Here is a 57,346-nt window from a genome sequence, read left to right as displayed (position 1 = left end):
GGTGTTCGCCGTCGCCACCACCTTCGCCCGGATCTTGTGGGTGCCCCGCTTCAGCTTCGGCAGCTTCACCGTGGCCGTGCCCGCGCTGCTGAGCTTCTGCGTCGTGATCCGCTTCTTCCCGTCGAACACCTGCACGGTGTACTTCGCGGCCTTCGCCTTCAACGACCCCGGGATCGTCACCGCCACCCGCAGGCGCGGGTACTGCTTCCGCTTCACCTTCGGCTTCAGCAGTTTCGCCGAGATCTTCGGCACGATCTTCGTCACTCGCAGGACGGCGGTGCCGGTCGAGTTCTCGAAGGCCGCGGCATCGTCGCTGGTGAACGCCGCGCTGGCCGTGTGCGATCCGACCCGCACCGGCTTCGTCAGCCGGATCGCGGCCTTCCCGCCCGACAGCTTGGCGTCGTAGCTCTGCCCCGCGATCCGCAGCCGCACGGTTCCGACGGGCTGCCCGGCGCCGCTCGACTCCGCCGCCGGGTCCGCCGCCACGGTCACCGTCGCGCTGTTCGCCAGGTTGTACTTCGCCGACGGCTTCGCGAACCTCACCGACGTCACCGTCGCGATCGGTTCCGGCTCGGGCTCCGGCTCGGGCTCCAGCTCCGGCACGCAGGCACCCCTCAGGAGTTCGTTGCCGACCGCCTCGTCCCCGCCGTCCAGTGTGAAGAGCCGGCACCCCGCCGCGACCCCGGAGAGCGTGGCGAAACCGTCCACCTCCTCGACCGGGTGCTCCACGCCGTTCAGATAGACCCGCTCCGTGCCGGCCGGGACCGGGATCGACACATCCGCAGTCGTGTTGCCCGGGATGCTGGCGACGAGCTGGATCCGACCGTCGTCGTCGTGGTCGAAGGCGACACCGATGCGGCCCTTGACGGTCGGCACCGCGACGGAGGCGTGCTCGAGCCCGCCGGCCTGCGGCTTGATCTGGAAGGTCGAGTAGCCCGCCTCGACCGGACGGATCCCGAAGATGCCGGAGGGCACGTGGAACGCCGGAGAGGCCGCCCAGGGATGGGAGTACGTCAGATTGCTCTTCTGACTCCGATCCCAGGCCTCCGCGGTCGCGCCCGCGCCCCGGGCGATCATGTTCATCCAGCTCGACAGCCCCGTGGAGCTCAGCTGCGCCACCGCGGCGTCCGCACGTCCACCGTCTATGAGACCGGTGATGGAGAAGCCGGCGCAGTAGACGCTGCAGACCATCCCCTTGTCGGCCACGAAGTCGGCCACGCGGGCCGCCTGATCGCCCTCCGGCACCCCGAAGGCCAGCGCGAAGGCGCTCGCGTGCAGCGCGTAGTGACCGGTGAGCTGTCCGGCCGCGTTCATGCCGTCGTCATAGGCGCCGAGTTCCTCGTTGTAGAGCCGATCGTTCAGTGCGTCGCGGAGACGGTCGGCCTGGGCGGTGTAGCCCGCGGCGTCCTCCGTCTTATCGAGCGCCTCGGCCATCGCCGCCATGTCGCGCAGGGCACGGTAGGAGAGCGCGTTGAGCACCGTGTTGTAGTGCCGGAACTGGTAGCCGTCGCGCTGGCTCGTCGGCCAGTCCACGATGTCGCAGTCGGTCTGGCTGTTGCAGCCGTTCGAGCGGTCGGCCTTGCCGACGAGTCCCGTGTCCGCGTCGATCCACTTCGTGGGCATCTTGGTCGCGAGATTGTCGTAGTACTGCGCCACCTGCTCGATATTGCCCGTCTGCCGCCAGGCGTCGTGCACGGAGAGCACCACGTAGATGGGCCATTCGGTCGGCCAGGTGCGATTGCCCTCGAAATAATTCATCGAATAGCGCGCGAGCGACAGATCCTCCATGAGATAGAGGGACGACATCTGCTGGAGATAGCCGTCCGCCTCGTAGTTGGTGCGCTCACGCGTCCAGGAATCGGTGAAGAAGTTGACGTTGAGCGCTTCGATGCTGTTCTTCGAGAGCTGGTAGACCTGATCCAGGTTGTCGTCCGAGGAGGTGAACGACGACGCCTCCTGGTCGAAGGGGTAGACGAGCGCCAGCGCGCGAAGGCTGTCGGCCGTGACCGGCTCGGGCGCGCCGATGATCTCGAGGTAGCGGAACACCCGCATGCCCCAGGTCCGCACGGTCTGGGATCCGTCGGTGAGGGTCACGACGTCCTGGTACTGGTTGCCGGTGTCGAGCTGGTACTTCGCGGTGGCGCTGCCGACGCTCGTCTCCACCTCGCCGAAGCGGAGATCGACCCGTTGGCCCGACGCTCCCCCGTCGATCTCGTAGTGGACGCCTCCGATCCAGGTCCGCCCGAAGTCGACGAAGTAGTTGCCGTCGCCCTTGTCCACGATCTCGACCGGCGCGTGCAGCTGCTCCTCGACCTTCGCCATGGGCGTCGCCTGCAGATCGGCGAAGGCGGGCTTCTGCACGGCGTCCGCCCAGCCGTCGTCGTCGAAGCCGGGGAGGTCGAAGCCCTCGGGGTACTCGCGCAGATCGAGATTCTCCTTCGGCGCCGAGAAGTACCCGGTGCCGATGGATCCGGCGGAGGGGAACACCTCGGCCCCCGTCATCCCCTTCCAGTCGGTGCCCGTGCCGAAGGTCTGCGAGGTGCCGTCCGCGTAGTCGACGCGCAACTGCCCGATGAAGCGCTGCCGCTCCGCTCCCGCGGTGTAGGCGATCACGCCGATGGCGTTCGGCTCGCCGGCTCGGATCTGCTCCGTCACGTCGAAGCCGTCGAAGCGGTTCTCGGTGCGGATCCGGTTCGTCGGCCCGAGCCCCACGAATTCGCCGTTGACGTAGGCCTTGAAGACGTACTGGAGATGGCCGCGGAAGTCGCCGGCCGTGGCGAACAGGGTGGCGCCGACGATCTCGGTGTTCTTCGGCACGACCTCGGTGCGGAGGAACGACCAGTCGGCGCTGTTCTGCTGCACGCAGGACTGCCCGCGTCCGACGTTGTAGGCGCCGTTGCTGATCGACCCGCAGGGGAAGGGGTTGGTCGCCGAGAAGTCGTTGCTGAGCAGCACCCCGCCACCGCCGGCGACGATGTCGAGCTCGTGCACGTAGCCCGCCTCCGAGCCCCCCGTGCGGAACCCGACCGTGCCCTCGGCCGGCGCCCCCGGTATCGTCCGGTCGTCCACCTCGGTGCCGCCGATCTTCGTGACGACCCGCTCGCCCTGCACCGTGATCTCGATCGGGACCGGCGTGTTCGCGGTGATGGTGCCCGCAGGCAGATCGACGTGCGGGAGGGCCGTGTACTGCCCGTTCACCAGGGTGTGCGGGACGAGGCGATTGTTGTTCGCCCGGAACTGCCACATGAGCCCGTTGTTGCCCGAGGCGCGGAAGAGCACGCCGAGCGCGTTCTCGGTGATGGTGAAGCGCGTCGTGATCGTGTAGTCGTCCCAGCGCTGCGCCGACCCGCCCGGCGCGGAACTCGCCCAGATGGGGGTGCTGCCCTCCCAGACGCCGCCGGGAGACGTGCCGAACCACGACGGTTCCGACCGCGTGGAGGCCGCATCGCCGCCGTCCCAGGTCTGCACGCTCCAGAAGTAGCGCGAGCCCGCCTCGAGCGGATCGCCGGCGTACGGCACGTCGGTCTGCCGGTCCGAGGCGACCTTGCCGGAGTCCCAGACGTCGCCCGTGCCGTCGGCGGCACCCGCGGCGGTCGAGGCCACGACGATCCGGTAGGCCGCCTGCTCCCGCGAGGAGACGTACCAGGAGAAGGCGGGGGATTCGAGGTCGTCCAGGTCGCTCGGGCGATCGAGTCCGTTGACGCGGAGGCCGGTCGGCGCCGGCTCGGCGGCCCGAGCGGGCGCGGGCCCGGTTCCGAGACCGAGGGTGAGCACCATCAGGAGGGTCATCACCCCCGCGAGGAATGCTCTGCTGGATACGGACAGGGCTGGTCGCTGAGGCATCGTTGCCTTTCTCCGGTTCTTCGATCGAGCGCGTCGACGGTGACGGGTTGATGAGGGTGGAACTCGCAACGATAGTAATGAATCGTTTCATAAATAGTCAAGCCGTTCTCGGCGAATCGTCGCCGAGCCCGCGATATGACACGGATGTCAGCGCGGATCTCGACGGCGATCGGCCTTCGGTGCACATGAAACGATTCATGATCTCGGGTGCCGGACGCGCCGTTCTAGTCGATCAGCAGGGCGAGCTTGCCGACGGTGGCGCCCGAGAGGAGGCGCTCCAGCAGTGCGGCGCACTCGCCGAGCGCGGCCGTGCCGGTGAGCGGGACGTCGATCTCGCCCGAGGCGACGGCCGCGAGCGACCAGCGGAGCGATGCGGCCCCGTCCTCCGGGCGGCGCGAGAGCCACGCGCCCACGTTGAAGCCGGTCGTCGTCTTGTTCTCCAACCAGTGCGCCACCGAGCTCACGGCGACGTCGGGGGCCTGCGAGGCGTTGCCGACCCGGAGCAGCCGGCCTCCCTCGCGGAGCACCCGGAACGCGTCGGCGGTGGCCTCTCCGCCGACGGGGTCGACCACGATGTCGTACCCTCTCTCGGGGACGTCGGGCAGCCGGTCGCGCAGGTAGGCGTGGTCGTAGCCGAGGTCTCGGGCGGTCCCGCGCTTCGCCGGCGCGCCGACGACGACGTCGACGCGGCCGGCTCCGAGGGTGCGGGCGATCTGTCCGAACTGCGATCCGAGTCCGCCCGCGGCGGCGTGCACGAGCACCGCCTCCCCGCGGGCGAATCGAGCGACCGTCGTGAGCGCGAGATGCGCCGTGACGGTGTTGACCGGCACGACGGAGGCCTGCGCGACGTCCATGCCGTCCGGGATCGGCGCGACGAGGGCCGCCGAGGCGCGTGCGACCTCGGCGAAGCCGCCGGCCCCGGGAAGGATGGCCGCCACGTGCTGCCCGGGCTCGAACGCTGTGACGCCGTCGCCGAGTTCGCGGACCGTACCGGCGACCTCGAGCCCGGGGACGAAGCCGTCCTGCTGCGGCATCGCGCCGGTCGCCCACAGCGCGTCGATCAGGCCCACGCCGGCGGCCTCGACGTCGACGGTGATCTCGCCGGCGGCCGGGACGGGTGCGGGGCGCTCGACGAGGGCGAGTCCGGGGGCTGCGGCGTTTCCGGTGAGCGCGAGAGCGCGCATGGCTCCTCCTGATGGTCGGGGTCGGGTACGGCTGGGAGCCTAGGCGCTGGAGCGGACTCCAACGCAAATCCCGGGCCGTCGCGCACCGGCCGGGATGCGCGGCGCTTGACCTGGAGTGCGCTCCAGGAGCTACGCTCGACACCATGAGCGACCCCGGCCCCCTGACCATCGCCGAGATGTCGGAGTCCTCCGGCCTGAGCCCGGACACCCTGCGCTGGTACGAGCGCGAGGGACTGCTGCCACGGGTGGGCCGGAGCGCGTCGGGGCACCGACGGTACGGCGCGCGCGAGCAGGGTCTGCTGGCGCTCCTGGTCGCGCTCCGCGAGACACGGATGAGCACCGCGGGCATGCGGCGATTCGTCGAGCTCATGGACGAGGGCGCGGCGAGCCACGGTCGGCGGATCGCGCTGCTCGAGGAGGGGCGGGCGAGGCTCGCGGAGCGCCGCCGACAGCTCGACCGGGCCGAGGCGGCGCTCGAGCGGAAGATCCTCCACTACGAGCGGCTCATCTCCGACGGCCTCGACTGCGATGGCGCGCCCGTGCCCGCCGAGACCCGGGCGCTGCAACTCGCGCGGGGCTGAGCGCCCGCCGGTCGGCTGGCCGCCCCGACGGCCCGTCAGCTAGCTCCGGGAATCAGAAGTCCCAGTCCTCGTCCTCGGTGGCGACGGCCTTGCCGATGACGTAGCTCGAGCCGCTGCCGCTGAAGAAGTCGTGGTTCTCGTCGGCGTTGGGCGAGAGCGACGAGAGGATCGCCGGGTTCACGTCCGTCATGTCCTTCGGGAACATCGCCTCGTAGCCGAGGTTCATCAGCGCCTTGTTGGCGTTGTAGTGCAGGAACTTCTTGACGTCCTCGGTCAGGCCCACGGGATCGTAGAGATCCTGCGTGTAGAGCACCTCGTTGTCGTAGAGGTCGTAGAGCAGCGAGAAGGTGTAGTCCTTCAGCTCCTCGCGGCGCTGCTCGCTCGCGTCCTCGAGCGCCTTCTGGAACTTGTAGCCGATGTAGTAGCCGTGCACGGCCTCATCGCGGATGATGAGACGGATCAGATCGGCGGTGTTGGTGAGCTTGGCGTGGCTCGACCAGTACATGGGCAGGTAGAAGCCGGAGTAGAACAGGAACGACTCCAGCAGCGTGGAGGCGACCTTGCGCTTCAGCGGATCGTCGCCCTCGTAGTAGTCGACGATGATGCTCGCCTTCTTCTGCAGGTTCGGGTTCTCCACCGACCAGCGGAAGGCGTCGTCGATCTCCTGCGTCGAGCACAGCGTCGAGAAGATCGAGGAATAGCTCTTGGCGTGCACCGACTCCATGAAGGCGATGTTGGTGTAGACCGCCTCCTCGTGCGGGGTGATCGCGTCGGGGATCAGCGACACCGCGCCCACCGTGCCCTGGATCGTGTCGAGCAGGGTGAGGCCGGTGAAGACGCGCATCGTGAGGAGTTGCTCGTCCGGCGTCAGCGTCGCCCACGACTGCACGTCGTTCGAGAGCGGCACCTTCTCGGGCAGCCAGAAGTTGTTGACGAGGCGGTTCCAGACCTCCAGATCCTTCTCGTCCTCGATCCGGTTCCAGTTGATCGCCTGCACCGCGTGGCCCAGCTTGAAGTTCATCGCTTCCTCTTATTTCGTCATGCTGCGCGACCGGAGGGAGTCGCAGTATCTACTTCGGGATCATGGATCCTGCGACTGCGCGCAGGATGACGGGAACACAACCGGCACGGATTGCCGAGCCATCACAGCATGCAGCTGACGCACTCGGACATGTCCGTGCCTTCGAGCGCCAGCTGCCGCAGGCGGATGTAGTAGATCGTCTTGATGCCCTTGCGCCACGCGTAGATCTGCGCGCGGTTGATGTCGCGCGTGCTCGCCGTGTCCTTGAAGAACAGGGTGAGCGACAGACCCTGGTCCACGTGCTGGGTCGCCGCGGCGTAGGTGTCGATGATCTTCTCGGGCCCGATCTCGTAGGCGTCCTCGTAGTACTCGAGATTGTCGTTCGTGAGGAACGGTGCCGGGTAGTAGACGCGGCCCAGCTTGCCCTCCTTGCGGATCTCGATCTTGGAGGCGATCGGATGGATCGAGCTGGTCGAGTTGTTGATGTAGGAGATCGAGCCGGTGGGCGGCACGGCCTGCAGGTTCTGGTTGTAGATGCCGTCCCGCTGCACGCGCGCCTTCAGCTCCCGCCAGTCGTCCTGCGTGGGGATCTCGACCCCGGCCTCGGCGAACAGCGCACGCACCCGCTCGGTCGCCGGCTCCCACGCCCGCTCGGTGTAGGTGTCGAAGAACTCGCCCGAGGCGTACTTGGAGTCCTCGAAGCCCGCGAAGGCGCGGCCTCGCTCCACGGCGAGCCGGTTCGAGGCGCTGAGCGCGTGGAACAGGATCGTGTAGAAGTAGATGTTCGTGAAGTCGATGCCCTCTTCGCTGCCGTAGTGCACCCGCTCGCGGGCGAGGTAGCCGTGCAGGTTCATCTGGCCGAGCCCGATGGCGTGCGACTGGTCGTTGCCGTCCTCGATCGAACGCACCGAGGAGATGTGGCTCTGATCGCTGACCGAGGTGAGAGCGCGGATCGCGAGCTCGACGCTGCCGCCGAAGTCGTCGCCGTCCATCATCATGGCGATGTTCATCGACCCGAGATTGCAGGAGATGTCCTTGCCGATCCGGTCGTAGCTGAGATCCTCGTTGTAGGTGGTCGGGGTGTTGACCTGGAGGATCTCGGAGCACAGGTTCGACATGTTGATGCGCCCCTTGATCGGGTTCGCGCGGTTGACCGTGTCCTCGAAGACCACGTAGGGGTAGCCGGACTCGAACTGCAGCTCGGCGATGGTCTGGAAGAAGTGGCGCGCGCTGATCTTGGTCTTCTTGATGCGCGGGTCGTCGACCATCTCGTGGTACTTCTCGCTGACGGAGATGTCGCCGAAGGGCACGCCGTAGACGCGCTCGACGTCGTAGGGCGAGAAGAGGTACATGTCCTCGTTCTTCTTCGCCAGCTCGAAGGTGATGTCGGGGATCACGACGCCCAGCGAGAGCGTCTTGATGCGGATCTTCTCGTCCGCGTTCTCGCGCTTGGTGTCGAGGAAGCGCATGATGTCGGGGTGGTGCGCGTTGAGGTAGACCGCGCCCGCGCCCTGGCGCGCGCCGAGCTGGTTGGCGTAGCTGAAGCTGTCCTCGAGCAGCTTCATCACGGGGATGATGCCCGACGACTGGTTCTCGATCTTCTTGATCGGAGCACCCGCTTCGCGGATGTTCGAGAGCAGCAGCGCCACGCCGCCGCCGCGCTTCGAGAGCTGCAGCGAGGAGTTGATGCCGCGCGAGATCGACTCCATGTTGTCCTCGATGCGCAGGAGGAAGCACGAGACGAGCTCGCCGCGCTGCGCCTTGCCGAGGTTCAGGAACGTCGGGGTGGCGGGCTGGAAGCGCCCCGAGATGATCTCGTTCATGATCCCGCGCGCGAGCTCCTGGTCGCCCTGGGCCAGTCCGAGCGCCACCATCACGACGCGGTCCTCGAAGCGCTCGAGGTAGCGCTTGCCGTCGAAGGTCTTCAGCGCGTAGGAGGTGAAGAACTTGAAGGCGCCGAGGAAGGTGGGGAAGCGGAACTTCAGCGCATAGGCCTCGTTCGTGAGCTGCTCGATGAAGGCGACCGAGTAGCGGTCGATCAGCTCCTTCTCGTAGTAGTCGTTGTCGATGAGGAAGCGCATGCGCTCCTCGAAGTTGTGGAAGAAGACCGTGTTCTGATTGACGTGCTGCAGGAAGTACTGCCGCGCCGCCTCGCGATCCTTGTCGAACTGGATCAGACCGTCCGCGTCGTAGAGGTTGAGCATGGCGTTCAGCGAGTGGTAGTCCATGTCGCTGACCTTGGACGAGGCGAGGGACGGCGCGTGCTCCGGCTCCATCACCGCGGTGTTCGTTGCCGTTTGCGTTGCAGGGACCAAAACTGTTCCAATCCTTCTTGGACGGCGTTCACGTCGTCCGGTGTGCCAAAGAGTTCGAAGCGATACAGATGCGGGACGCCCAGCTTGCGGGCGATGATGTCTCCCGCGATGCCGTACGCGTCGCCGAAGTTGGTGTTGCCCGCGGCGATCACGCCGCGGATGTGCCTGCGGTTGCGCTCGTCGTTCAGGAACCTGATCACCTGCTTCGGAACGGCCTTCGTCTCGGGGCCGCCGCCGTAGGTGGGGACGACGAGCACGTAGGGCTCCTCCACGACGAGCGGCTCGTCCTTCGCCCTCAGCGGGATGCGATGAGCGGGACGGCCGAGCTTCTCGATGAAGCGGTGCGTGTTGCCCGACGCGCTGGAGAAGTAGACCAGGTCCGCCATCGCGCCCACCGGCGCACTAGTCGGTGAGGCGAGCGGCGAGCGCCGAGATCCGATCGGGGCGGAAGCCCGACCAGTGCTCGTCGTCGGTGACGACCACCGGCGCCTGCAGGTAGCCGAGTTCCTTGACGGTCTCGAGCGCCGTCGGATCCTCCGACAGGTCGATCACGTCGTATTCGATGCCCTTGCTGTCGAGCGCGCGGTAGGTCGCGTTGCACTGCACGCACGACGGCTTGGTGTACACGGTGGTAGCCATATTCAAGCCCTTCGTCGAAAACTGTCGCACCCCGGCAGAGGCACTACATATAGTGAACCACACCGGGATCGACCACAACATGATGTAGTTACACCAGTGTAGTTTTCCACCGCCGATTCACCAAGGGGGTTGACTTCCCTGGGGAGAACTTTCGGCGGGATTCCGCCGCCGTCGAGAAGTTATCCACAGGGTCACCACGGCAAAAAATAATTCATCCCCACCGTTCCCCCGGCGTGTCGCGCCGCCCCGCCCGAGAGGCCCGTCCGCTCCGCGGCGGCCCCCTCACAGCGCGACCGGCCACAGCAGCTCCGTTCCGTCGGGCTGGAACCAGCGCAGCACCAGCATCGCATCGGGAGAGGCCGCGTCGAACTCGCGCAGGACCACGCGCAGGCGCTCGCCCGGGTGGACGGTGCGCGGGAGCGAGAGCCCGAGCACCCCGCCGCCCGCCAGGGACAGGCGCACCGCGCGCAACGGGCCGTCACCGCACTGCTCGAACTCGATCGCGCCGCCCGTGCCGCGTCGCGACACCCTCCAGGGCACGGGATGCGCCCGATCCGCGGCCGCAAGCGAACCGGCCCGCGGCGATCCGCGTGCCGCCGCGGCCGCCGCCCCGAGCACCCGGGAGCTCAGTCGAAGAGGTTTCATGCCCGGAGACTAGCTCCGACCTCCGACATCGCTCGGGGCGCTGCGATCGGGGGCGGGCGCCGAGTCGCCGCCCGCCCCCGAGGGCCGCTGCCGTCAGCGGATCCTGACGGTGCGCGAGGTGCTGGCGGGTTTCATCGGCTTGGACCCCTGATAGGCCGTGACCACGTCGGCGCGCCCCGGCTCCAGCCCGCGCACGGTGATCCGCGCCACGCCCGTCCTGCTCACCCGAGCCGACCCGACCTCCGCGCCGTCGACCGCGACGACGACCCGTCCCCGCACGGTCGACTGCCCGGCGCGCTTCGGAGCGACCCGCACCGTGAACCGGTAGGCGCCCTTGGCGAGCCGATGGGAGCGCAGCGAGACCCTCGCATTCGCCGTGCCCGAGCGCACCGTGTGCACGAGCTGATTGCTGGTCGACCGCTCGAAGCCGGAGCTCTTCGCCGGGATGAACTCGCCGACGATCCGGTAGCGGCCCGGCTTCAACCCCTTCAGGATCCGACTGCCGAGACGGGTGTCCGACACCGGCACCGGCTTTCCGATCCGCTTGCCGTTGCTGGTGAACTGCACCTTGCCGCGCGGGGTTCCGGCACCCGCGGCGCGCGCATCCACGCGGGCCCGCACGTACCAGGGCTGGCCCGCGTACGAGGCCACTCGGGTCGCGTAGACGGTGACCTTGACATTGCGCGGGCGAACGGTGACGGTGACGGTGTTCGAGGTTCCCGGGCGGGTCGCCGCGTCGCCGCGGTAGGTGGCGCCGAGCTGATGGGTGCCCGTGGCGAGCTTCGCCGTCGACAGCTTGGCGCGCCCGCCGGAGTCGACCGGGACGGTGGCGATCGGACGCCCCCGGTCGAGGAACGTCACGGCGCCCCCCGGCAGCGACCCAGAGGGGACGGAGACCGTCGCGGACAGGGTGAGGTCGGCGCCCCTGAAGGGCCGTTTCGTGTCGGCGCTCAGGACGACCGAGGGGGGCTGCGCCTCGATCACCTGGATCAGCGGCGCCGAGGCGGCCGGATCGAAGCGCCCGTCGCCGAGATAGGCGACGAGCACGCTGTTCTCGCCGACGGGCAGCGCCGTGGTGGTCACCTCGGCCGTGCCCTGCGCGTCGAGATCCACCGGACCCCCGAACGCCGCGCCGTTGATGTGGAGCTGCACCTGGCCGCCGGGGATCCCGGTCGCGGGCCGCTCGGCCGCGACGCCGACCCGCAGGACGACCTCCTCACCGGCCTGCCGGGGATTGACGGGGCTGGAGAGCCGCACGGTCGCGTCGCCCGGGTTGACGACGTGCTCGAGACGGGCGCTGCGCGCCGGCGCATAGCTGTCGCTGCCCTCGTAGTGCGCGCTGATGCGGTGCACGCCCGGTTCGAGGCCGTCGGTAGCGAACTCGGCCCGGCCGCGGGAGTCGAGCACGACGGGGTCGCCGAGATCCTCGCCGCCGGCCTGGAACCGGACCTGTCCTTGCGGCGCGGGAGCCCCCGCGCGGGTCGGCCCGACCCTGACGGCGAAGACGGACTCCTCGCCCACCGTCACCGGATTGAACTCGGATACGAGATCGACCTCGACGTCACCGGGGTTGACCGTCAGCGCGACGGACTGACTCGTCGCCGCGTTGAAGCCGCGGTCGCCCTCGTACCGGGCCTCCAGCACCAGGTCCCCCACCGGCAGCCGTGCGGTGGCGATGCTCGCGCGGCCCTCGGCATCGACCGCGACCGGGTCCCCGATGCGGCCGGCCGCGGTGTAGAAGCCCACCAGCCCGGTCGGAACCCCCTGAGCCGGTGCCGCAGCGCTGACCGTGGCGCTGAGCACGACCTCGTCGCCGTAGGCGGGCGGGTCGAGCGGAGCGCCGAGCAGGACGGCGGTATCGCCCTTCACGACGACAAGCTCCGAGGTCGCCTGCGAGGCGACGACGTCGCCGCCCGCGACGGGCTCGAACCGCGCCGTCAGCGTGTAGACCCCCGGAGTGCGCAGCGCGTCGGACCGGATCGTCGCCGCCCCCTCCGCCAGCGGACGCGTGCCGAGCTGAACCGTTTCGCCGCTCGTCTGCTCGACGGCGCCGAGCACGACCTCCCCGGAGAGGATCTCCGCGTCGCTCGTCACCGCCACGTCGTAGCGCGCCGCCTCTCCGACCACGAGCTGGGCCGGCGCGGCGAGCGCCGTCGAGGAGCCGAAGGTCTGGACCCAGCTGAGCACGACGCGTCCGTCCGCCGAGGATCCCGCGTTCCACTCGGAGACGAGGGTGGCGAGCTGGGTGTCGACGTAGTTCTGGCCGCCGCCGCCACCGCCACCGCCGCCACCGCCGGTGCCGCCGCCGCCACCGCCCGTGCCGCCGTAGCGGCCGCCACCGCCGCCACCGCCGCCACCGCCGCCCGAACCGCTCGAGCCGTTGCCGCCGCCCCAGCCGGGCAGTTCGCCGGTCGCACCGCTCGCACCGCCGCCGCCGGTGCCCGACCCGCCGCCGCTACCTCCGCCGGCGCCGGCGTCGCCGCCGGCGCCGCCATGGCCGTCGAAGGCTCCTCGGCCGCCACCGCCACCGCCGCCGCCCGCGACCGCGACGACCGCGCCGTCAAGCCGGACCACGGTGGCCGAGCCGCCCCCTGCGCCGGATCCGCCCTCGCCCCCGATGAGGAACACGCCCGCGCCGGTGTTCCCGTTGCCGCCGCGCGCGGCGGACGGGCCGCCGCCGGTGCCGTAGGCGTCCTTGTCGCTCGAGCCGTGCGCGCCCCGGTAGCCCACGCTGAACGAGAGCTGCTGCCCGGGCGACACCGCGAGAGCGACGGTGCCGACGCCGCCGCGGCCCCCCGCCCCTCCGGCGCGGCCGCCGTCCCCTCCGGCCGCGCCCTGGAGATCGACGGTCACCCGGTCGACCCCGCCGGGCACCGTCCAGTTCTGAGTGCTGAGCGAGGCCGTGAACACGGTCTGGCCCTCGCCGGCGGTCGCCGGCGAGGCGGCAGCGACGAGGCCGGTAGCGGCGAGCGCGAGCGCGAGCATCGGGGCGAGCACGCCCCGGGACGCGATCCGCCGCGCGCGCTCGTGCCCGCCGCCGGGCACGCCCCGCGGCGACTTCGCGCCGCGCTTCCGAGCGGTCGTGCGATCCATCGTTCGATCAGACATCATGACTCTCCCTCTCGGCGCGCCCGGCCCTCGGCCGGAACTGCGCCCTCTCCCCTACCGGGCCATTCCAGCGGGTCGAGCGCGCGCGGGATAGCGTGCAGAACACCCGATTCTTCTCGCGAAACCGAGCTGCGGGTAGGGTCGGGGTATGGGAGCGGGGTCCGGGGTGTATGCACGGCGCACCGTCGAGGACGCCGCGATCCCGCAGCTGCAGCGGGTGCTCGACGCGGACCCGCCCCGCTTCCGCTGCGCGCTCCTGCTCGGCGAACCGGGGGACGGTGCGGCGAGCACGCTCGCACGGGGCATCGTGCCCCGGCTCCGCGGCGACCGCGCGCGCCTGCGCGGCGAGTGGCACGCGAGCGCTCCGCTGCAGTGGTGCCTCTCCGTCTCCGACGTACCGGGGACTCCCCCCTCCTCCCCGGAGCCGCGCCTGCTGCTCGTGGCGGGGACCACCGCGGACGCCCTGCCCGACTGGCTGGCGGCGGACGGTCCGCGCACCCCGATCGTCCTGACCATCGGCGCGCTCTCGCTGTCCGAACTGCACGACTACCTCGAGTCCCGGCTCGGTGGACCCGTCGACCTGGCGACGGCGCGCACGCTCGGCGTCGCCGGCGGCTTCGTCCCCGCCACGCTCGCCTGGCTCGTCGGAGAGGCCAGGAGCGCCGGGGTGCTCGACTCCTACGACGGGGTCTGGCAGCTGCTCGACCGGGATCTCCGGGCCATCGTCGAGCCGCATGTGCGGAGCCGTCTCGCCGCGGCCGCACCGGAGCAGCGAGACGCGGCCTTCCGTCTCGCGCTCGCCCAGCCGGTCGCCGAGTCCGAGCTGACGGCTCCCGCGCTCGACGCGCTCGGACCGCTGAGACGCGAGGGCCTGATCGGAACGGTCGGGTCCGGCGGGCTCGGGTTCCGGGCGCCCGTCATCGCCGAGACGGTCGGGGCCCTCTGCCCGGAACCGGTCGCCTCGCAGGTCCACGCACGTTCACTGGGCTCCGAGCGCCCCACCGCGGCGGCGATCCGCTGGAGCCTGGGGCGCGGCATCGCCGTGCCGTCCGAGCGCGTGGAGGCCGCGATCTCGGCCGCGCTCGCGAACCACGACTGGGCCGAGGCGATCTCGATCGCGGAGACGGCGCTGTCGCAGCGGGGCGTCGGCGGGCCGCGGGCCGCGGGACTCCACGCCCACGCGGCCATGGCGGCGCGCTTCCTGCCCGACGTCGAGCGGGCCCGCGCCCATCTCGACGACGCCGACGAGGCGCTGGACGCCGCTCGGGATGAGCGCGGCGGGACCGACGATCCCGCGGCCGCACGGGTCGGCTGCCGGACCGCCGTGCTCAGGGCCGAACTGCTGCACTACTCCGACGGAGAGCCCGACGCCGCCCTCGCCGTGCTCGCCGAGACGGATCGGCAGCTCGACCGCGACCTCTGGCCGGAGGCCAGATCGCTCCGAGGAGAACTGCTCGCGCATCGGATCATCCATCTCTGCTTCGCGGCCCGGCCCCGCGAAGCCCGGGAGGCGCTCGATGCCGGCCGTGCGCTGCTGCGCCGGATCGCGCCCGGCCTGCGGGCCCGGGTACGCGCTCACGAGCCCCTGATGCTGGTGCAGCAGGGGCGGCCGCGCCGCGCACTGCGCAGCATGATGGTCACGGCGGCGAGGAGCACGCTCACCCTCCGGCTCGAGCCGTGGGCGGAGGAGGAGATGCGCACCGCCTACGTGGTGGCGGCGCTCAGCAGCGACGGGCCGGAACGGTTCCCGGGCCTCGGCCGGCAGTTCGACGACGCGCGCGACGGCGCCTACCGCCCCGACCTCGTCACGTACTTCCACGCCCGCTCGACCTGGCAGTACCTGCGGGGCGACATCCGCGATGCGCACCGCCTCGCCGAGCGCGCGCTCGCCACCTCCGAGTACCTCGATCCCTCCGGCGTCGGCGCCGCGGTGGTCGCGATCCTCGCCGAGACGGCCGCGCTGCTCGGGGAACGGGATCGCGCATCGGCGCTCCTCTCGAGGTTCCGGCGGACGCCGTCTCGCGCGAGCGGCCTGGTCGACGGCTCCTCGGAGGCGCACGTCGCGTCGGCGATGCTGCTGCTCGGCGCCGCAGAGGCCTCGTCGAGCATCGCTCGGGCGTCGGAGCGCCACGCGGCGGCGGGCGGGTTCGGCTCCGCCGCGGACGTGCTCCGCACCGGCGTGCGCTTCGGGAGACGACGGTCGGCGCGGGCGCTGCTGCGCATCTCCGACCGGCTCGACGGCGAACTGCACCGCATGAGCGCGGATCACGCGCGGGCGCTGCTCGCCGACGACGCCCTGGCGCTGTGGTCCGTCGCCGAGCGGCTGGCGCAGGCCGGGCTCCGGCTCTGGTCCGCCGAGGCCGCCGCCGCCGCGGCGAACGTCGCCGGCGCACCCGCCGCGCTGCGGAGGCGGGCCATCGGCCACTGCCGCGCCTACGCCGAGGAGCAGCCGCTTCCCGGCCACCCCCTGCTGCGCCTCTCCGGGCCGGCGCAGCCCGCGCTCACCAGGCGCGAGCGCGAGGTCTCGGATCTGATCGCGGCCGGGCTCTCGAACGACGAGATCGCCGCCCGCCTGCGCCTGTCGCTGCGCACGGTCGAGGGCCACGTGTCGCGGCTCTACCGGAAGACCGGCGCCGTGCGCCGATCGCCCGCCCGCAGGAGCGCGTCTCAGGAGTGATGATAGGGGCGTCCGGCGTGGATCTCCTGCGCGCGGTACAGCTGCTCCGCGAGGATCAGGCGCACCAGCTGGTGCGGGAACACGAGCTTGGACAGGCTCCACACGAAGTCGGCGCGGTCGCGCACGCGGTCGTCCACCCCGTACGCCCCGCCGATCACGAGCGCCACCGTGCGCCCCGCATCGAGCGGTTCCCGCAGCGCGCGCGCGAGCCCGGGCGAGTCGACGTTGCGTCCGCGCTCGTCGAGCAGCACCGCGAACGCCCCGCGATCCAGTCGGCCGAGGATGCGCTCGGACTCCTCGGCCCGCGCCGCATCCCCCTCGCGGGAGGAGTGCGGCAGGAGCGACCACGCCGCGTCGAAGGGCTTGCGGAGTCGCCTCTCATAGCGGTCGATGCCCTCGGCGACCCAACTCTCGTGCTTCTTGCCGACCGCGAGGATGCGGATGGTCACGGCATCCTCCCCCTTCGTCGCTGCCTCTCGCCCAAGGGGGCAGTTGTGGTCGTTCTCAGCGCCCGTAACGACCACAACTGCCCCCTTGCGCAGCTCGGCTTGCTCACGGCACCCGCACCCCGTCGAGATACTCGGCGATGCGTCCGATCGCCTCGCGCAGCACCGGCGCCTCGGGCAGGGTGACGAAACGCAGATGGTCCGGCGTCGGCAGGTTGAAGCCGCGGCCGTTGGTCACCAGCACCCGCGTCGCCCGCAGCAGTTCGATGACGAAGCGCTGATCGTCGTGGATCGGATAGCGCTCGGGGTCGAGCCGCGGGAACAGGTACATCGCGCCGCCCGGGAGCGCGCAATCGACGCCGGGGATCTCCGTGAGCAGACGATGACCGATGTCGCGCTGCTCCCGCAGACGGCCCCCCGGGGCGCACAGCGCCTCGATCGACGACTCCGCCGACAGCGCGACCGCGACCGCGTGCTGCGCGGGAACGTTCGCGCACATCCGCATGTTGGCGAGCAGCGTGAGCCCCTCGAGGAAGTCGGCGGCGAGCGCACGGTCCCCCGAGGCGAGCACCCAGCCCGCCCGATAGCCGGCGACGCGCTGCGCCTTCGACAGGCCGCCGAAGGTCAGGCAGAGGGTGCCGGCGACGTGACGCGCGGCGTACTCGTGCTCGGCGCCGTCGTAGAGGATGCGGTCGTAGATCTCGTCGGCCATGAGCACGAGCCCGTGGCGCTCGGCCAGAGCGGCGAAGCCGCGCACCAGCTCCGCGGAGTAGACGGCGCCGGTCGGATTGTTCGGGTTGATGAGCACGATCCCGCGGGTCGCCGGGGTGATCAGCTCCTCGATCGCCGCGAGGTCGGGCATCCACCCGTCCGACTCGTCGCACGGGTAGTGCACGGCCAGGCCGCCCGAGAGGGTCACCTGCGCCGTCCACAGCGGATAGTCGGGGGCGGGCACGAGCACCTCGTCGCCGGGGCTGATGAGGGCCTGCAGCACGAGCGAGATCAGCTCGCTCACCCCGTTGCCCAGATACACGTCGTCGGGTCCGACCGCCGCGACGCCGACCCCGTCGTAGTGCCGCGCCACCGCCTCGCGCGCCGGCAGCACGCCGCGCGAGTCGCTGTATCCCTGTGCCTTCGGCAGGATCCGCCGCAGTTCCTCCACGATCTCGGGAGGCGCCTCGAAGCCGAACGGGGCGGGATTGCCGATGTTCAGCTTCAGGATCTCGTGGCCCTCGCGTTCGAGCCGCTCCGCCTCCTGCAGGATGGGCCCCCGCACGTCGTACCGGACTCCCGCGAGCTTGCTGGACTGGGTGATGGGTCTCATCTGCCTCCTCGCCTCGCACAGCCGCCGCGTGCGGCTCCACGGGCTACGCCAACGCGACGCGTTGCCGTCGCGCCCGTGCCCGCGAGCTTGCTGGACTGGGTGATGGGGCGCACGGATCCATATCCTACGCCTGCGGCACGGCGCGCGCGTGCACTACGCCTGCTGCGCGTAGAGCTCCGCATACCCGCCGCCGAGCCGGAGCAGCTCCTCGTGGCTGCCCTGCTCGACGATGCGCCCCGCCGATACGACATAGATGCGGTCGGCGTCCACGACCGTCGAGAGCCGATGCGCGATGGCGATCGTCGTGCGCCCGCTGCGCGCGTCGTCCAGCGCCCGCTGCACGACGCGCTCGTTCAGCGTGTCGAGCGCGCTCGTCGCCTCGTCGAGCACCAGCACCCGCGGGTTCTTCAGCAGCACCCGGGCGATCGCGATCCGCTGCTTCTCGCCGCCGGAGAGCCGATACCCGCGCTCGCCCACCACCGTCTCGTAGCCGTGCTCGAAGGCGGCGATCGTGTCGTGGATGTTGGCGAGCCGCGCCACGCGCTCGAGCTCCTCGTCCGCGGCGTCGGGCTTCGCGTAGCGCAGGTTGTCCGCGATCGAGGCGTGGAAGAGGTAGGGGTCCTGCGTCACGACCCCGATCTGATCCATCAGCGCCTCCTGCCTCAGCCGGCGCACGTCGTCGCCCGCGTAGCGGACGACGCCGCTCGACGCCTCGTACAGGCGAGGGATCAGCATGCCGATCGTGGTCTTGCCCGATCCCGAGGCGCCGACGAAGGCGACGAACTCGCCCGGCTCGACCCGGAAGGAGACGTCGTCGAGCGTGGGGCGCGTGTCCGGGGCGGCGTCCGGGTACCGGAACCTGACCCGCTCGAACTCCACGGTCCCCGCGAGCGGCGGTTCGGCCGCGGGCTCCGCCGCGTCGGGCGCGTCGACGATGGCCGGCTCCAGGTCGAGGTACTCGAAGATGCGGGCGAACAGCGCGCGCGAGGTCTGCAGGTCGAGCGCCACCCGCATGAGCGCCATCATGGGGAAGAGCAGCCGCGCCTGCACCGTCGTGAAGGCGACGATCGTGCCGGCGGTGATCCCCGCGTCGAGGCCCTGCCCCGTCGCCTCGGCGATCAGCCAGCCGGAGACGAGGTAGATGACGGCCGGCACGGCAGAGAGCAGCACCTGCACGACGGCGAAGAAGATCTGCCCGCTCATCGCCTGGCGCACCTGCAGTTCGATCTGGGTCCGGTTCTCCGCGGCGTAGCGCTCGGTCTCCGCGCTCTGTCGGGAGTAGGTCTTCGCCAGCAGCACCCCGGAGACCGAGAGGGACTCCTGCGTGATCGCCGACATCTCGGAGAGCGACTCCTGCGTGCGGCTGGCGATCCGCGCGCGCATCTGCCCGACCTTGCGCTGCCCGGCCACGAGCACCGGCAGCAGCACGAGCGCGATGAGCGTGAGCTGCCAGCTGAGCAGCAGCATCGCCACGAAGGCCGCGATCACCGTGACCGTGTTGCCGATCACGCTCGACACGGTGTTCGAGAGCACCCCCGCGACGCCGCCCACGTCGTTCTGCAGCCGGGACTGGATCACCCCCGTCTTGGTGCGGGTGAAGAAGCCCAGCTCCATCGACTGCAGGTGCGAGAAGAGGCGCACCCGGAGGTCGCCCATCACCCGGTTGCCGACCTGCGCGGTGAAGCGGGTCTGCACGATCCCGAGCGCGGAGCTCACCGCGAAGATCAGCAGCATCGCCGCGACGAGGCCCACCAGCACGGGCAGGTCCGGCGCCCCGCCCGGCGGGAAGAGCCCGTCGTCGAAGACGCGCTGAGTGAGCAGCGGGGGGAGGATCCCGAGCGCGGCGGAGACCAGCACCAGGGCGACGATCACGCCGAGCTGCGCGCGGTAGGGGCGGAACAGCGTCGCGATGCGCGCGTCGAGGCGCGGGATCTCGGGCGCCTGACTGTTCAGCTCGCGCTGGCGGTCGAAGTCGCGCCCGGACACCCGCGGGCGCTCGCCGCCCATCCCCGGTCCCATGCTCATGGTTCACAGAGTAGACCGCGTCGGATGCCGCCGCGGCGCCGCATCGCTCAGGGCGCAACCGGGATCGCGGGTCGGCCGGGATCGCCTCAGCCCGGGGTGACGATCGGCACGCTGCGGGTCGCGGGCGGACGCGGGCGGAAGAGCAGCGTGACCGCCATGCCGAGCAGCATGGCCGCGATCGGCAGCAGCAGCGACTGGGCCATGGCCGCGGCGAAGCCCGCGCGCATGGACTCCGGGAGGGCGCCCGCGGATCCGTCGCCCTCGGTGAGCCCCGCGGCGCCCGCCGCGGCGCCCAGCTCCGCGGTCAGCCGCGCCTGCATCAGCGCGGCCATCGCGGCGGCGCCGAGCACCGCGCCGACCTGCCGGTTGGTGTTGTAGACCCCGGATCCGGCCCCGGCGAGACTCGGCGAGAGGCCGTAGGTGGTGATCGAGGCCAGCGGGCCCCACATGAAGGAGTTCGCGAAGCCGAGCACCGCGCTCGGCACGAGCAGCCAGCCGATCGGGGTCTCCCAGATCATCAGCAGCAGGTAGAGCGCCAGGCCGACGGCGTGGAGCAGCAGCCCGAGCGTCGCCAGGCGCCGCCCGTCGCGCCGGTCGACGAAGCGCCCCACCGGGCGGGCGAGCAGCAGCGAGAGGATCGCCATCGGCACCATCAGCAGCGCCGCCTGGCTGGGGGTGAGGCCCCGCACGAGCTGGAAGTGGAACATCAGCGGCAGCGACATCGCGTTGACGCCCAGGCCCACGAGGGTGATCGTCGCCGCGCCGACCGAGAAGTTGCGATCCCGGAAGAGGCGGAGCGGCAGCAGCGGTTCGCCGCGCTGCGCGCGCTGCCACCACACGAACACCGCGAGCACCGCGAGGCCCGACAGGATCAGCCCCCACACCGTGATCGGCCCCCAGATGACGCCCCAGGCGAAGCTCTCGCCCTCCTGGAGGCCGAAGACCAGCAGGAACATGCCCAGCGCGCTGAGCGCCACGCCGAACCAGTCGAAGCGGTGGGCGCGGGTATCGAGCCGGGGCACGTAGCGGAACGCCAGCACGAAGGCGACGACGCCGACCGGGACGTTGACGAAGAAGATCCACTCCCAGCCGGCGGCGCCGAGCAGGAATCCGCCGAGGATCGGGCCCACGAGGGTGGCGACGCCCGCGGTGACGCCCCAGATCGACATGGCCGATCCGCGGGTGCGCGGCGGGAAGATCCGCGTGATGACGGCCATCGTCTGCGGCGTCAGCATCGCGGCGCCGAGCCCCTGGAACACGCGGGCCGCGATCAGCGCCTCGATCGTCGGCGAGAGCCCGCAGGCGAGCGAGGCGAGCGTGAACACCGTGAGCCCGGAGAGATACAGGCGGCGCGGCCCGAAGCGATCCCCGAGCCGCCCGGTGATGAGCAGCGGCACCGCGTACGCGAGCAGGAACGCGCTCGTCGCCCACAGGGTGGCCGTCATGGTCGTGTCGAGCGCCGCCATGATCGAGGGGTTGGCCACCGACACGATGGTGGTGTCGACGAGGATCATGAAGAAGCCGAGGACCATCGACCAGAGCGCGGCCCAGGGTCTGATCTCGGGATCCGAACCGCTGCCGCCGTCGGGTTCTGCTTCGGAGCTCTGCACCCGGCCAGCCTAGGGCACGACCGGCGCCGCCCCCGGACGCGACTCCGTTCCGATGGTCGGCCGACGAAAAGCACCCAGCGCGACGACCGTCATGCTCCGCAGCGGTCGCGGAGCCCGCCTCTCGTGCCGGAGCACCCTTCTCGTGGCAGAGAACGAGAGACGGCGCTCCGACGCCGCCCTCGGCTCCGAGACCCCTCGAACGGCCCGCATCGGCGCCTCCTCCTCGCGAGCGGGATCCTCCTTCGTGCGCGGGATCTCGCCGCTCGGCGGGACGACCCCGCCGCGGTCAGGCGGCGGTGTCGTCGTCGACCCAGCCGAGCGAGCGCTCCACGGCGCGGTTCCAGAGCCGCAGGCGACGCTCGCGATCCTCGTCGCGCATCCGCGGCGCCCAGCGCCGGCCCTCGCGCACGAGCCCGCGCAGCTCGCCGGTGGAGCCCCAGACCCCGGTCGCGAGACCGGCGGCGAACGCCGCGCCCAGGGCCGTCGTCTCGAGGTTCTCGGGACGCACCACGTCGATGCCCAGCAGATCCGCCTGGAACTGCATCATCATGTCGCTGGCGGATCCGCCGCCGTCGACGCGCAGCTCCGCGAGCGGCGCGCCGGTGTCCGCGGCGGCCGCGTCGATCACCTCGACGGTCTGGTAGGCGCAGGCCTCGCTGGCCGCGCGCACGAGGTGGGCGCGGGTCACGAAGCGGGTGAGCCCGACGATGACCCCGCGCGCGTCCGGGCGCCAGCGGGGGGCGAAGAGACCGGAGAACGCCGGGACGATGAACGCGCCGCCCGTGTCGGGCACGCTCGAGGCGAGGCCCTCGATCTCGGTCGAGTCGCGGAAGAGGCCGAGGTTGTCGCGCAACCAGTGGTGCAGGGATCCTGCGACCGCGACCGAGCCCTCGAGGGCGTAGACGGGGGCCGCGTCGCCCAGGCGGTAGGCGATCGTCGTGAGCAGCCCGTTGTCGGAGTGCACCGGGCGCCCGCCGGTGTTCACGATCAGGAATCCGCCGGTGCCGTAGGTGTGCTTCGCGTCGCCCGGGGCGAAGGCGGCCTGGCCGAAGGTCGCGGCCTGCTGATCGCCGAGCACGCCCGCGATCGGCACGCCCTCGAGCCCCGGGACCCCGCGCACCGCGCCGATCGCGCCGGACGAGGGCACGATCCGGGGCAGCATCGAGCGCGGCACGCCGAACACGTCGAGCGCCTCCTCGCTCCAGTCGAGCGTCGTGAGGTCGCAGAGCTGCGTGCGGCTCGCGTTGGTCACGTCCGTGACGTGGAGGCCGCCGCCGGCCGCCCCGCCGGTCAGCTGGTAGATCAGCCAGGAGTCGATCGTGCCGAGACGCAGCTCGCCCCGCTCGGCGCGCTCGCGGGCGCCCGGGATCTCGTCGAGGATCCAGCGCACCTTGCCCGCGGAGAAGTAGCTGGCCAGCGGCAGCCCGGTGATGGATCGCAGCCGCTCCGCGCCGAACGGCTCGCCCGTCGCAGGATCCGGCTCGGCGGCGAGCGCGTCGACGATGGGCTGCGTGCGGGTGTCCTGCCAGACGATCGCGTCGGCGACGGGCTCGCCCGTGGCGGCGTCCCAGACGACGACGGTCTCGCGCTGGTTGGTGATGCCGACGCCCGCGATCCGATCCCTCGCGATGCGGGCCTTCGCCAGCGCCTCGCGGAGCAGGGCCTCGGTCGTCCGCCAGATCTCGCCGGCGTCGTGCCCGACCCAGCCCGGGCGCTCGAAGATCTGCCGGTGCTCGCGCTGCGCGCTCGCCACGGGACGCGCCTCGCGGTCGAACACGATGACCCGGGTGCTGGTCGTCCCCTGGTCGATTGCGAGGATGTGATCCATGCTCATCCGCTCCACCCACCGCAGCCGAGCGAGTTGATGCGCCGCATTGCGCGGCGGTTCGCGACCACATGGAAACGCGTCGCGTTTCCATCGGTGCCCGCGCTTACGGCGCACGAGGGCCCACCGGGCCTTCGTCTCGAGCGCCTTGGTGCCTGGTCGATCGCGACGACGTGGTCCGCGGTGCCTCGGTGCATGCCCCGAGCCTATCCTCCCCACGGCCTCCCCAGGGCCTCGCCTCTCGCGATTGGGCGCCCGTCGCCCTTTCACGGCGCTGACAGGGCGCTTCGGGTCCACCCGGCAAGCCCGGGTGCTCGACTCTCACGAGCACGATGCTGCGCAGCCGTGGGGTTCAGCGGGCTCGCCCGCTGACGCGGAAGCCGCCCTCGAGCCGCTCGTTCGTCCCCTCGAATCAGCGTCCGAGCCTCATCAGAGCTGCGCCCCAGGCGCCGAGCACCAGGAAGCCATCGGCCGTTGAACAGGGCGATGAGACCGGCGATGCCACCGGCAATCTGCAGGAGCCCGAGCAATGCCCGCATCCGCGTCTCTCCTCTGAGCTCGCATTCACAGCACGACGACCACGCCGAGGACAGCATGTATGCATGCGCACGTGAAAGTGCGTGTTCGCGCACCCTCGGGTGATGGGCCGACGCGCTTCAGACGAGGACCGCTGGCAGGACTACGCGCGGGGGCTCGGCGCGCGGCTGCACCGGGAACGCGTGCGGAAAGGCCTCAGCCGGGAGCGGCCGGCCCTGGCCGCCGGGATCACCGCGTTCACCTGCCGCAAGCTGGAGAAGGGCGAGTCGAACCCGGGCACGCCGGCCGACCCGCGGCCGCGCACCCTGGTCGCGCCGGCCGAGGTGCCGGAGGTGCCGGTCGCGGCGCTCCTGCCGCCGGAACCGGGCGGCATCGCGATCGGGCGATAGGCGCCGGTCCCGACTCGGGCCGATGCCTCGCGCTCCAGGCGGCAGTTCTGGAGGAGATCGCAGTTCAGGCCGACTGTTTCGCGGCGGTGCATCAGCCCGAAGCACAAGTTCAGCCCGAGCCGCGGGCTGTTCCCGGGGGGGCCGATTCAGCCCGAACCGATGCCGGCGACCCGCGGCCTGCGGATGTCGGCGCCGCGAAGTAGAATCGGGGGCATGGCCGACACGCTGCGCATCGCCTCCGTCAACGTCAACGGCATCCGTGCCGCATTCCGCAAGGGGATGGGCGAGTGGCTCGACCGGCGCGGCGTCGACGTGCTCGCGCTGCAGGAGGTGCGGGCCGACGACTCCCACCTCGAGCAGCTGTTCGGCACGCTCGAGACGCGGGACTGGCAGATCCTGCACGACCCCTGCCAGATCAAGGGCCGGGCGGGGGTCGCCATCGCGAGCCGGGTGCCCGCGAGCACCCACCGCGTCGGCCTCGGCCCGGCCGATCAGCAGGAGGCCATCCAGTCCTCCGGCCGCTGGCTGGAGGCGGACTTCGAGCTGGGCGGGCAGCCGCTCACCGTGATCAGCAACTACACCCACTCCGGCGAGGTCGACACCCCGCGCCAGGAGGCGAAGTGGGCGTTCCTCGACGCGATGGGCACCCGGATGGACGAGCTGGCCGACGAGCGCGAGCTCGTGGCCATCGTCGGCGACTTCAACGTCGGACACCGCGAGTTCGACATCAAGAACTGGCGCGGCAACGTGAAGCGCAGCGGCTTCCTGCCCCGCGAGCGCGCCTACTTCGACCGCTTCTTCGGCCCCCGCGGCGAGATCGTCGCCGGCGTCGACGGCACCGAGGGCCCCGGCTTCGGCTGGATCGACGTCGGCCGCCGCTTCCACGGCGAGATCGACGGCCCCTACACCTGGTGGTCGAACCGCGGCCAGGCCTTCGACAACGACACCGGCTGGCGGATCGACTACCACGTGGTCACGCCCGCGCTGGCCGAGCGCGTCGCCGACTACCGCATCGACCGCGCCGCCAGCTACGGCGAGCGCTGGTCGGACCACGCGCCCGTGGTCGTCGACTACACCGCCTAGGGCACCCCCACCACCACACGTCTCCCGCGACAACGGCGATGCATCGCATCGCCACCACGATGCCGGGGCCGCCTCGGCCCCGGGGAACGGCCAATCCGAGGAACCAGCACCATGACCTCCCCCGCCACCCAGCACACCAGACCCGTCATCTTCTCCGGCATGCAGCCGTCCAGCGATTCGCTGCACCTGGGCAATTACATCGGCGCGCTCAGCCAGTGGACCCAGATGCAGTCGAGCTTCGACGCCTTCTTCTGCGTCGTCAACCTGCACGCCATCACGGTGCCGCAGGATCCGGCCGAGCTGGCCGAGCGCACCCGCCGCACCGCGGCCCAGTACATCGCCGCGGGGATCGACCCGGCGCAGTCGACGCTGTTCGTGCAGTCGCACGTGCCGGCGCACACCGAACTGGCCTGGGTGCTCAACACGCTCGCGGGCTTCGGCGAGGCCAGCCGGATGACCCAGTTCAAGGACAAGTCGCAGCGGCAGGGCGCGGATGCGGCCTCGGTGGGCCTCTTCACCTATCCGATGCTGATGGCGGCCGACATCCTGCTCTACCAGGCCGACTCGGTGCCCGTGGGAGAGGATCAGCGCCAGCACGTGGAGCTGACCCGCGACCTCGCCCTGCGCTTCAACCACCGCTTCGGCGAGACCTTCACCGTGCCCGAGGCGCAGATCCAGAAGGGCACCGCGAAGATCTACGACCTGCAGGATCCCGCGTCGAAGATGTCGAAGTCCGCCGAGAGCGAGGCGGGGCTCGTCAAGGTGCTCGACGCTCCCTCCGTCACCAGGAAGAAGATCATGCGCGCGGTCACCGACGCGGACGCCGAGATCCGCTTCGACCGCGACGCGAAGCCGGGGGTGTCGAACCTGCTCACGATCTACTCAGTGCTCACCGGCCGCATGGTCGAATCCATCGAGAGCGAGTACGACGGCCGCGGCTACGGGGATCTGAAGAAGGGGCTGGCCGAGGTGGTCGAGGAGACCTTCGCGCCCGTCCGCGAACGGACGAACGAGCTGTTGGACGACCGGGCCGAGCTCGATCGCCTGCTCGCGGCCGCCGCGGATCGCGCGAACGACGTCGCCGGTCGCACCCTGGCGCGCGTCTACGACGCCATGGGGCTGCTGCGCCGCTGACCACGGCGCCCGCCCCCGGTCCTCAACCGGGCACCCGCGACGCTCGGGGGCCGGGTGCCGGGCTGCCGGGTGCCGCCCGCGGGTGCGGGACGACGGGGCCGGGGCGCACGCGAGCCGAAACTGCTGCGCCGTCCTCCCGGCGCGCCTAAACTTGCGGTATGGCCGCGCAGACCACCCGCGAAGACGCCCAGGATCCGGAGACGACCGAGCGGCGCGCGAACCGCGTGCTCGCGCTGCTGCGCCGCGTGCCCGTCACGGCGCTGTTCGTGCTCGCGATGCTCGCGGTGGGCATCGCGACGGGCTCGATCCTCGCGCCCGCGTCCGAACAGCCCTGGTTCGACCGGGTCGCGACCGGGCTCCCGGCGTTCGCCGACGGGCGCTGGTGGACGATCCTCACCTCCCCCTTCTTCGTCGACAGCCCCTGGGTCTATCTCGCCCTCGCGCCGCTGCTGATCGGCGGCCTCGGGTGGGCGGAGTGGCGCTTCGGCTCGCTGCGCGCCTCCGGGCTCTTCGCGGCGGGGCACGCCGCGGGGGTCCTCGTCACCGCGGGGCTGCTCGCACTGCTGACGCAGACCGGTTGGCCCTGGGCGGCGCGGCTGGCCGAGACGCTCGACGTGGGGCCCTCGTGCGGCGCGCTCGCCGCGCTCGTCTTCGCGATCGCGACGCTGCCGGCCCCGTGGCGCCTCAGAGCGCGGATCGCGGTCATCATCTGGGTGGGCATCTCGGTGCTCTACCTCGGCCGTCTGCATGACCTGGAGCACGCGGTCACCATGGTCGCGGCGCTGCTCGCCGCGGGCTGGATCCCGGCCTTCCGGCACCCCTCCGGGCGCCCGAGCGTGCGCGAGTGGCGGCTGATCGCCTTCGCCGGACTGATCGCCATCGGGGCGATCCAGGTGCTCGACCTGATCGTGCCCTACGACGGCCCGCTCGGCAGCAACCATCCGACCGCCTCCTTCATCGACGTCGCCGTCGACGTCGTCGTGATCGCGCTCGTCGCGAACGGCGTGCGGCGCGGCTACTGGATCGCCTGGCTCGGCACGATCCTGCTCGCCGCGTACAACCTGCTCACCGCGGCGCTCGGCCTCGCGCTGCTTCCGCTGCTGGTCGAGGAGGACCTCATCGACGCGCCGGGCGACCTGCTGGGCGTGCTCCTCACGCCGGCGCTCTTCTGGGCCGCGATGCTCCTCTTCATCGTGGTGGGCCGCGGCGCCTTCCGCGTGCCCCTGCGAAGATCGCGGCGCCGACTCGCCGCCGAGGGGCTCAGCCGGGAAGAGGCGACGGCTCGGCTGCGGCGCTTCGGCGGCGGGACGATCTCGTGGATGACCACCTGGGAGGGCAACAGCCATGCCGCCGCGGAGCACGGGGCGCTGGCCTTCCAGACCCATGCCGATGTCGCGATCCTGCTCGGCGACCCGATCGCGCCGCGGGGGTCGCACCGCGGCGCGCTGGAGCACTTCGCCCGGGCCTCTCAGCAGGCGGGCCTGATCCCCTGCGCCTTCTCCACGAGCGCCGGGATCGCCGAGGAGCGGCCGGAGGGCTGGCGCTCCGTGGTCATCGCCGAGGACACGATCGTGGACCTGCCCGGGCTGCAGTTCACCGGCAAGGCCTGGGGCGCGGTCCGCACCGCGATGAACCGCGCCGGCCGCGAGGACATCGAGTTCCGCATGGTCCGGCTGGCCGAGCAGCCGTGGAACGTGCTCGCGCAGGTGCGCGCGATCTCCGAGCAGTGGACGGGCGACAAGGGCCTGCCCGAGATGCGCTTCACGCTGGGCACCGTCGACGAGGCCCTGGACCCCGAGGTCTGGGTCGGCATCGCCGTCGACGCGGAGGGCAGCCTGCACGGCATCACCTCGTGGCTGCCCGTGTACGGCGGCGAGGGGCGCGTCGTCGGCTGGACCCTGGATCTCATGCGTCGGCGCGACGGCGGCTTCGGGCCGGTGATGGAGTTCCTCATCGCCTCCTCCGCGAAGCACTTCGCCGAGCAGGGCTACGCGTTCGTGTCGCTCTCCGGCGCCCCGCTCGTGCGCTCCTCCGAGACGGGCGCCGGGCCGGTGGATCAGGTTCTCGACGGCATCGCCGGCCTCATCGAGCCGCTCTACGGCTTCGCCTCGCTGCACCGTTTCAAGCAGAAGTTCAACCCCCGGTCCGAACCCCTGCACCTGCTCTACCGCGACGAGGGCGACCTGCCGCGGATCGGGATCGCGCTCACCCGCGCCTACCTGCCCGACGCGACGCTGCGCGACCTCGTGAGCTCGGCGGCGAGCGCCGCGGCCCCCGGCGCCGGGAGTGAGAGGTGACCGTGCCGCCGCTGCCGAGGACCCGGCTCCTCGGCACGGTCGTCGTCGTCTTCGGGGAGGCCCTCGGCCTGCTCGTGCAGTTCCTCCTCGTCTGGATCGGCGTCGAGTACCTCTTCACCGACGACGGCGACGAGGCCGAGAGCCTGCGCCTGCTGCTCTGGTGCATGATCGCGACGCTGTACCTGTCGGTCACCGCACTGCTCCTGAGCATCGGAGTGAGAGTCCGCGGAGAGGATCCGCCGGCGCTGCGGCGGCTGCGACGCAACCCGCTGATCCGCTGGATCTCGATGGTCGTCACCTTCAGCTCGAGCCTCGTCGGCCTCTCCGCCGCGATCACCCTCATCCTGATGCGCAGCGATCCGGATCACCTGATGTTCTACGAGCTGACGGCCGTGTGGGCGATGCTGGTCTCCTGGGCGCTGTTCCACTGGGGATACGCCCGCATCTACTACTCGAGGTACTACCGCCTGCCCGGGAAGCCTCCGATGGTGTTCCCCGGCACCGAGACTCCGAGGCAGGTGGATTTCGCCTATTTCGCGTTCACGAACGGAACGACCTTCGGGGTCACGGATGTGCAGGTGATCGACTCCCACATGCGCTGGACGGTCGTGTGGCACACCACGTTCGGCTTCTTCTTCAACGCGCTCATCATCGTGCTGACGATGAACACGATCTCGGGCGGGCTCCAGGGCGTGTGACCCCGCACCCGTGCGGCGGTCGCCGGTCTCGGGAACGACGTTCCGTGTCGTCTTCCAGGAATAAATCGGGCGAGATGAGGTTAGTGTTGAGTATGTGTTCCGGGGCTGGTGAGAATCCAGACCGGTGGTGACAGTCCACGAACCCCGTATCCGCGGGGCCGAACCGGTGGAATTCCGGTACCGACGGTGATGCGCGCGGGGAGGTTCCGCGCGCGAGTCCGGATGAGAGGAACGCGGATCGCTCGCGGATGCGAGCCTCCGAGCACCCCGGTCGCGCATCGGAAGAGGGACGTCGTGCTGGACCGGGAGCTGCTGGAGGATGCGATGCGCCGCGCCCTCGCGCTCGCGCGGCGCTCCCCGGCGGGGGATCCGAACCCGCAGGTCGGCTGCGTGCTGCTCGACCCGGATGCCCGCATCGTCGCGGAGGGCTGGCACCGCGGCGCCGGGACCGCCCATGCGGAGACCGACGCGCTCGGCAGGCTTCCGGACGGCTGGCGCGGGCGGGAGCGCGAGCTCACGGCCGTGGTCACCCTGGAGCCCTGCAACCACACCGGCCGGACCGGGCCCTGCGCCCGGGCGCTCATCGAGGCGGGGATCGGCGCGGTCGCCTACGCCCTCGACGATCCCGGCCGGGTCTCGCGGGGCGGAGCGGAGTCGCTGCGCGCCGCCGGGGTGGAGGTCGCCTCCGGTCTGCTCGCCGACGAGGCCGAGGATCTGCTGGCACCGTGGCTGTCGGTTCAGGAGAAGCCGCACCGGCAGTGGACGGTCGTCAAGTGGGCGCAGACCCTCGACGGCCGCGCCGCCGCCGCGGACGGCAGCAGCCGGTGGATCACCGGTCCGCACGCCCGCGCCGACGTGCACCGCCGGCGGGCGGAGGCCGACGCGATCCTCGTCGGCACCGGCACGCTCCTCGCCGACGACCCCGAGCTGACGGCGCGCGCCGCCGACGGCGCACCGCTGGTGCCGCCAGCGGAGCAGCCGCTGCCCGTCGTGCTCGGGCGGCGCGCGATCCCGTCGGAGAGCCGGGTGCGCCGGCACCCCGCGCTGCGGGAGCACGGCCTCGAGGCGCCCCTCCGCTTCGACGGGAACGATCTCGCCGCGCACGTCGAAGAACTGCGGCGGCGCGGCCTGCAGCGCCTCTTCGTCGAGGGCGGGCCGACGATCGCGAGCGCGTTCCTCGCGGCGGGGCTCGCCGACGAGGTGCTGGTCTACGTCGCCCCTGCGCTGCTCGGCGGCCCGCGGCTCGCGCTCGGCGATCTGGGCATCCCCTCCATGGAGGGGATCATGAGGCTGGAGGGCGCCGTCGTGGAACGACTGGGCGAGGATCTGCTCGTGCGAGCGCGAATCCCGCGCATCGCCGGAATCGGAGGAGAATGATGTTCACCGGACTGATCGAGGAGATCGGCGAGATCGTCGCCGTGGAGGCGGTCGGCGACTCGCTGCGGCTCGCCGTGCGCGGGCCCGTGGTCACGAGCGACGCCGGTCACGGCGATTCGATCCAGGTGTCCGGCGTCTGCCTGACGGTGATCGAGCGCGGAGCCGCCGGTCCGGGCACCTTCACCGCCGACGTCATGGCGCAGTCCGTCAGGATGTCGACGCTGGGGTCCCTGCGCCCAGGGGATCGCGTCAACCTGGAGCGGGCGGCCCGGGTCGACAGCCGCCTGGGCGGGCACATCGTGCAGGGGCACGTGGACGGCACCGCGGAGCTCCGCTCCGTGGACGACGGCGACGCGTGGCGGCGCCTGCGCTTCGCGCTGCCCCGCGAGCTCGCCCCGCTGCTGGTCGACAAGGGTTCGGTGACGCTGTCGGGCGTCTCGCTCACGGTGTCGGCGATCTCCGAGGCCCGCGATCCCGACCCCTGGTTCGAGGTGTCGCTGATCCCCGAGACGCTCGCCTCCACCACGCTCGGCGGGCTCGTCCCCGGCGATCGCGTCAACCTCGAGACCGACATCCTCGCCCGCCACGTCGCCAGGATGCTCGCTTTCCCGCACGCCGGCGCGCCGGCGAACGATCACGGCGCCGCGCTCGCGCCGCACGAGACCACCGGATCCCAGAACGAAGGAGCCCCCGCATGAGCGGAACCACCGGCCCCGCCGAGCCCTCGACGCCCTCGGGCCCGGGCATCTCCGACATCGACGAGGCGATCGCCGCGATCCGGGCGGGTCGTCCCGTGATCGTCGCGGACGACGAGAACCGCGAGAACGAGGGCGACGTGATCCTCTCGGCGCAGCTCGCCACGAGCGAGTGGGTCGCCTGGACGGTGCGCCATTCGTCCGGCCTGCTCTGCGCGCCGATGTCGAACGAGGTCGCCGATCAGCTCGACCTGCCGATGATGGTCGAGCGCAACGAGGACGTCCGCGGCACCGCGTACACGGTCACGGTCGACGCGGCCGAGGGCGTCACCACGGGCATCAGCGCCCGCGACCGCACGACCACCCTGCGGGCGCTCGCGAACCCGGACGCCGTGCCCACCGACGTGCGGCGGCCCGGCCACGTGTTGCCGCTGCGAGCCGTCGACGGCGGGGTGCGGTCCAGGGCGGGCCACACGGAGGCGGGAGTCGAGCTGATGCGGCTCGCCGGCCTGCGGCCGGTGGCGATGATCGCCGAGATCGTCGCCGAGGACGGCGACATGATGCGGCTGCCCGGGCTGATCGAGCTGGGCGCGGCCGAAGGGGTGCCGGTCATCACCATCGAGCAGTTGATCGCCTACCTGAACGCGCACGACCCGGCCGGCGCCCCGGCTGAACCGCAGACCCGGCCGGTCCACCGCCAGGTCAGTCTGAAGGCCGACACGCTGGTGCCGACCGAGCACGGGCCGTTCCGCATGCGCGCCTACCGGGATCGCCGCTCGGGCGTCGACCACCTCGCCCTCGTGGCGAACGGCCCCGGCGGAGAGGCCCCCGGGGACGACGCCCTCGTGCGCGTGCACTCGGAGTGCATCACCGGTGAGGCGTTCGGCTCTCTGAAGTGCGAGTGCGGCCCGCAGCTGCACGCCGCGCTGGACCTGGTGCAGCAGCGCGGCGGCATCGTCGTCTACCTGCGCGGCCAGGAGGGACGCGGCATCGGTCTCGCCAACAAGCTGCGCGCCTACCAGCTGCAGGAGAGCGGCACCGACACGCTCGACGCGAATCTGCAGCTCGGCCTGCCCGCCGACGCCCGCGACTACACGGCCGCGGCCGAGATCCTCGCCCATCTCGGACTCACCCGGGTGCGCCTGCTCACCAACAACCCCGACAAGGTGGCGCAGCTGGAGGCGCACGGCGTGCAGGTCTCGGAACGGGTGCCGCTCTTCGTCGGCGTCACCGAGCAGAATCTGGCGTATCTCGAGACCAAGCGCGACCGCATGGGCCACGATCTCCCCGATGCGGTCGAGACTCCGCCGATCGTTCCCGCTGCGGGCGCGACGCAGGGGCGGGCTTCCTGAGCGCGTCCGAGGCGACGGTCCCGGAGGGCTTCAGCGGCCTCGAATGAGGCGCCCGGGAAGGCGGCACGCGTCCCTGGATTCTCAGCTGCGGGGGGCCGCATCCGGTGCCGCGAGCGCGGTCGGATGCCCGGCTTCCTCGTCCCTCGCGGGCAGGAGCCAGGGCAGACTGATGGCCGAGGCATCCGTGACACTCGGGTTCCACTCCCCGGGAGACGCGGTCGACGGCCGCGACGAAGCCGCGGCGGCGGGGACGAGATGCGCGTCGTCCCGCGACGGCGCGCTCCTGCGCCAGACGGGTGTGAGAAGGCCCTGCACCCCGATCAGCCCCCACACCAGATTGGAGATCACGGCGGGCCAGGCGCCATAGGCCAGTGCCCCCGCGGAGGCCAGAAACCCGCCAACGGCGTTGAGCAGCAGGTACCGTCGGCCGGTCGACTCCGTCCATCCGCGCCAGATGAGCACGTAGGCGGAGAACGTCCCCAGGGTGCCCGTCCAGCCGAGGACGCCACCGATGAACTCGTCCAACGCAACTCCTTCGCCGGATCGTAGAGGCCATTCACGCTGCGCGCTCTCCGCGGCCTCGGGAGGCCTGCTCGCGGAGGAGCTTCCCACCATCTTCAAGCCTGCTATTCATGCAGTACAATCGAATCTTTTGACATCAGGCATTTAGAATTTCTAAATATGAGGATCAATGTCTCGCGGCTCCAATATCTTCTGCAGATCTCTCGGAGCGGGGGCGTGCTCGCCGCCGCGGATGCCATGAAGCTGACCGCCTCGGCGGTCTCCCAGCAGCTCAGGCGGCTCGAGGCCGAAGTGGGGGTTCCGCTGATGGATCGGCGACCGGACGGCATTCTGCCGACGCCCGCCGGACGCGAGCTGATCGAACTCGCCGAAAACGTGGAACGGGAGATCAACGAAGCGGCCCTGCGAGTCGGCGCGGTCAGCGAGCTCCCCAGCGGACTGGTGCGTTTCGGGGGTTTTCAGAGCTTCATCAGCGCGGTGCTCAGCCCTGCGCTGCCCCTCTGGCCCTCCCGTCTCGCGGGGGTCCGGCTGGAGATCGCCGAGGTCTCCCAACCCGCATTGCTCCGAGGGCTGCGCGCCGCCGAGTTCGACATCATCGCGATCGAGTCCGACGAGTCCGAGGAGGCCACGGCGAGCGGTCCCGGAGTCCAGGAGGTGGCCCTCTTCGATGACCCGTGGGTGCTGGCGGCACCCGCCGGCACCCACGCCGCCATGGGCGTCATCGACCTGGACGAGCTGCGCCTTCCGTGGTTGGACGTCGACGCCCAGACCGGCGCGGCGCGGGCGGTGAGCAGGGTTCGGAAGCACCTGCCTCGCTCGGCGACCGCACCGCACCGCTACACCAGCCACGAGAGCGCCCTCTCCCTCGTCGCCGCGGGAGAGGGCGTGGCGCTGCTGCCGCTGCTCACGACCCGGGAGCGCACGCTCGCCGGCGTCGAGCTGCATGAGCTCCCGGGCCTCGGCGTGCGGCACGTATCACTGCGGTACCGGGAGGGCCGGAAGTCCAATCCCGTGATCGGCGCCGTGGTCGAGTTCATCCGAACCCTGGTCGCCTCCGGCGGGGCGCTTCAAGATCACTCGACCTCGTGAGCTTCGGGTTCCCGCCGCCCGCCGCGCCACAGGTCCCGAAGACGCAGACGGTTCACGACCTCCCGACGACGCGGGGGGCGACCGGCACCGCCTCCAGTTCTCCGGTCAGTTCCAGCAGCGGCGGCACGAGCCGGGAGAGGTCATCGCCGCGCAGGCCGCTGCTCGGCAGGCAGAGCGTAACCGCGGCCATGCTGAAACCGTCGGCGTCGCGCACAGGTGCCGCGATGCAGGAGAGATTCCGTGACGATTCCTGCGACTCCGTCGCGTAGCCGGTCTCGCGCGCTCGACGAAGTTGCTCGGTGAGTTCTCCCACATCCGTGATGGTGTCCGGCGTTCGCGGTTCGAGCACCGGATGCGCGTCGAGAAAGCCCTGCAGGGTCTCCGGCGCGCTGAAGGCGAGCAGTGCTTTTCCCGAAGCGGTCGTGTGGACGGGGAGCTGACGGCCGATTCGACACCGAAGCCGCACCGGCTGCGCCGATTCGACGAACGCGATGAAGGTGACGATCCCGTTCTCATAGGTGCAGAGCTGGATGGTCTCGTCGTACTTCGACACGAACGCCTCGGCGAGCTGCATGAACTGGGCGACCAGGCGGCTGCTGCTCGGCTGAGCCGCGTAGCGGCTCAGCCGAGCTCCCAGCGAGTACCGGCGCGTCGCGGCACTGCGCGACACGGCGCCTTCGAGCTCGAGCGAGGTGAGAATGCGATGCAGCGTGGACTTCGGAAGGTCGAGCGCCGCGTTGATCTCGGCTGCCGAGAGCTCGCGCTGAGCGTCGGCCAGCTCGTCGAGCACCCGGAACGCGATCCCGATGCTCGGGGACACCGGGCGCTCTCTCGCGGAAACCCGCTCCGCACTGGACTCACTCACCTGAACTTCACCTCGCCCCACTCAGAACCACTTTACTTTCCGATGGCCACGTACTTGGTCTCGAGGTACTCCTCGATGCCCGCGTCGCCTCCCTCTCGCCCGAGTCCGGACGCCTTGATCCCGCCGAACGGAGCCGCCGCGTCGGAGACGAGTCCGCGGTTGATGCCGACCATCCCCGCCTCGAGCTCTCCCGCCGCCCAGAGCGCCCGCTCGATCCCCTGGGAGAAGACGAACGCGACCAGGCCGTAGGGAGTGTCGTTCGCCAACCGGAGAGCCTCCTCGTCCGAGGCCGCGACGGTGACAGTGGCCACCGGGCCGAAGATCTCCTCGTTGCAGATCGTGCTCTCGGGAGACACCCCGGTCAGCACGGTCGGAGGGTAGAAGCTGCCGGTGCGCGCCGGCACGGCCCCGCCGACCCGGACCGTGGCGCCCTGCGCCACGGCGCCGTCCACCAGTTCGGCGACGCGATCCCGCTGCGCACGATCGATCATGGGCCCGATATCGACTCCCTCCTCCCGCCCGTCCCCGAGACGCAACGCGCGAACGCGCTCGACGAAGGCGTCCGTGAAGCGCTCCGCGAGATCCCGGTGCACGATGATGCGGTTCGCCGCCACGCAGGACTGGCCGCCGTTCCTGAACTTCGCGATCAGGGCGCCCTCGACCGCGGCATCGACGTCGGCGTCCCCCAGCACGACGAGCGGACCGTTGCCGCCCAGCTCCATCGAGGAGCGCTGCACATGCTCCGCGGCCTGGCGCAGCAGGATCGACCCGACCGCGGTGGACCCGGTGAACGACACCTTGCGCAGCCTCGCATCGGCCATCAGCGCCGACGAGATCGCCCCCGCCCGCTCGCTCGGAAGCAGTCCGACCACGCCGGGCGGCACCCCGGCATCGCTCAGCGCCTGCACGAACAGCGCCATCGTGAGCGGCGTGAGCGCCGCCGGCTTGATGATGACGGTGCAGCCGGCCGCGAGCGCGGCGCCGACCTTGCGGGTGCCCATGGCCAGCGGGAAGTTCCACGGCGTGATCAGCAGGCTCGGACCGACCGGTTCCCGGGAGACGACGATGTTCGTCTGCCCGCTCGGGTTCTGTCCGAAGCCGCCGTTCACGTGCGCGGCCTGCTCGGAGAACCATCGCATGAACTCGTTGCCGTAGGCCACCTCGCCCAGGCTCTCGGTCACAGGCTTGCCCATCTCTGCGGTGAGCACGGCGGCGAACTGCTCGCGGCGCTCCTCGATCAGCGCGAAGGCGCGTCGGAGCAGCTCGGCGCGCTCACGGGGCGGGGTCCTCCCCCACTCCTTCTGCGCACGACTCGCGGCGTCGAGCGCTCGTATGGCGTCTTCCGGGGTGGCCGAGGCGACGTCCGCGAGATGCTCCTCGGTCGCCGGATCGAAGACGCCGAAGGTGCCCCCCGCACCCGCCGCCACCCACTCGCCGTCGAGGAACAGCCCGGTGCGGACCGCCGTGCCGTCGATCACGGCGATCATCGATTCACCCATGCTCATCGTCCCTCCTCGGCGGCGCCGTCACGCGGATCGAAGAACGGGTTGTGGATGGCGGCGATGGCAGCCACGTTCTCCTCCGCCCGATGGAGGCCCCGGATCGCGCGTTCGAGCGCCTCGTACACCGCGGTGTCGTTGCGTTCGAAGATGAGTCGCTCATCGTCCGCCGCGGGGTTCACCCACACGGCGCAGACGAGCACCGAGCCCTCCGCCTCCTCCGGCGTCAGCAATCCGTCCGCGATCGCCCGGGTCACTCCGCGTGCGACCCCGGCCTGCACGGCGCCCCAGAGGAGATTCCCGTGGAAGTCGTTCTCGATCGCGGCCTTGTTGACGATGACCGTCGGGGGCGAGACCGGTCGGTTCGGCTCGAGCACGCACATGAACGGCACGTGACCGGCCTTCGGGGAACCGAGAATGGACGACCAGGCGGCCGCCAGCGCGGTGTTGGAGCCGAGCATCACATTCGTATGCGCCGCGTTGGCGCCTCGGCTGACGAATGACTCGCCGATCCGGATCTTTCCGTCGAGCAGCTTGCTCATGCGTGGGTTCCTCCCTGGAGATGTGTGTCGTTGGTCGAGCGGGAATCGTCCGCTCGCACGGAGTCGAAGACGATCACTCCGCGATTGAGCCGCCCGGCCTCGAGGTCGTCGAACGCCTCGTTGATCTGTTCGAGCCGGTATCGCTGCGTGATCAGGCGGTCCAGCGGCAGACGCCCCTGACGGTAGAGCTCCGCGATCATCGGGACATCGCGCTGCGGTACCGACGAGCCGTACAGGCTCCCGGTGACGATCTTCTCGTCCCGCACGAGAGCGGGACCGGTGATCGACGACTGCGCGCCCGGGGCGGGCATGCCCACGCAGACGATGGTGCCGCCCTTGACGGTGGCCCGGAAGGCCGTGTCGAGAATGCCGGGCGCGCCGACGCCGTCGATCGTGAAGTCCGCGCCGAAGCCGTCGCTCAGCTCGGCCACCCGCGCCACCACGTCGTCGTCGCTCGAGAGGGTGTGCGTGGCGCCGAAGCCGAGCGCCTCCGCTCGCTTGTGCTCCGCGGGGTCGACGACGATGATCTGCGCGGCGCCCGCGACGCGCGCCCCCATGATCGCGCTCAGCCCCACCCCGCCGGCGCCGAAGATCAGCACGGTGCTCCCCGGTGTGACGCCCGCGCGGTTCACGGCTGCGCCGTACCCGGTCAAGACCGCGCATCCGATCAGCGCAGCCACCTCGAAGGGAACGCTCGGATCCACCTTGATGGCGCTGTTCTTCGGTACGACCGCGGCATCGGCGAAGGTCGACAGGAACGAGTACTGGTGGACCGCCCTCCCCTCGTGGCGGAGGCTCGTGCTGCCGTCGAGCAGCGTGCCGGCGAGCAGGTACGGGGCCGCCGCCGTGCACAGCACCGGCCGGCCGGCCCGGCAGTGACGACAGGTGTCGCAGCTCGGCATCCAGGACAGCGCGACGTGATCTCCGGGAGCGACGTGGGTCACATTCGCTCCCGTCCTCAGCACCACGCCCGAGCCCTCGTGTCCCAGCACCGCGGGCAGCGGGGACGGGATCCGGCCCGTGCGAGTGTGGGCGTCCGAGGCGCAGACCCCGCTCGCCCGGATATCGACCAGCACCTCATCCGGGCCGGGTTCCCGCAGTTCGAGTTCGGTCACCTCGAACGGGGCCTTCTGCTCGCGCAGAAGAGCACCGGTTGTCTTCATCTGATCCTTCTTCCTGTCTCTCGTCGTCGGTGGGGAGCTCGAGCCGGCCGTCAGACCAGGCCCTGCTCCTCGAGGAAGGCCTGAGCGACCCTCTCCGGATTCTGCTTGTCGCCGTCGACCTGCCAGTTCAGTTCGCGCATGGTCTCCTCGTCGAGCACCTCGCCCAGCGGCGCCAGGATCTCGGCGATGTCGGGGTGCGCGTCGAGCACCTCGCCGCGCACGATCGGGGCGACGTAGTAGGGCGGCCAGTAGCTCTGATCGTCCTCGAGTACGACGAGATCCTGCGCCGAGATCTGGCCGTCGGTCCGGAAGCAGACCCCGCCGTCGGCGTCGCCATTCGCGATCGCCTGGTAGCCCAGCCCGATCGCGTAGGCCTTCTCGGAGGCGAACTCGAGGCCGCCGTACTTCGCGCTCAGCCCGGGCAGACCGTCCTCGCGCGCGATGAACTCCTGCGTCAGCGCCATGTCGAGTTCGCCGTTGTTCGCCGCCAGGTCGGAGATCGACTGGATGCCGTGGGTCTCCGCCGCTTCCCGCGTGATCGCGAGGCACCAGGTGTTGTTGATCTCGTAGGGGTCGAGCCAGCGGATGTCCCAGCGCTCCTCGAAGCCCGTCTTCACCGCCTGGTAGACCTCGTCCGCCTCGAAGAGCGGCTCCTCCGCGAGCTGCGTGGTGAGCCCCGTTCCGGTGTACTCGGGGTAGACATCGACCTTGCCGGATTCCATGGCGGCGAAGACCACCTGGGTACCGCCGAGGTTGAGCGACTCACGGACGTCGTAGCCGCCGTTCTCCAGCAGGATCGAGAACATCTCGGCGAGCACGATGTTCTCGCTGAAGTCCTTCGAGCCGACGGTGATCGACTTCCCGCCGCCGTCACCGCCGCCGGAACAAGCTGTGAGCCCGCCGAGGGCGAGACCGGCCGCTGCGGTGAGGCCGAGCACGATTCGCAGATTCTTTCGCATTTCCTCTTCTTTCTGTTTCGTGTGAACACCAACGGCGTTGGTGGTGATTACGTCGTGCGGATGCCCCTGGGCGTCGTCGCGCGCTCCAGTCGGGCGAGCAGCTGATCGGTGGCGATCGCGATGATGGTGACCGGGATGGCGCCGACGAGCAGCATCGAGTCGTCCATCAGCGCGACGCCCTGGAGGATGGGGTCGCCGAGGCCGCCCGCGCCGATGAACGCCGCGAGCGTGGCGCTCGAGATCACGTAGACGGCGGCGGTGCGGAGGCCGCTCACGAAGACCGGCAGGGCGAGCGGGAGCTGGACCCGGGTGAAGATCTGCCGACTGCGCAGGCCGATGCCCCGTGCGGCGTCGATCGCGGCGGGGCTCACCTCGAGGATCCCGATGCGCACGTTGACCAGGATCGGCAGCACGGCGAGCGCGACGAGGGCGATGAGCGCGGTCGTGTCGCCGACGCCGAAGAACGGCAGGCAGATCGCCAGCACGGCGAGGCTCGGCACGATGCGTCCCAGGTTGGCGAGCAGCATCACGGGGATGGACAGCCAGCGGACGTAGACGGAGATCACGCCGAGCGGCACGGCGATGAGGATGGCGATGGCCACCGCGATCGCCGAGATGCGGAGGTGGGCGACGACGGTCGACCAGAAGGCGGCGGGATTCTGCAGAACGGTCTGGAACGCCTCGACGAGTGCTTCGATCATCGCTCCACCCCCATCCGCTTCTTCAGTGATCGCTCGAGCAGAGCGAGCGCCAGGTCGAAGACGACCCCGATGGCGAACACGAGGATCGTGCCCGCGAAGATCTGGGCGAAGTCGATCTGCGCGATGCCCCGGAAGATCGGGGTGCCGAGCCCTCCGGCGCCCACCCAGGCGGCGAGCGTGGCCATGCCGATGATCGAGACTCCCGCGACGCGAATGCCGCCGGCGAAATAGGGCAGCGCCAGGGGCATCCGCACCCGCCACAGCACCTGCCGGGGGTTGAGGCCGATGCCCTCGGCGGCGTCGAGCAATTCGGCGGGGGTCGAGGTCAGGCCCATCAGGACGTTGCGCATGATGACGAGCAGCGAGTAGAGCACGAGGGCGATGACGACGGTCTCTATCCCGAGCCCGGTGATGGGCACCAGGATGGCGAGCAGCGCCAGGCTCGGGATCGTGTAGAGGATCCCGGCGGTCGTGAGCGCGAAGTTCTCGATCCGGGGCCGACCGAGCAGCAGGAGGCCGAGCGGGAAGCCGATCGCGATCGACACCGCCAGCGCGACGAAGCTCATCCAGGCGTGCTCGGCGGTGAGTTCCAGCAGCGCCTCCCAGTTGTACTCGAAGTAGTCGAGCAGCTCAGCGAACGACATCGACGACCTCGGTGTTCTTGTTCGTGTTCTGAGCCACATAGCGCAGGAACTCGGAAGAGGTGATGCGTCCGAGCACGCGGTCGCCGCTCCGGATCGCGAGCACCGAGTCCGCGGCGTGCTCCGCCACCCGGAGCAGCCCCCGCCGGAGGCTGAGCGAGCCGTCGATCGACACCTCTCCGGCGGTCGGCTCGGTGGTGGGCGCGAGATCCAGGGCATCGGCGACCGTGAGCAGGTCGAGCCTGCGCAGCTTGACCTCGTCGTCGAGGAAGTCTGCGACGACGCGATGCGCGGGCGCATTGATGAGCTCGTGGGGCGTGCCCACCTGGAGCAGTTCGCCCCGGTCCATCACGGCGACCCGGTCGCCGAGGAGAAAGGCCTCCGAGATGTCGTGGGTCACGATCACGACGGTCTTCTTGAGCCGTTGCTGGAGCTCCCGCACCTCGATCTGCAACTGCTTCCGCAGGAGCGCGTCGATGGCGCCGAACGGCTCGTCCATGAGGATGAGCGGTGGATCCAGCATCAACGAGCGCGCCACTCCGGCCCGCTGCTGCTGGCCGCCCGACAGCTGACGCGGGTAGCGGTCGCGGTACACCGCGGGATCGAGTCCCACGGTATCGAGCAGTTCCTCGACGCGGGCGGCGATCTGCGGCTTCGGCTGTTTCATGAGGGACGCGACGAAGCCGATGTTCTGACCGACGGTGAGGTGCGGCATGAGTCCGACGCTCTGGATCACGTAGCCGATCTTGCGTCGCAGTTCGACCGGGTCGACCCCCGTGACCGACTCGCCGTCGATGAGGATGTCTCCCGAGGTCGGCTCGATCAGACGGTTGATCATGCGCATCGTGGTCGATTTCCCGCAGCCGCTCCCGCCGATGAGCGCGACGAACTCGCCCGTGCCGACGGAGAGCGACAGATCTCGAACTGAGTCGTGGTCCACTCCCGGATACCGCTTCGAAACGTGCTTCAGTTCGATAGACAAGAAATTCCTCCATTGGAACTCAGTTCTGTATACGGACATCTGATCATGACACGAAACCATCTCGAAACACAAGTGCCGCTCGTGACGGGTGCAGGATCGTCGCCGACGGGGGAGATCACCCTTCCGGATCCACGAGGCGGAATGTGCTTGAATTGACTCGGAGGGCATCATGAGCGGAGAAGGATCGCCGCGGCTGAGCGTCGACGCGACCGGGCTGCGGCTCGCGGTCGTCGCCGGCAACTGGCACGAGCAGGTCATGGCGGGGCTGATCCGCGGAGCGCACGAGACGATCGTGGCCTCGGGCGCGGAGCACACCCTGTTCCGGGTGGCGGGCGCGTTCGAGCTGCCCGTCGCCGCGCAGGCGGCGCTGCTCCCCGCGGGTCAGGGGGGCGGCGGCTTCGACGCCGTCGTCTGCCTGGGCGTGATCATCCGAGGCGGCACCCCGCACTTCGAGTACATCGCGAGCTCCGTCACCGACGGGCTCACCCGGGTGCAGCTCGACGCCGGACGCCCGGTGGGCTTCGGCGTGCTGACCACCGACACCGAGCAGCAGGCGCTCGATCGCGCCGGGCTCCCCGGATCGCCCGAGTCGAAGGGCGTCGAGGCCGCCGAGGCCGCTCTGCACGCGGCGGTGACGCTGCGGCGGATCCGCAGCGGCGACCCGGCGAGCGCGAAACCGGCGCCGCTCGGAGCCTGAGCGACCGCCTCAGTCCGGAGCCGAGCAGAGGCGCACCAGGCGCCGCTCGTTCTCGTCGATGTGCTCGAGCACCGCGGCCTCCGCGGCAGCGGGGTTGCGGGCGAGCACGGCGTCGTGGATGCGCCGGTGCTCCTCGATCACCCCCTCTGCGCCGATCCGGGTCTCCACCTCGTCGCGCTGCAGCAGACGGATGGCGTAGGCCATCTCGATCGCCACCTCCTCGAAGAAGCGGTCGAGACGGGGGCTGCCGACCAGGCCGATCACCGCCGCGTGGAAGCGCATGTCGGCGAGGGCGTGCTCGGCCGTGTCCTGAGCGCTGCGGGCGCTGGCGGCGAGCCGCTCGAACGCCGCGCCCGTCGCAGCGAGCCGCTCGTCCGACGCCGCGGCGCAGGCCCGCGCGCCGGCGGTCTCCAGCGAGCGGCGCACGCGGTAGAGGTCGCGGACGGCCGACTCGCCCAGGCGCCGCACCGACGCGCCCCGGTTGCGCTCGTGCGCGACGACGCCCTCCCGGTCGAGCCTGAGCAGCGCCTCGCGCACGGTGCGCCGGGAGCAGCCGAACTCGGCGGCGAGGGCGACCTCGCGCAGCGGCGCGCCCGCGCCCACCTCGAGCCGCAGGATCCGGCCCCGCAACTCGTCGGCGACGGCTTCCGGGGAGCTCATCCGCGCACCCCGGAAGCCGCCTCCGCGAGTGCGAGGAAGGCCTCGACCGAGCCGCGCGCCCGGGAGCGGGCGTAGTCCCCGCGCTCCCCGTCCCCCCGCGTCGACCAGACGGTCGAGTTCAGCGCGAGGCGCATCGCCGCGAGCGGCGCCAGCACCCGCTCCTCCGCCGGCTCGAGGGGGGCCTCGGAACTCCAGCCGCGGACGACGGAGGCGAGCGCCGCACCCGGGTCGCCCAGGTTCCTCGCGAGATAGGCCGCCGCGATCGCCGGCTCCGCGACGCGCCAGCCGACGAGCATGTCGTCGAAGTCGAGCACGGCCGCGACTCCTCCCCGCCGATCGATCAGCACGTTGGAGTCGTGGAGGTCCTGATGGACGAGTGCGAGGGGAAGCTCCCCCGCGACCGGCCGCACCAGGCGCTCGTGCAGAGCGAGCGCAGCCTCCGCGATGCGCCCGACCTCGGGGTCGTCGACCGCCGGCAGATGGGCGCGCAGCTCGGCGGCCATCGTGCGCGCGTCCCAGGTGTGGGAGACGGGAGCGGGCGGGGCCGGCATGCGCGCCAGATCTCGATGGAGGCGGCCGGCCGCGCGGCCGAGTCGTTCGCCGAAGCCCGTGGCGACGGGAGCCGCGCCGTAGGGCACCGCGTCGATCCACGCCGCGAGCTGCACCGCGATCGACGGCCGTCGACGCGCGCCCGGCGCCGACGGATCCCCGATGTCCCCGGGCTCCGGGGGCAGCCGGACGAAGGCGATCGGCTCGCCCGAGCGGTCCGGGACGAGCGGCGGCACCGGATGGCCGAGCTCGGCGAGCCGGCTGCCGATCCGCGCGCGCCAGCTCTGGAGCGGCGCCGTCTCGGGATCGCTCCGCTGGATCTTGAGGGCGAAGACGCCCGCGTCGGACTCGAGCCGGAACGTGCTCGCGTGCTCGCTGCCGAGACGGTGCGCCCGGGATCCGATGATGCCGTGGGTCTCCGCGACCGCGTGGATCGCCGCATCCGGCGTGAGCGTGAGCGTGAGCGACGGCATGTTCCTCCGGCGGGCGGATCCGCGCCTCGGATCTGGAGGCGCACCACCCGGAAAATATTGGTGATCAATATGACGAGTATACGGTAGGCTGGCATGGATTGGTCACCAATCCGGTGGCCGAGGGATCGACCGCGGAGAGACGCATGGCGAACGCACATCCGAACGGCGCCGATCGGGCGGCTCCGCCGCACCGCTCGATCATGGTGAACGCCTACGCGAGCGGCGCCCCCACGGCGCTCCCGCCCGAGTCGCAGGAGCTGCTCCGGCGGCGGGAGCGCGTGCTCGGCTCGCCCTACCGGCTCTTCTACCGGGAGCCGGTGCACCTCGTCCGCGGCTCCGGGGCGCACCTCTTCGACGCGCAGGGGAACGACTACCTCGACGCCTACAACAACGTTCCCGCCGTGGGGCACGCCAACCCGCGCGTGCAGGCGGCCGTCGGCGAGCAGCTCGGCGTGCTCAACACCCACACCAGATATCTCACCGACGACGTGGTCGACTACGCGGAGCGCCTCACGGGGCTGTTCCCCGCGCCGCTCTCGCAGGCGATCTTCGCCTGCACCGGCAGCGAAGCCGTCGACCTCGCGCTCCGGATCGCGCGCCACCGCGCCTCCGCCCCGGGGGTGATCGTCACGAGGAACGCCTACCACGGCACCACCACCGCCGCGGCCGAGATCTCTCCCAGCCTCGGCGACGGCAATCCCCTGCCGCCCTACGTCGCGCTCGTCGACGCGCCCGACTCGGTCCGCGGAGCGGGACCCGAGGCGGCGGAGCGCGAGTTCCTCGCCCAGATCTCCGCCGCGATCGAACGCCTCACCGCCCGGGGCTTCGGCTTCGCGGGCATGATCGTGGACTCGGTGCTCTCGAGCGACGGCCTGCGCCTCGAGCCGGCCGGCTTCCTGACGCGGGCGGCGCGGCTCGTCCGCGCCGCGGGCGGGCTCACCATCGCCGACGAGGTCCAGCCGGGCTTCGGGCGCACCGGCTCGTGGTGGGGCTTCCAGCGGCACACCGCCGACGCGCCCGGATTCGCTCCGGATCTGGTGGTGCTGGGCAAGCCCATGGGCAACGGCGTGCCCATCTCGGCGGTGATCGGATCGGCCGAGATCTTCGAGGCGTTCGGATCCGAGGTCCGCTACTTCAACACCTTCGGCGGCTCCGCCGCGAGCATCGCGGCCGCCGGCGCCGTGCTCGACGAGATCGCGGAGCGACGGCTCCTCGAGCACGCGGCGCGAGTCGGCTCGATCCTGCTGAGCGGCCTGCGCGACCTCGCCGCCGACTCCGAGCGCCGGGGCCGCGGCCCCCGCATCGCCGAGGTGCGGGGCGCGGGGCTCTTCCTCTCCGTCGAGTACGCGTCGGACGCGGACGGCACGCCCGACCCCGAGGCGGCGGTCCGGATGGTGGACGCCCTCCGGGAGCGCCGGATCCTGGTGAGCGCATCGGGCACCCACGAGAACGTGCTCAAGATCCGGCCGCCCCTCGTGTTCGACGACGCCGACGCCGCGCGCTTCCTCGACGGCTTCGCGGAGGCGTCAGCCGCCCGGTGAGCCTCCCCCACCGGGCGGGCGGCGCTCAGAACCGCCGCGGGCCGTGCTCCGCGAGCAGATCCGGGCTGCCGGGGTAGTAGTCCAGGCCGATGCCGACGAGGTCGAGGCTCACCGTGAGCAGCGTCGTCCACTGCTCGTGCGGCGGCTTGCTCAGATCCGGGGTGAAGCACACGGGCGCCGAGCCTCCCGACGGCCCGCACATCTCCGCCGCGCGCTCCCGCACCCCGAGACCCGTCATCGCCGCCGCGCGGGCCGTGACGTGCGCCAGTCGCTCGTAGGTGGTCCCGGCGTCGCGCGTCGCCTCCCCCTCGGTCTGCACCGGGTCGAGGAAGTGGTTCGTGTGCAGCAGCAGATGGTCGGCGTCCGGGAGCACGACGGCGACGCGCTCGGGCGAGATCTCGAGGCAGGCCGCGCGCGGGGACCCCTCCGAGGCCGAGACGACGGTCACGACCGTCGACGCGCTGACGCGCGCCGAGCGGGCGATCTCCACGGCCGCCTCGACGGAGTCGGCCTCGTCCAGGATCCGCCTGGCGATGGCGTGCACCGGGACCCCGCCGTCGGCGTGGTCGGAGGCGTGGTGCAGGATGTTGAAGTGCACGCCGATGCCGGCGTCGTTGACGCCGATCTTGCCGAGCACGCCGAGCTCCGTGAACAGTCGGACCCGATGCACCGCGCGCCGGCCGGACACCGGGGCGTCCGGCACGTAGGCGAGCATGAGACCGGCCGGGCAGAGGGCGTCGTGCCAGTCCCACGTCTGGATCGTCTCGGGCCGCGCGGGGGGCGGCGGCGCGAAGACCCAGGTGGAGCACTCGCTCTCGGGATCCGGATCGACGATGGCCAGCACCTCGGTGCGCGCGTTCAGGGCGGCGAGCTGCCAGACCTCGACGCCCGCGGCGAGCGCGGTGGCGCGCAGCTCCTCGGCCAGGCCGGGGGACCAGTCCCCGAGCGCCGCGAGGCTGCGCTGCGCCACCGCGTGGACCACGTCGTCGGCGAGCCCGCGGGAGCGGAAGAAATCGAGGTAGCGACGGACGGTGCCGCGGATCTCGGCGCCGAACGCCGAGCCGATCTCCCGGCCGCGCTCCTCGGGCGAGGTCGCGGTGCTGGCATGGGTCAGTATCTCCATGGGGTGTCTTTCTCGAGGGGTCGTCGCCCGGGAGGATCTCGGGCGCGCTGGGATGGGGTCGTGGAGCGGGGCGGGGGCTACGCGCCGCCCGGTTCGCGGAGGTGGGGGCACGTGCCGACGCGTCCCATGAGCTCCGCGACGTCGGGATGCGGGTGCTCGCCGTCGAGCAGGTCGCGCCTCACCCGCTCGTGCACCTCCTCCGGCATGTCCTGGCTGAGCTTGAACATGGCCTGCTCGCCGTCGATGTCGATGGCGAAGGCGACGACGCCGCCGATGATCCGGCGGAACAGATCGCGCGACTCCGCCATGGGCCAGGGGCGTTCCCTGCGCTCCTCGAACACCTCGACCGTGCGCTCCACGATCTCCAGGGCCGCCTCGTCGTCGAGCAGGGTGACGCGACCGGTGAGGTGCACGGCCGCGTAGTCGAGCGTCGGCGCGGCCGGCGAGAAGCGGTAGTTGGAGGGCGAGACGTAGGCGTGCGACGAGCTGAAGATCAGCAGGAGCTCGGGGTGCTCGGCGAAGTGCCGCCAGTGCGGGTTGTCCCGGCCGAGGTGCCCCCACAGCCGGGCGCCCACCAGGGACTCCCCCGGCTCCGACCCCGGCGGGAGCACCACCGGGGTGTGCGTCGCGACGGGCGCGGCGCCCGGCAACGACGTCGCCAGGATCGCGAACGGGTGATCGCGGACGAACTCGACGACCGCCCGTCCGGAGGGGGCGGGGTAGCTGGGGTAGGTATGCATGGTGACGGCTTTCTCGGACGGGGCCGGGCGGGCCCGGCCCCTCGCTGGCGGATTACTTGGCGGCCTCGAGCAGGGCGTCCCAGAGGACCTCGGAGGCCAGGGCGCCGAGCGCGGTGCTCGTCACCGACAGGCTGCCGGCGGCGGTCGCCTTGCTGACGGGCAGCTCGATCTCGTCGGTCGTGAGCGCGAAGAGGGTGTCGCCGTCCATGTCGGTGTGGAAGGGCTGGATCCCCCGGTGCATGGAGCTGTGCACCTGCTTCGCGAACTGGTTCAGCTCGGTCTCCGTGAGCTTGACATTGGTGACGACGGCGCTGATCGTGGTGTTGCCGGGGCGGGTCTCAGGCGCGAAGCCCCCGGCGAACGCCCGCTCGTAGTCGTAGAACGGGTGGCTGCGCGTGCCGGTCTCGGGGTCGTAGTTGCCGCGCACCACCGTGCCCGCACGGTCGAGGATCACGCCGACGGGGTTGGGCACGACCACCGCGAGGATCTTCACGTCGCCGATCCTGCGGAACGCGGCGCCCTGACCGGTCAGCTCGGTCCTCGCGTAGTCGACCTTGCCTGCGGAGGCGGTCATCCCAGCTCCGGCGCGGCCCTGCTCGAAGCGGCCCTCCTCGGCGAAGGAGAGCGCGGCCGCGCCCAGCGCCGCATCCGGGTAGACCGAGTTCGCGCGCGCCGAGAAGTCGTAGATGATGGCCGAGGAGACCAGCTGCAGCTCGTTGAAGCCGGTGTTGTTCGCGTGCTGGACGAGGAGGGCGTTGTTCACCCCGGCGCCGGCCTCCAGCCCGTGGATGGAGCCTCCCGCCAGGCAGATCGCATGGTTGAGGTCGTACCCGCCCGACAGTCCGACGGCGCCGCCGCGGGCGTCGACCGCCGTGCGTGCGCCGACCGGGACGTGGATCACGGTCGCGCCGGTCGGTCCCTCGTCGTAGTGCGCCGAGCCGACCCGCACGCCGGGGAAGTCGAAGCGCAGGGTCTCGCGGCCGACGCTCCGGACGGGCGCGAGGCCCGGGAAGTCGAGATTCGAAGGGCCCGAGTCGGGGTGGACGCCGGCCAATCGGGGCGCTGGATCGGCGGCGCCGGCCAGCCCGGCGGCGACCACGGAGGAGCGGTCGGGGGACGAGGCGGGACGGGGGGCGGTGGTCATAGTGTCTCCAGGAGTTGTTTCGAATAGGGATGTTGAGGTGAGGCGAAGAAGGACGCGGTGTCTCCGGTCTCGACGACCTCGCCGCGGTAGAGCACGGCGATGCGATCGGATACCCGCTGCACGGCCCCGAGATCGTGAGAGATGAACACCGCGCCGAAGCGGTGCAGCTCCTGCAGCTCGCGGATGAGCGCGAGGATCTGCATCTGCACGGAGGCGTCGAGGGCGCTCACCGCTTCGTCGAAGACGATGAGCTGCGGTTCGGTGATCAGCGCCCGCGCGACCGAGACGCGCTGCCGCTGGCCGCCCGAGAGCTCGTGCGGATAGCGGTCGGCCAGGTCGGCTCCGAGGCCGACGCGCTCCAGGATCGCGGCGACCCGCTCCCGCTGCTCGGAGCGGGAGCCTCGCGTCCCGAGCACGGCGAGCGGCTCGCGAACGGACTCGCCCACGCGCCGGCGCGGATTGAGCGACCACTGCGGGTGCTGCAGCACGGCCTGCACCCTGCCGCGCAGCGCCTTGCGCGTCGCGCGGCTCATGGGGCGGCCGAGCAGCAGCGCCTCTCCCGAGTCGGGCCGTCTCAGGCCGAGCGCGACGGCGCCCGTGGTCGATTTGCCCGAGCCCGACTCGCCCACGACGCCCAGCATCTCGCCGCCGCGCACCGCGAGGCTGACGTGCTGCATGGCGCGGAGCACGCGGCGGCGGCGTCCGATCCCGCTCGTGAAGGAGACGCTGACGTCGCGCAGCTCCAGCACGGGCGCGCCCTCGGGCGGCGGCCCGCCCTTCCGGTCCGGGGTGCTCATGTCGTCTCCGTTCCTTCGTCGGGGCCGTCCGCGGCCGGTGCTGGCGCGGACGGGAGGGCGGCGAGCAGGGTGCGCGTGTAGGGGTGGCTCGGATCCGTGAGCACCTCCGAGACGGGCCCCTCCTCGACGATGCGCCCGCGGTGCATCACGCACACCCGTTCGCACCAGCGCCGCACCGCGCCGAGGTCGTGGCTCACCCAGATGAGACTCGCGCCGGACTCCCGCGTCAGCCGCACGATGAGGTCGAGGATCTCCTCCCGCACCTGCGCGTCGAGCGATCCGGTCGGCTCGTCGGCGACGAGGATCCTCGGCTCCCTCGCCATGGCCATCGCGATCGCGATGCGCTGCGCCATCCCGCCCGAGACCTCGTGAGGGAACAGGCCGAGGGCCCGCTCGGGATCGGCGATCCGCACGCTCTCCAGGAGCGAGACGAGCGTCGCGCGATCGGTGGGGCGGCCGAGCGGGGCGATCGCCAGGTGCAGCTGGCGCCCGATCCGCATCGTCGGATCCAGCGAGGCGATCGGATCCTGCGGGATGAATCCCAGCTGTTCGCGCCGCAGGCGGCGGATGCCCGCATCGTCGAGTGCGGCGACGTCGCGCTCGAGCACGCGGACGGTGCCGGACACGAGCCGGCACGCCCGTGGCAGGAGGCGGCCGATGGCCTGGGAGAGGGTGGACTTGCCCGAGCCCGACTCGCCGACGATGGCGAGGAGCTCCCCGGGGCGCACGTCGAGCGAGACCTCGTCGAGCGCGCGCACCACGCCGCGGCGGGTGCGGTACTCGGCGGTGAGGGCGTCGATGCGCACCACCGGATCGCGGGTCGGATCAGCGGCGGCGGTCATGTGAGGCTCCTCGTCTCTCGCGGATCGAGGCGATCGCGCAGCGTGTCGCCGATGATGTTGATGGCGAGGATCGCCACCACGAGGACGATCGCGGGGGCGAAGAGCAGCCAGGGCGCGTACACCATGTACACGCCTCCCTCCTGGATGAGCAGGCCGAGCGAGGACTGCGGCAGCTGCACGCCGTAGCCGAGGAAGCTCAGGCCGCCCTCGACCAGGATGCCGACCGAGAGGGCGTAGGTGCCCTGCACGGCGATCGTGCCGCTGACGTTCGGCAGGATGTGGCGCACCAGGATCACCGGCAGGGAGACCCCGCTGATGCGAGCCGTGGTCACGAAGTCGCGCTTCGCGACGGTCATCGCGGCCACGCTCACCATCCGGGTCATGAGGGGGACGGTGACCAGCACGATGCTCGCGAGCGCCGCCGTCTGCCCCGGGCCCGCGATGGCGGCGACCAGGATCGCGAGCACGATGGAGGGGAACGAGTAGAGGACGTCGACGACGCGCATCACGACCTCGCGGAAGGCCCCGCCGAGATAGCCGGCGAGCAGCCCGAGCGCCACGCTGATGACGGCCGTGCAGAGCACCGCCACGGTCGACAGCACGAGCGTGGTGCCGACGCCCTCGAGCAGCCGCGCGAGGAGGGAGCGCCCCATGCCGTCGGTGCCGAGCGGGAACGCCGCGGAGGGCGGGCTGAGCCGCGGGCCGGCGATCGCGGTCGGATCCCCCGCGAAGGGGACGATCCGCGCCACGACGGCGACGACCGCGATGATCCCGAGCGCGACGGCGGCGGCCGTGAAGAGGCCGTCCCGCGGCGCTCGGCGCGCCCCCGGCCTGCGGCCGAGAACGGGGAGGGAGAAGGTGGTCATGCCGGTCGCCCGCCTTTCAGTTGGACGCGAGGATCGATCACCGTGGTCAGGAGGTCGAGCACGAGGCTGACCAGCACGAAGACCGTCGCCGTGAAGAGCACGGCGGCCTGGACCACCGCGAAGTCGCGGCGGTCGAGTCCGGTGACCATGAACGAGCCGAGGCCCGGGATGTTGAAGAGGGTCTCGACGATCACCGCGCCGCCGAGCAGGTAGGCGGTGATGGTGCCGAGGAGGGTGAGGACCGGCACGCCGGAGTTGCGCAGCACGTGATGGCGGACGATGTGCCAGGGCGTCTCGCCCCGGCCCACCGCCGCGCCGATGTGGGGCTCGACGAGCACGTTCATCACCGCGTCCCGCGTGGTCCGCGCCGTGGCGGCGACGCAGAACACCGTGAGCACGAAGGCGGGGAGGATGAGCGCCTGGAAGGTCGCGCCGAAGCTCTCCCCGACCCGCGAGAACCCGCCGACCTGCAGCCCGAGGGCGAAGCGCGAGAACACGTAGATGACGATGCTGCCGAGCACGAACTCGGGCACGCTGACGCCGAGGCTCGACACCACGCGCGCGACCGCCCCGCCGCTCCGCCGGACCGACCGCACGCCGGCCCAGATGCCCAGCGGAAGCCCGATGAGCAGGGTGGCCGTGATCGCCATCGCCGTGAGCAGCGCCGTCACCGGGATCCGCTGGACGAGCTCGGCCGCGACGGGGTTCTGCGTGACCAGGGAGATGCCCAGATCGCCCTGCAGCAGCCGTCCGATCCACGCGAAGTACTGCACGAACACGGGTTGGTCCAGGCCGTAGGCCTCCGCCAGCGCGGCCCGCTCGGCGTCGGTGGCGAGCGGGCCGAGGATGATGTCCTCGAAGCCGCCCGGCATGAGTCGGACGGCGACGAAGATGATCACCGACACGCCGAAGAGGGTGAGCAGGGCGCTGAGGACGCGCCCCGCCGACCATCGAAGCGTCGAACGCACGATCGGGCTACTTTCCGAGCGGTGCGAAGTCGCCGATATAGCGGAGGAAGTCTCCGTACCCCTCGTTCGACGAGATCGTCGGGCTCAGCGTCTCCGTGTGGTAGCCGATGAGCGAGGGCCGGTGGACGAGCGGCACGATCTCGGAGTACTCGTCGGCCGTGCGGCAGAGCTCGGCGAGCGTCTCGGCCCGCGCGGCCGGGTCGCTCTCGGACGCGCCCTGCGCGATGAGCTCGTTCAGGTCGTCGTGACCGCCGGTGAATCCTGTGTTGAAGCCCGCGATCTCGGGGTTCCACCACCGGGTGACCATGGAGGGATCGCCGTACCCGGCGAACCAGCCGAGCGCCAGGTCGAAGTCGCCCGGCTGCGTCGTGAAGACCCGGGAGGTGAAGGTCGCCGTGTCGTACTGCTCGATCTCGACCGTCACGCCGATCTCGGCGAGCTGCTGCTGGATGAGCTGCGCCATCTGGGCGAGCACGGGCTCCTCGGTGTAGAGGAGCAGGCTGAGCGTCCGGTCGTCGAATCCGCCGTCGGCGAGCAGCTGCCCGGCCTCCTCGGCGGAGAGCTGGCGGGACGGCAGCGCGTCCACCTCGCACGCTCCCGGCAGGTTCGACGGCGTCACCCCGGTCGGGCTGCTCTCGCCGGCCAGCACGATGTCCGCCACGGCCTGCCGGTCCACCGCGGCGTTGATGGCGAAGCGGACGTCCTGGTCCTGCAGCGGGGAACCGGGCTGCTGCGAGTTGACGATGAGGTAGTAGAAGTCGGTCTGCGTCTGATTGACCACGCGGGCCGCCGGGCTGTCCGAGAGCAGCGTCAGCGAGTCGACGTTGTTGAAGTTGACCAGATCGGCGCTGCCCTCGCGCAGCGCCGCCTGACGCGTCGACTCCTGCCCCACGATCTGCAGCGTCAGATCGGTGACGCGGAGGCTGTCGGCCTCGCGCCACTCCGGATTGGCGGCGAAGGTCCAGGACTCGTCCTGCCGATGCTCCACGACCGTGTAGGGACCGGTGCCGAGCATCTCGGTGGCGAGATCCACCTCGCCGGCGTCGATCTCCTCGATGGGGAGCACGGCCGCCGGGGTGTTGGCGAGCGACGCGAGGAAGGGCACGTAGGGCTCGGAGAGCTTCACCGTGACCGTGGTGTCGTCGGTGGCCTCGATCGATTCGATCGGGCCGAGCTGCCCGACCCACACGCCGCCGCTCTCCGTCAGCCGCTCCAGGCTCTCGGCGACGTCCTCGGTGGTCACGCCGCGGCCGTTCGAGAAGGAGGCGGAGGTGTCGATGGTGAAGACGTAGGTCAGCTCGTCCGGCTGCTCCCACGAGGAGGCGAGCCCGGGCTGGATCTCGAAGTTCTCGTCGACCGAGACGAGGGTCTCGTAGACGAGTCCGAGGATCATCCACGACCGGGCGGTCTGCGCGGTCTGCGGGTCGAGGCCGTTCGCCTCGGCGGTGTCGTAGTCGACCTGGATCGTGGCGGAGCCGGTGCTGTCGCCGGCCTCGGCGACGGTCAGGAACCCGGGCGCGGCCTCCTCCTGGGGTGCGGGTCCGGCGGGCCCGCCGGACCCGCACGCGACGAGAGTGCCCGTGAGGGCGAGGGCGAGTGCTGCGGTGGCGATCGCGCGCGTGCGCAATCGAAGGCGGGACGGACGATACATGGACGGCTCCTCTGCGTTGAGTGGGCGACCAAGAGGTCGCTGCGGGCATCCCGGGTCCGCGAGCGCAGCGATGCGGTCTCGGATGATTCCCGGCGATGGGCTCAAATGCTACAGAGGTAAAACGTTTTATGTGCGGCGTAACCCATCTGTAATACTTCGTTCTTCCCCTGGCTATACTGAGGGCGTCTCGATCGACATCGGTGCGCGGGAGGTGGCGGGTGGCCATACGGCGGGGCATCACGATCCACGACGTGGCGCGGCGCGCGGGCGTGTCGACCACCACGGTGTCCCACGCGCTCAACGAGAAGGGCACGATCTCGGAGCGCACCAGGGAGAGGGTCAAGAGCGTCGCGGCCGACCTGGGCTACCAGGCCGATGCCCTCGCCCGCGGACTGCGCAGCTCGCGGATGGGCGTGATCGGCCTCGTGCTCCGCCCGCTCGACGCCCTCGGCAGCTATGCGCCGAGCGGCGTGGACTACTTCCTCCGCTTCGCCGGCGCCGCAGCCGGGCGCGCGCTCGACCTCGGGCTCGGCCTCATGCAGGTCGGAGACCTCACCAAGCGGCCCATCACGCCGCTCGCGTTCTCGCTCGACGGCTACATCGTCATGGACCCGATGGACGACGACCCGGTCATCGGCCTGCTCCAGAAGTACGAGATGCCCTTCGTCACCCTCGGGCGCGACGTGCGACGGCCCGAGGCGAACAACTGGGTCGCGTCGGACGACCGGCGATCGGTGCGCACCTCGCTCTCCCACCTCCACGAGCGCGGAGCGCGCTCCATCGCCTTCGTCGCGGGCGTCGACGGGAACTCGTGGAACCGCGACGGCGAGGAGGTGTACCTCGGCTGGTGCGCGGAGCACGGCGTGGCGCCGCGGCTGCTGCACATCCCGGAGAGCGACGGCGAGGCCGGGGGGCGCCGGGCCGCCCGGCAGCTGCTCGAGGAGGGCCTGCCCGACGGCGTGCACTGCATGACCGGTCGGCACGCCGCCGGCCTGCAGGCCGAGCTTCGCGAGCACGGGGTGACGACGCCCGAGCATCTGCTGCTCGTCGCCGGTTCGGACGCCGAGCCCTCCCGCGCCGGCACGCCGCCCATCACGGGCTTCGACCTGAACCCGGAGCGGCTCGCCCAGGCGACGGTCAACCTGCTCGACGCGACGATCCGCGGCGAGGCCCCGCCCGCGAGAACCCTGCTGGGTTCCCGCTTCATCGTCCGCGCGTCCACGGGCGGCGAGCGCGGCGCCTGAGCCCTCCCGCGGCGGCCAACCGCCCAGCGCGAGACCGGCGCGGCCCGTCGCGCGAGCGCGCATCCGCCGGGGAGCGCGCGGTGGCGGACCTGCGCTCACATCGTCCGCTCACGCAGGCCACGGTCCGACGCTCGACGACTCGAGCCCTGAGCTTCGGCGCAGGCCCGGCCGATAGAGTGTCGGGCGTGGGAGACACCGAGCGAGACGACGCGCCGCGGTCCGATTCCGCGGGATCGGCCGCATCGCACGGGCCCCGGGCATCGCTCCGGCAGCTCGTGCCCTATCTCTTCGAACAGCGCGGCCCGCTGGTGCTGGCGCTCGCCCTCGGCATCGTCGGGGCGGGAACCTCGCTCGTGCAGCCCCTGCTGCTCGGGCAGGTGATCGACCGGGTGCAGGTGAGCGAGCCGCTCGGAGCCCTGCTCTGGATCCTCAGCGCGCTCGTGATCGCCGACGCCCTGCTCTCGGGCTTCCAGCACTACGTGCTGCAGCGGATGGGCGAGGGCGTGGTGCTCTCGAGCCGCCGCAGCCTGATCGGCCGGATCCTGCACCTGCCCATCGGCGAGTTCGACCGGCGGCGCACCGGAGATCTGGTGTCACGCGTCGGCAGCGACACCACGCTGCTGCGCGCGGTGCTGACTCAGGGCATGGTGGAGGCGATCAGCGGTCTGCTCGTCTTCGTCGGCGCCCTCGTCGGGATGCTGGTGATCGATCCGGTGCTGTTCGGGATCACCTTCGGCGTGGTCGCGATCGCCCTGGTCGTGGTGGTGGTGGTCTCCGCGCGGATCCGGCCCGCCGTGACGCGCGCGCAGGAGAAGGTCGGCGATCTGGCCGCCCAGGTCGAGCGCTCGATCTCCTCGATCCGCACGATTCGCGCGGCCGGGGCCGCCGAGCGCGAGCAGCGCGCGACGGAGGCGGAGGCGGAGGAGGCCTACCGGCTCGGACTGAAGGTGGCGAGGATCTCGGCGCTCATCGTGCCGGTCTCGTTCCTCGCCCTGCAGCTCTCGTTCCTGGTGGTGCTGGGTCTCGGCGGCTACCGCGTCGCGACCGGTGCGATCGGCATCTCGCAGCTCGTCATGTTCATCGTCTTCCTGTTCCTGATGGTGGCGCCCCTCGGCCAGGCCTTCGGAGCGATCGCCGCCGTCAATCAGGCGCTGGGGGCGCTCGGACGGATCCAGGAGCTCGCCGCGATCCCCACCGAGACGGAGCGGGATCCGGAGCTCGCACCCGGCGGCCGGCTGGTTCCCCTGGCCGAGGCCCGGATCCCCGATGCCCCGGCGATCCGCTTCTCCGGCGTGTCGTTCGCCTACCGATCGGCGGCCCCGGAACGGCTCGACGCCCGCGAGCTCGTGCGCAGCGGTGGTCGCGGTTCCGCGCGCGACGCCGAGGCCGCGCCGCGCCGCATCATCGAGACGCCGGTGCTGCACGAGGTCGGCTTCGACGTGGCGCGCGGCACCCGCGTGGCCCTCGTCGGCCCCTCCGGCGCCGGCAAGTCGACGATCCTCGGTCTGATCGAGCGCTTCTACGACCCGGATGACGGCGTCGTCTCGCTGCACGGGGCGGACCTGCGATCCCTCGATCGGCGCGAGCTGCGGGCGCAGCTCGGGTATGTGGAGCAGGATGCGCCGGTCCTCGCCGGCACCGTGCGCGAGAACCTGCGGCTCGGCGCTCCCGAGGCGAGCGATGCCGAGTGCGAGCGCGTGCTGCGCGCGGTGAACCTCGCCTCGCTCGTGGAACGCGCCGCCTCCTCCGCGAGCCTCGACAGCGGGCTCGACGCCCAGGTCGGCGAGCGCGGCATCCTGCTCTCGGGCGGCGAGAAGCAGCGCCTGGCGATCGCCCGGGCGCTGCTGACGGCGCCGCCGATCCTGCTGCTCGACGAGTCGACGGCGAGCCTCGACGGGGTGAACGAGCGGCTCATGCGCGACGCGCTCGACTCGGTCGCGACCGGGCGCACCCTGCTGGTCATCGCGCACCGGCTCTCGACCGTGGTCGACAGCGACCGGATCATCGTGCTGGACGAGGGCCGCGTGGTCGGCGAGGGCAGGCATGACGAGCTCGTCGCCTCGGTGCCGCTCTACCGCGAGCTGGCGCAGCACCAGCTGCTCGTCCCGGAGGGGTGACCGACCGAGCCGCGGTCCGCCCGGCACGTCGACGGCGCGCGTCTCTAGACCCGCATCTTCCAGACTGATCTTCATGCCGCTTAGGTGCGTCTCCCCAGCCTCCAAGCTGGCCTCGACCACGTTCAGGAATCCTGATGGATAATCATGATTCCTGAGGGTTCTGCGG

Annotated in this window: 47 protein-coding genes and 1 riboswitch (1 of these 48 cut by a window edge); of the genes, 15 read left to right on the top strand and 32 right to left on the bottom strand. The window is 71.2% G+C overall.

The genetic code is table 11. The features are described 5' to 3' along the window. Positions 1 to 3,843, bottom strand: partial view of a family 78 glycoside hydrolase catalytic domain gene (locus tag J4H92_RS00235; RefSeq protein WP_208095017.1) — the 5' portion only. 45 nt of this gene lie to the left of the window's left edge; only the first 3,843 of its 3,888 coding nucleotides appear in the window; it begins with the start codon at positions 3,841 to 3,843; its stop codon lies off the left edge, out of view. A 224-nt stretch (positions 3,844 to 4,067) separates the two neighbouring features. Continuing rightward, on the bottom strand, positions 4,068 to 5,027 hold the full coding sequence (locus J4H92_RS00230; protein WP_208095016.1) for a quinone oxidoreductase family protein: 960 nt from the start codon (positions 5,025 to 5,027) through the stop codon (positions 4,068 to 4,070). Between the two features lie 143 nt (positions 5,028 to 5,170). On the opposite strand from J4H92_RS00230, the gene J4H92_RS00225 reads away from it, so the two are divergent. Next, complete coding sequence (locus tag J4H92_RS00225) at positions 5,171 to 5,608, top strand: MerR family transcriptional regulator (protein ID WP_208095015.1); 438 nt, start codon at positions 5,171 to 5,173, stop codon at positions 5,606 to 5,608. A 52-nt stretch (positions 5,609 to 5,660) separates the two neighbouring features. On the opposite strand, the gene nrdF is transcribed toward J4H92_RS00225, so the two are convergent. The 6 genes from nrdF to J4H92_RS15560 form a co-directional block, all read right to left on the bottom strand. Beyond that, a complete protein-coding gene (gene nrdF / locus J4H92_RS00220) occupies positions 5,661 to 6,629 on the bottom strand; it encodes a class 1b ribonucleoside-diphosphate reductase subunit beta (protein WP_208095014.1) in 969 nt (322 codons plus the stop codon). Positions 6,630 to 6,751: 122 nt separating this feature from the next. Next, positions 6,752 to 8,905, bottom strand: coding sequence for a class 1b ribonucleoside-diphosphate reductase subunit alpha (gene nrdE, locus J4H92_RS00215; RefSeq protein ID WP_208095110.1), 2,154 nt, complete (start codon positions 8,903 to 8,905; stop codon positions 6,752 to 6,754). Continuing rightward, positions 8,905 to 9,330 carry a class Ib ribonucleoside-diphosphate reductase assembly flavoprotein NrdI gene (gene nrdI, locus J4H92_RS00210; RefSeq protein ID WP_208095109.1) on the bottom strand — a complete coding sequence of 142 codons (426 nt, stop codon included), beginning with the start codon at positions 9,328 to 9,330 and terminating at the stop codon, positions 8,905 to 8,907. The genes nrdE and nrdI overlap by 1 nt, the downstream gene beginning before the upstream one ends. Positions 9,331 to 9,346: 16 nt before the next feature. Further along, a complete protein-coding gene (nrdH, locus tag J4H92_RS00205) occupies positions 9,347 to 9,583 on the bottom strand; it encodes a glutaredoxin-like protein NrdH (protein ID WP_208095013.1) in 237 nt (78 codons plus the stop codon). Between the two features lie 282 nt (positions 9,584 to 9,865). Further along, positions 9,866 to 10,228, bottom strand: a complete 363-nt coding sequence (locus J4H92_RS00200) for a hypothetical protein (RefSeq protein ID WP_208095012.1) — start codon at positions 10,226 to 10,228, stop codon at positions 9,866 to 9,868. Positions 10,229 to 10,321: 93 nt separating this feature from the next. Further along, complete coding sequence (locus J4H92_RS15560) at positions 10,322 to 13,336, bottom strand: Ig-like domain-containing protein (protein WP_208095011.1); 3,015 nt, start codon at positions 13,334 to 13,336, stop codon at positions 10,322 to 10,324. Positions 13,337 to 13,484: 148 nt separating this feature from the next. On the opposite strand from J4H92_RS15560, the gene J4H92_RS15180 reads away from it, so the two are divergent. After that, on the top strand, positions 13,485 to 16,013 hold the full coding sequence (locus tag J4H92_RS15180) for a helix-turn-helix domain-containing protein (protein ID WP_243751826.1): 2,529 nt from the start codon (positions 13,485 to 13,487) through the stop codon (positions 16,011 to 16,013). Here the strand turns inward: J4H92_RS15180 and rlmH are convergent. The 5 genes from rlmH to glpK all read right to left on the bottom strand — a co-directional run bounded on the left by rlmH (position 16,004) and on the right by glpK (position 23,246). After that, positions 16,004 to 16,462 (bottom strand): 23S rRNA (pseudouridine(1915)-N(3))-methyltransferase RlmH, encoded by a 459-nt coding sequence (rlmH, locus tag J4H92_RS00185; protein WP_208095010.1) that lies wholly within the window; start codon positions 16,460 to 16,462, stop codon positions 16,004 to 16,006. The genes J4H92_RS15180 and rlmH overlap by 10 nt on opposite strands. 103 nt (positions 16,463 to 16,565) lie before the next feature. Further along, a complete protein-coding gene (locus tag J4H92_RS00180) occupies positions 16,566 to 17,783 on the bottom strand; it encodes a pyridoxal phosphate-dependent aminotransferase (RefSeq protein WP_208095009.1) in 1,218 nt (405 codons plus the stop codon). Between the two features lie 153 nt (positions 17,784 to 17,936). After that, a complete protein-coding gene (locus J4H92_RS00175) occupies positions 17,937 to 19,808 on the bottom strand; it encodes an ABC transporter ATP-binding protein (protein WP_424960852.1) in 1,872 nt (623 codons plus the stop codon). A gap of 86 nt (positions 19,809 to 19,894) precedes the next feature. Then, positions 19,895 to 21,340 carry a DHA2 family efflux MFS transporter permease subunit gene (locus J4H92_RS00170; protein ID WP_243751838.1) on the bottom strand — a complete coding sequence of 482 codons (1,446 nt, stop codon included), beginning with the start codon at positions 21,338 to 21,340 and terminating at the stop codon, positions 19,895 to 19,897. A 364-nt stretch (positions 21,341 to 21,704) separates the two neighbouring features. Beyond that, a complete protein-coding gene (glpK, locus tag J4H92_RS00165) occupies positions 21,705 to 23,246 on the bottom strand; it encodes a glycerol kinase GlpK (RefSeq protein WP_208095106.1) in 1,542 nt (513 codons plus the stop codon). Between the two features lie 638 nt (positions 23,247 to 23,884). On the opposite strand from glpK, the gene J4H92_RS00160 reads away from it, so the two are divergent. The 8 genes from J4H92_RS00160 (at position 23,885) to ribB (ending at position 32,805) form a co-directional block, all read left to right on the top strand. Continuing rightward, entirely contained in the window at positions 23,885 to 24,169 is a 285-nt protein-coding gene (locus tag J4H92_RS00160; RefSeq protein WP_208095007.1) for a helix-turn-helix domain-containing protein, read from the top strand. A 213-nt stretch (positions 24,170 to 24,382) separates the two neighbouring features. Continuing rightward, positions 24,383 to 25,252 carry an exodeoxyribonuclease III gene (locus J4H92_RS00155; protein WP_208095006.1) on the top strand — a complete coding sequence of 290 codons (870 nt, stop codon included), beginning with the start codon at positions 24,383 to 24,385 and terminating at the stop codon, positions 25,250 to 25,252. 111 nt (positions 25,253 to 25,363) lie between these two features. Continuing rightward, the gene (gene trpS, locus J4H92_RS00150; protein ID WP_208095005.1) at positions 25,364 to 26,386 is read left to right on the top strand and encodes a tryptophan--tRNA ligase; all 1,023 of its coding nucleotides are present in this window, start codon (positions 25,364 to 25,366) and stop codon (positions 26,384 to 26,386) included. A gap of 158 nt (positions 26,387 to 26,544) precedes the next feature. Then, positions 26,545 to 28,683 carry a bifunctional lysylphosphatidylglycerol flippase/synthetase MprF gene (locus J4H92_RS00145; protein ID WP_208095004.1) on the top strand — a complete coding sequence of 713 codons (2,139 nt, stop codon included), beginning with the start codon at positions 26,545 to 26,547 and terminating at the stop codon, positions 28,681 to 28,683. Continuing rightward, a complete protein-coding gene (locus tag J4H92_RS00140) occupies positions 28,680 to 29,381 on the top strand; it encodes a DUF1345 domain-containing protein (protein ID WP_341782940.1) in 702 nt (233 codons plus the stop codon). The genes J4H92_RS00145 and J4H92_RS00140 overlap by 4 nt, the downstream gene beginning before the upstream one ends. Before the next feature lie 91 nt (positions 29,382 to 29,472). Further along, a riboswitch (FMN riboswitch) is annotated at positions 29,473 to 29,619 on the top strand. An 86-nt stretch (positions 29,620 to 29,705) separates the two neighbouring features. Further along, positions 29,706 to 30,758, top strand: a complete 1,053-nt coding sequence (gene ribD / locus J4H92_RS00135) for a bifunctional diaminohydroxyphosphoribosylaminopyrimidine deaminase/5-amino-6-(5-phosphoribosylamino)uracil reductase RibD (protein ID WP_243751836.1) — start codon at positions 29,706 to 29,708, stop codon at positions 30,756 to 30,758. After that, positions 30,758 to 31,456, top strand: coding sequence for a riboflavin synthase (locus J4H92_RS00130; protein ID WP_208095002.1), 699 nt, complete (start codon positions 30,758 to 30,760; stop codon positions 31,454 to 31,456). The genes ribD and J4H92_RS00130 overlap by 1 nt, the downstream gene beginning before the upstream one ends. Beyond that, positions 31,453 to 32,805 (top strand): 3,4-dihydroxy-2-butanone-4-phosphate synthase, encoded by a 1,353-nt coding sequence (ribB, locus tag J4H92_RS00125; protein ID WP_208095001.1) that lies wholly within the window; start codon positions 31,453 to 31,455, stop codon positions 32,803 to 32,805. The genes J4H92_RS00130 and ribB overlap by 4 nt, the downstream gene beginning before the upstream one ends. Before the next feature lie 81 nt (positions 32,806 to 32,886). On the opposite strand, the gene J4H92_RS00120 is transcribed toward ribB, so the two are convergent. Next, positions 32,887 to 33,330: a CBU_0592 family membrane protein gene (locus tag J4H92_RS00120; RefSeq protein ID WP_208095000.1), complete on the bottom strand. Its 444-nt coding sequence runs from the start codon at positions 33,328 to 33,330 to the stop codon at positions 32,887 to 32,889. 156 nt (positions 33,331 to 33,486) lie between these two features. Between J4H92_RS00120 and J4H92_RS00115 the strand changes: the two genes are divergently transcribed. Continuing rightward, entirely contained in the window at positions 33,487 to 34,416 is a 930-nt protein-coding gene (locus J4H92_RS00115; RefSeq protein WP_208094999.1) for a LysR family transcriptional regulator, read from the top strand. Positions 34,417 to 34,468: 52 nt separating this feature from the next. On the opposite strand, the gene J4H92_RS00110 is transcribed toward J4H92_RS00115, so the two are convergent. The 8 genes from J4H92_RS00110 to J4H92_RS00075 form a co-directional block, all read right to left on the bottom strand. After that, positions 34,469 to 35,236, bottom strand: coding sequence for an IclR family transcriptional regulator domain-containing protein (locus tag J4H92_RS00110; protein WP_208094998.1), 768 nt, complete (start codon positions 35,234 to 35,236; stop codon positions 34,469 to 34,471). A gap of 77 nt (positions 35,237 to 35,313) precedes the next feature. Continuing rightward, positions 35,314 to 36,786: an NAD-dependent succinate-semialdehyde dehydrogenase gene (locus J4H92_RS00105; RefSeq protein WP_208094997.1), complete on the bottom strand. Its 1,473-nt coding sequence runs from the start codon at positions 36,784 to 36,786 to the stop codon at positions 35,314 to 35,316. After that, on the bottom strand, positions 36,783 to 37,322 hold the full coding sequence (locus J4H92_RS00100; RefSeq protein WP_208094996.1) for a formaldehyde-activating enzyme: 540 nt from the start codon (positions 37,320 to 37,322) through the stop codon (positions 36,783 to 36,785). The genes J4H92_RS00105 and J4H92_RS00100 overlap by 4 nt, the downstream gene beginning before the upstream one ends. Further along, positions 37,319 to 38,485, bottom strand: coding sequence for a zinc-binding dehydrogenase (locus J4H92_RS00095; RefSeq protein ID WP_208094995.1), 1,167 nt, complete (start codon positions 38,483 to 38,485; stop codon positions 37,319 to 37,321). Before J4H92_RS00095 ends, J4H92_RS00100 begins: the two co-directional genes overlap by 4 nt. A gap of 50 nt (positions 38,486 to 38,535) precedes the next feature. Continuing rightward, the gene (locus tag J4H92_RS00090) at positions 38,536 to 39,444 is read right to left on the bottom strand and encodes an ABC transporter substrate-binding protein (RefSeq protein WP_208094994.1); all 909 of its coding nucleotides are present in this window, start codon (positions 39,442 to 39,444) and stop codon (positions 38,536 to 38,538) included. Between the two features lie 47 nt (positions 39,445 to 39,491). Next, on the bottom strand, positions 39,492 to 40,145 hold the full coding sequence (locus J4H92_RS00085) for an ABC transporter permease (RefSeq protein WP_208094993.1): 654 nt from the start codon (positions 40,143 to 40,145) through the stop codon (positions 39,492 to 39,494). Then, positions 40,142 to 40,789 carry an ABC transporter permease gene (locus tag J4H92_RS00080; RefSeq protein ID WP_208094992.1) on the bottom strand — a complete coding sequence of 216 codons (648 nt, stop codon included), beginning with the start codon at positions 40,787 to 40,789 and terminating at the stop codon, positions 40,142 to 40,144. Before J4H92_RS00080 ends, J4H92_RS00085 begins: the two co-directional genes overlap by 4 nt. After that, positions 40,776 to 41,768, bottom strand: coding sequence for an ABC transporter ATP-binding protein (locus J4H92_RS00075; RefSeq protein ID WP_208094991.1), 993 nt, complete (start codon positions 41,766 to 41,768; stop codon positions 40,776 to 40,778). Before J4H92_RS00075 ends, J4H92_RS00080 begins: the two co-directional genes overlap by 14 nt. Positions 41,769 to 41,937: 169 nt before the next feature. Here J4H92_RS00075 and ribH point away from each other — a divergent pair, with 169 nt between their 5' ends. Beyond that, positions 41,938 to 42,465, top strand: coding sequence for a 6,7-dimethyl-8-ribityllumazine synthase (gene ribH, locus J4H92_RS00070; RefSeq protein ID WP_208094990.1), 528 nt, complete (start codon positions 41,938 to 41,940; stop codon positions 42,463 to 42,465). A 9-nt stretch (positions 42,466 to 42,474) separates the two neighbouring features. Here the strand turns inward: ribH and J4H92_RS00065 are convergent, their stop codons facing one another. Both J4H92_RS00065 and J4H92_RS00060 read right to left on the bottom strand, forming a co-directional pair. Further along, complete coding sequence (locus tag J4H92_RS00065) at positions 42,475 to 43,125, bottom strand: GntR family transcriptional regulator (RefSeq protein WP_208094989.1); 651 nt, start codon at positions 43,123 to 43,125, stop codon at positions 42,475 to 42,477. Next, positions 43,122 to 44,147: a phosphotransferase gene (locus J4H92_RS00060; protein ID WP_208094988.1), complete on the bottom strand. Its 1,026-nt coding sequence runs from the start codon at positions 44,145 to 44,147 to the stop codon at positions 43,122 to 43,124. The genes J4H92_RS00065 and J4H92_RS00060 overlap by 4 nt, the downstream gene beginning before the upstream one ends. A gap of 143 nt (positions 44,148 to 44,290) precedes the next feature. Here J4H92_RS00060 and J4H92_RS00055 point away from each other — a divergent pair, with 143 nt between their 5' ends. Continuing rightward, positions 44,291 to 45,688, top strand: coding sequence for an aspartate aminotransferase family protein (locus J4H92_RS00055; protein ID WP_243751825.1), 1,398 nt, complete (start codon positions 44,291 to 44,293; stop codon positions 45,686 to 45,688). Positions 45,689 to 45,713: 25 nt separating this feature from the next. Here the strand turns inward: J4H92_RS00055 and J4H92_RS00050 are convergent, their stop codons facing one another. The 8 genes from J4H92_RS00050 to J4H92_RS00015 form a co-directional block, all read right to left on the bottom strand. Next, complete coding sequence (locus J4H92_RS00050; protein ID WP_208094987.1) at positions 45,714 to 46,811, bottom strand: C45 family autoproteolytic acyltransferase/hydrolase; 1,098 nt, start codon at positions 46,809 to 46,811, stop codon at positions 45,714 to 45,716. A 77-nt stretch (positions 46,812 to 46,888) separates the two neighbouring features. After that, a complete protein-coding gene (locus J4H92_RS00045; RefSeq protein WP_208094986.1) occupies positions 46,889 to 47,551 on the bottom strand; it encodes an FMN-binding negative transcriptional regulator in 663 nt (220 codons plus the stop codon). Between the two features lie 52 nt (positions 47,552 to 47,603). Continuing rightward, on the bottom strand, positions 47,604 to 48,695 hold the full coding sequence (locus J4H92_RS00040) for a P1 family peptidase (protein WP_208094985.1): 1,092 nt from the start codon (positions 48,693 to 48,695) through the stop codon (positions 47,604 to 47,606). After that, complete coding sequence (locus tag J4H92_RS00035; protein WP_208094984.1) at positions 48,692 to 49,492, bottom strand: ABC transporter ATP-binding protein; 801 nt, start codon at positions 49,490 to 49,492, stop codon at positions 48,692 to 48,694. The genes J4H92_RS00040 and J4H92_RS00035 overlap by 4 nt, the downstream gene beginning before the upstream one ends. Further along, on the bottom strand, positions 49,489 to 50,334 hold the full coding sequence (locus tag J4H92_RS00030) for an ABC transporter ATP-binding protein (protein WP_208094983.1): 846 nt from the start codon (positions 50,332 to 50,334) through the stop codon (positions 49,489 to 49,491). Before J4H92_RS00030 ends, J4H92_RS00035 begins: the two co-directional genes overlap by 4 nt. After that, a complete protein-coding gene (locus J4H92_RS00025; RefSeq protein WP_208094982.1) occupies positions 50,331 to 51,200 on the bottom strand; it encodes an ABC transporter permease in 870 nt (289 codons plus the stop codon). The genes J4H92_RS00030 and J4H92_RS00025 overlap by 4 nt, the downstream gene beginning before the upstream one ends. Then, entirely contained in the window at positions 51,197 to 52,168 is a 972-nt protein-coding gene (locus J4H92_RS00020; protein WP_208094981.1) for an ABC transporter permease subunit, read from the bottom strand. Before J4H92_RS00020 ends, J4H92_RS00025 begins: the two co-directional genes overlap by 4 nt. Before the next feature lie 7 nt (positions 52,169 to 52,175). After that, positions 52,176 to 53,819: an ABC transporter substrate-binding protein gene (locus J4H92_RS00015; RefSeq protein WP_208094980.1), complete on the bottom strand. Its 1,644-nt coding sequence runs from the start codon at positions 53,817 to 53,819 to the stop codon at positions 52,176 to 52,178. Between the two features lie 218 nt (positions 53,820 to 54,037). Between J4H92_RS00015 and J4H92_RS00010 the strand changes: the two genes are divergently transcribed. Then, positions 54,038 to 55,063 (top strand): substrate-binding domain-containing protein, encoded by a 1,026-nt coding sequence (locus tag J4H92_RS00010; protein ID WP_208094979.1) that lies wholly within the window; start codon positions 54,038 to 54,040, stop codon positions 55,061 to 55,063. Positions 55,064 to 55,248: 185 nt separating this feature from the next. Beyond that, entirely contained in the window at positions 55,249 to 57,180 is a 1,932-nt protein-coding gene (locus J4H92_RS00005; RefSeq protein ID WP_208094978.1) for an ABC transporter transmembrane domain-containing protein, read from the top strand. Positions 57,181 to 57,346 lie beyond the last annotated feature (166 nt).

It is taken from the genome of Leucobacter weissii (assembly GCF_017565745.1).
GTDB classification, from domain to species: domain Bacteria; phylum Actinomycetota; class Actinomycetes; order Actinomycetales; family Microbacteriaceae; genus Leucobacter; species Leucobacter weissii.
Note: the sequence above shows the minus strand (reverse complement) of the source record. Positions and strands in the feature narration are given on the sequence as shown.

Coding starts and splice junctions, on each gene's coding strand:
- J4H92_RS00230 (WP_208095016.1), bottom strand. CDS start 5,027: ATGCGCGCTCTCGCGCTCACCGGAAACGCCGCAGCCCCCGGACTCGCC.
- J4H92_RS00225 (WP_208095015.1), top strand. CDS start 5,171: ATGAGCGACCCCGGCCCCCTGACCATCGCCGAGATGTCGGAGTCCTCC.
- nrdF (WP_208095014.1), bottom strand. CDS start 6,629: ATGAACTTCAAGCTGGGCCACGCGGTGCAGGCGATCAACTGGAACCGG.
- nrdE (WP_208095110.1), bottom strand. CDS start 8,905: ATGGAGCCGGAGCACGCGCCGTCCCTCGCCTCGTCCAAGGTCAGCGAC.
- nrdI (WP_208095109.1), bottom strand. CDS start 9,330: ATGGCGGACCTGGTCTACTTCTCCAGCGCGTCGGGCAACACGCACCGC.
- nrdH (WP_208095013.1), bottom strand. CDS start 9,583: ATGGCTACCACCGTGTACACCAAGCCGTCGTGCGTGCAGTGCAACGCG.
- J4H92_RS00200 (WP_208095012.1), bottom strand. CDS start 10,228: ATGAAACCTCTTCGACTGAGCTCCCGGGTGCTCGGGGCGGCGGCCGCG.
- J4H92_RS15560 (WP_208095011.1), bottom strand. CDS start 13,336: ATGTCTGATCGAACGATGGATCGCACGACCGCTCGGAAGCGCGGCGCG.
- J4H92_RS15180 (WP_243751826.1), top strand. CDS start 13,485: ATGGGAGCGGGGTCCGGGGTGTATGCACGGCGCACCGTCGAGGACGCC.
- J4H92_RS00180 (WP_208095009.1), bottom strand. CDS start 17,783: ATGAGACCCATCACCCAGTCCAGCAAGCTCGCGGGAGTCCGGTACGAC.
- J4H92_RS00175 (WP_424960852.1), bottom strand. CDS start 19,808: ATGAGCATGGGACCGGGGATGGGCGGCGAGCGCCCGCGGGTGTCCGGG.
- J4H92_RS00170 (WP_243751838.1), bottom strand. CDS start 21,340: ATGGTCCTCGGCTTCTTCATGATCCTCGTCGACACCACCATCGTGTCG.
- glpK (WP_208095106.1), bottom strand. CDS start 23,246: ATGGATCACATCCTCGCAATCGACCAGGGGACGACCAGCACCCGGGTC.
- J4H92_RS00160 (WP_208095007.1), top strand. CDS start 23,885: ATGGGCCGACGCGCTTCAGACGAGGACCGCTGGCAGGACTACGCGCGG.
- J4H92_RS00155 (WP_208095006.1), top strand. CDS start 24,383: ATGGCCGACACGCTGCGCATCGCCTCCGTCAACGTCAACGGCATCCGT.
- trpS (WP_208095005.1), top strand. CDS start 25,364: ATGACCTCCCCCGCCACCCAGCACACCAGACCCGTCATCTTCTCCGGC.
- J4H92_RS00145 (WP_208095004.1), top strand. CDS start 26,545: ATGGCCGCGCAGACCACCCGCGAAGACGCCCAGGATCCGGAGACGACC.
- ribD (WP_243751836.1), top strand. CDS start 29,706: ATGCGCCGCGCCCTCGCGCTCGCGCGGCGCTCCCCGGCGGGGGATCCG.
- J4H92_RS00130 (WP_208095002.1), top strand. CDS start 30,758: ATGTTCACCGGACTGATCGAGGAGATCGGCGAGATCGTCGCCGTGGAG.
- ribB (WP_208095001.1), top strand. CDS start 31,453: ATGAGCGGAACCACCGGCCCCGCCGAGCCCTCGACGCCCTCGGGCCCG.
- J4H92_RS00115 (WP_208094999.1), top strand. CDS start 33,487: ATGAGGATCAATGTCTCGCGGCTCCAATATCTTCTGCAGATCTCTCGG.
- J4H92_RS00105 (WP_208094997.1), bottom strand. CDS start 36,786: ATGAGCATGGGTGAATCGATGATCGCCGTGATCGACGGCACGGCGGTC.
- J4H92_RS00100 (WP_208094996.1), bottom strand. CDS start 37,322: ATGAGCAAGCTGCTCGACGGAAAGATCCGGATCGGCGAGTCATTCGTC.
- J4H92_RS00095 (WP_208094995.1), bottom strand. CDS start 38,485: ATGAAGACAACCGGTGCTCTTCTGCGCGAGCAGAAGGCCCCGTTCGAG.
- J4H92_RS00090 (WP_208094994.1), bottom strand. CDS start 39,444: ATGCGAAAGAATCTGCGAATCGTGCTCGGCCTCACCGCAGCGGCCGGT.
- J4H92_RS00085 (WP_208094993.1), bottom strand. CDS start 40,145: ATGATCGAAGCACTCGTCGAGGCGTTCCAGACCGTTCTGCAGAATCCC.
- J4H92_RS00080 (WP_208094992.1), bottom strand. CDS start 40,789: ATGTCGTTCGCTGAGCTGCTCGACTACTTCGAGTACAACTGGGAGGCG.
- ribH (WP_208094990.1), top strand. CDS start 41,938: ATGAGCGGAGAAGGATCGCCGCGGCTGAGCGTCGACGCGACCGGGCTG.
- J4H92_RS00065 (WP_208094989.1), bottom strand. CDS start 43,125: ATGAGCTCCCCGGAAGCCGTCGCCGACGAGTTGCGGGGCCGGATCCTG.
- J4H92_RS00060 (WP_208094988.1), bottom strand. CDS start 44,147: ATGCCGTCGCTCACGCTCACGCTCACGCCGGATGCGGCGATCCACGCG.
- J4H92_RS00055 (WP_243751825.1), top strand. CDS start 44,291: ATGGCGAACGCACATCCGAACGGCGCCGATCGGGCGGCTCCGCCGCAC.
- J4H92_RS00050 (WP_208094987.1), bottom strand. CDS start 46,811: ATGGAGATACTGACCCATGCCAGCACCGCGACCTCGCCCGAGGAGCGC.
- J4H92_RS00045 (WP_208094986.1), bottom strand. CDS start 47,551: ATGCATACCTACCCCAGCTACCCCGCCCCCTCCGGACGGGCGGTCGTC.
- J4H92_RS00040 (WP_208094985.1), bottom strand. CDS start 48,695: ATGACCACCGCCCCCCGTCCCGCCTCGTCCCCCGACCGCTCCTCCGTG.
- J4H92_RS00035 (WP_208094984.1), bottom strand. CDS start 49,492: ATGAGCACCCCGGACCGGAAGGGCGGGCCGCCGCCCGAGGGCGCGCCC.
- J4H92_RS00030 (WP_208094983.1), bottom strand. CDS start 50,334: ATGACCGCCGCCGCTGATCCGACCCGCGATCCGGTGGTGCGCATCGAC.
- J4H92_RS00025 (WP_208094982.1), bottom strand. CDS start 51,200: ATGACCACCTTCTCCCTCCCCGTTCTCGGCCGCAGGCCGGGGGCGCGC.
- J4H92_RS00015 (WP_208094980.1), bottom strand. CDS start 53,819: ATGTATCGTCCGTCCCGCCTTCGATTGCGCACGCGCGCGATCGCCACC.